49 protein-coding genes and 1 other RNA gene (1 of these 50 running past the window's edge) are annotated in these 57,671 nt (G+C 63.8%); 11 read left to right on the forward strand and 39 right to left on the reverse strand.

What is annotated here, in order from left to right:
* Positions 1-155: 155 nt before the first annotated feature.
* The 3 genes from phaC to AWB74_RS27115 all read right to left on the reverse strand — a co-directional run bounded on the left by phaC (position 156) and on the right by AWB74_RS27115 (position 4,535).
* Positions 156-2,198 carry a class I poly(R)-hydroxyalkanoic acid synthase gene (gene phaC, locus AWB74_RS27105; RefSeq protein WP_087039213.1) on the reverse strand — a complete coding sequence of 681 codons (2,043 nt, stop codon included), beginning with the start codon at positions 2,196-2,198 and terminating at the stop codon, positions 156-158.
* Positions 2,199-2,526: 328 nt separating this feature from the next.
* Complete coding sequence (pgeF, locus tag AWB74_RS27110) at positions 2,527-3,363, reverse strand: peptidoglycan editing factor PgeF (protein ID WP_061149750.1); 837 nt, start codon at positions 3,361-3,363, stop codon at positions 2,527-2,529.
* Complete coding sequence (locus AWB74_RS27115; protein ID WP_061149751.1) at positions 3,360-4,535, reverse strand: RluA family pseudouridine synthase; 1,176 nt, start codon at positions 4,533-4,535, stop codon at positions 3,360-3,362. Before AWB74_RS27115 ends, pgeF begins: the two co-directional genes overlap by 4 nt.
* Positions 4,536-4,645: 110 nt before the next feature.
* Between AWB74_RS27115 and AWB74_RS27120 the strand changes: the two genes are divergently transcribed.
* Positions 4,646-5,479: an outer membrane protein assembly factor BamD gene (locus AWB74_RS27120; protein WP_061149752.1), complete on the forward strand. Its 834-nt coding sequence runs from the start codon at positions 4,646-4,648 to the stop codon at positions 5,477-5,479.
* A gap of 80 nt (positions 5,480-5,559) precedes the next feature.
* Here the strand turns inward: AWB74_RS27120 and AWB74_RS27125 are convergent, their stop codons facing one another.
* From AWB74_RS27125 to AWB74_RS27135, 3 genes are all read right to left on the reverse strand, one after another.
* Positions 5,560-7,788, reverse strand: a complete 2,229-nt coding sequence (locus AWB74_RS27125) for an ATP-dependent DNA helicase (protein ID WP_061149753.1) — start codon at positions 7,786-7,788, stop codon at positions 5,560-5,562.
* A 65-nt stretch (positions 7,789-7,853) separates the two neighbouring features.
* A complete protein-coding gene (locus tag AWB74_RS27130) occupies positions 7,854-8,087 on the reverse strand; it encodes a DUF465 domain-containing protein (RefSeq protein ID WP_061149754.1) in 234 nt (77 codons plus the stop codon).
* Positions 8,088-8,150: 63 nt separating this feature from the next.
* Positions 8,151-8,921, reverse strand: a complete 771-nt coding sequence (locus tag AWB74_RS27135; RefSeq protein WP_235024687.1) for a flotillin family protein — start codon at positions 8,919-8,921, stop codon at positions 8,151-8,153.
* Positions 8,922-9,217: 296 nt separating this feature from the next.
* Between AWB74_RS27135 and AWB74_RS27140 the strand changes: the two genes are divergently transcribed.
* Positions 9,218-11,545 (forward strand): Tex family protein, encoded by a 2,328-nt coding sequence (locus tag AWB74_RS27140; protein WP_061149812.1) that lies wholly within the window; start codon positions 9,218-9,220, stop codon positions 11,543-11,545.
* Between the two features lie 72 nt (positions 11,546-11,617).
* On the opposite strand, the gene AWB74_RS27145 is transcribed toward AWB74_RS27140, so the two are convergent.
* The 17 genes from AWB74_RS27145 to ndk all read right to left on the reverse strand — a co-directional run bounded on the left by AWB74_RS27145 (position 11,618) and on the right by ndk (position 31,062).
* Positions 11,618-13,510, reverse strand: a complete 1,893-nt coding sequence (locus tag AWB74_RS27145; protein ID WP_061149756.1) for a potassium transporter Kup — start codon at positions 13,508-13,510, stop codon at positions 11,618-11,620.
* Positions 13,511-13,780: 270 nt separating this feature from the next.
* Complete coding sequence (locus AWB74_RS27150) at positions 13,781-14,341, reverse strand: phosphoribosyltransferase (protein WP_061149757.1); 561 nt, start codon at positions 14,339-14,341, stop codon at positions 13,781-13,783.
* Between the two features lie 101 nt (positions 14,342-14,442).
* The gene (locus AWB74_RS27155; protein ID WP_061149758.1) at positions 14,443-15,789 is read right to left on the reverse strand and encodes an adenylosuccinate synthase; all 1,347 of its coding nucleotides are present in this window, start codon (positions 15,787-15,789) and stop codon (positions 14,443-14,445) included.
* 152 nt (positions 15,790-15,941) lie between these two features.
* Positions 15,942-17,093, reverse strand: a complete 1,152-nt coding sequence (locus tag AWB74_RS27160) for an ATP phosphoribosyltransferase regulatory subunit (RefSeq protein ID WP_061149759.1) — start codon at positions 17,091-17,093, stop codon at positions 15,942-15,944.
* A 109-nt stretch (positions 17,094-17,202) separates the two neighbouring features.
* The gene (locus AWB74_RS27165) at positions 17,203-17,394 is read right to left on the reverse strand and encodes a DUF2065 domain-containing protein (protein WP_061149760.1); all 192 of its coding nucleotides are present in this window, start codon (positions 17,392-17,394) and stop codon (positions 17,203-17,205) included.
* A gap of 52 nt (positions 17,395-17,446) precedes the next feature.
* Entirely contained in the window at positions 17,447-18,349 is a 903-nt protein-coding gene (gene hflC / locus AWB74_RS27170) for a protease modulator HflC (RefSeq protein WP_061149761.1), read from the reverse strand.
* A gap of 11 nt (positions 18,350-18,360) precedes the next feature.
* A complete protein-coding gene (hflK, locus tag AWB74_RS27175) occupies positions 18,361-19,752 on the reverse strand; it encodes an FtsH protease activity modulator HflK (protein ID WP_061149813.1) in 1,392 nt (463 codons plus the stop codon).
* Positions 19,753-19,811: 59 nt separating this feature from the next.
* Positions 19,812-21,080: a GTPase HflX gene (gene hflX, locus AWB74_RS27180; RefSeq protein WP_061149762.1), complete on the reverse strand. Its 1,269-nt coding sequence runs from the start codon at positions 21,078-21,080 to the stop codon at positions 19,812-19,814.
* An 86-nt stretch (positions 21,081-21,166) separates the two neighbouring features.
* On the reverse strand, positions 21,167-21,403 hold the full coding sequence (hfq, locus tag AWB74_RS27185; RefSeq protein ID WP_006999489.1) for an RNA chaperone Hfq: 237 nt from the start codon (positions 21,401-21,403) through the stop codon (positions 21,167-21,169).
* A 161-nt stretch (positions 21,404-21,564) separates the two neighbouring features.
* The gene (gene der, locus AWB74_RS27190; protein ID WP_061149763.1) at positions 21,565-22,905 is read right to left on the reverse strand and encodes a ribosome biogenesis GTPase Der; all 1,341 of its coding nucleotides are present in this window, start codon (positions 22,903-22,905) and stop codon (positions 21,565-21,567) included.
* A 383-nt stretch (positions 22,906-23,288) separates the two neighbouring features.
* Entirely contained in the window at positions 23,289-24,434 is a 1,146-nt protein-coding gene (bamB, locus tag AWB74_RS27200) for an outer membrane protein assembly factor BamB (protein WP_061149765.1), read from the reverse strand.
* Between the two features lie 123 nt (positions 24,435-24,557).
* Positions 24,558-25,187 carry a tetratricopeptide repeat protein gene (locus AWB74_RS27205; RefSeq protein WP_061149766.1) on the reverse strand — a complete coding sequence of 210 codons (630 nt, stop codon included), beginning with the start codon at positions 25,185-25,187 and terminating at the stop codon, positions 24,558-24,560.
* Positions 25,188-25,254: 67 nt separating this feature from the next.
* Positions 25,255-26,604, reverse strand: coding sequence for a histidine--tRNA ligase (hisS, locus tag AWB74_RS27210; RefSeq protein WP_061149767.1), 1,350 nt, complete (start codon positions 26,602-26,604; stop codon positions 25,255-25,257).
* A 6-nt stretch (positions 26,605-26,610) separates the two neighbouring features.
* Positions 26,611-27,927 (reverse strand): flavodoxin-dependent (E)-4-hydroxy-3-methylbut-2-enyl-diphosphate synthase, encoded by a 1,317-nt coding sequence (gene ispG / locus AWB74_RS27215; RefSeq protein ID WP_061149768.1) that lies wholly within the window; start codon positions 27,925-27,927, stop codon positions 26,611-26,613.
* 122 nt (positions 27,928-28,049) lie between these two features.
* Positions 28,050-29,168 carry a RodZ domain-containing protein gene (locus tag AWB74_RS27220; protein WP_061149769.1) on the reverse strand — a complete coding sequence of 373 codons (1,119 nt, stop codon included), beginning with the start codon at positions 29,166-29,168 and terminating at the stop codon, positions 28,050-28,052.
* A gap of 180 nt (positions 29,169-29,348) precedes the next feature.
* Positions 29,349-30,491 carry a 23S rRNA (adenine(2503)-C(2))-methyltransferase RlmN gene (rlmN, locus tag AWB74_RS27225; RefSeq protein ID WP_061149814.1) on the reverse strand — a complete coding sequence of 381 codons (1,143 nt, stop codon included), beginning with the start codon at positions 30,489-30,491 and terminating at the stop codon, positions 29,349-29,351.
* Between the two features lie 145 nt (positions 30,492-30,636).
* The gene (gene ndk / locus AWB74_RS27230; protein WP_061149770.1) at positions 30,637-31,062 is read right to left on the reverse strand and encodes a nucleoside-diphosphate kinase; all 426 of its coding nucleotides are present in this window, start codon (positions 31,060-31,062) and stop codon (positions 30,637-30,639) included.
* A 339-nt stretch (positions 31,063-31,401) separates the two neighbouring features.
* Between ndk and AWB74_RS27235 the strand changes: the two genes are divergently transcribed.
* The gene (locus AWB74_RS27235; protein WP_061149771.1) at positions 31,402-32,100 is read left to right on the forward strand and encodes a Bax inhibitor-1/YccA family protein; all 699 of its coding nucleotides are present in this window, start codon (positions 31,402-31,404) and stop codon (positions 32,098-32,100) included.
* 75 nt (positions 32,101-32,175) lie between these two features.
* Here AWB74_RS27235 and rlmD read toward each other — a convergent pair whose 3' ends face one another.
* The 6 genes from rlmD to surE form a co-directional block, all read right to left on the reverse strand.
* Positions 32,176-33,591 carry a 23S rRNA (uracil(1939)-C(5))-methyltransferase RlmD gene (rlmD, locus tag AWB74_RS27240; RefSeq protein ID WP_061149772.1) on the reverse strand — a complete coding sequence of 472 codons (1,416 nt, stop codon included), beginning with the start codon at positions 33,589-33,591 and terminating at the stop codon, positions 32,176-32,178.
* 74 nt (positions 33,592-33,665) lie between these two features.
* Positions 33,666-34,442 (reverse strand): 3'-5' exonuclease, encoded by a 777-nt coding sequence (locus AWB74_RS27245; protein WP_061149773.1) that lies wholly within the window; start codon positions 34,440-34,442, stop codon positions 33,666-33,668.
* Between the two features lie 42 nt (positions 34,443-34,484).
* Positions 34,485-35,576 (reverse strand): RNA polymerase sigma factor RpoS, encoded by a 1,092-nt coding sequence (gene rpoS, locus AWB74_RS27250; protein ID WP_061149774.1) that lies wholly within the window; start codon positions 35,574-35,576, stop codon positions 34,485-34,487.
* A gap of 12 nt (positions 35,577-35,588) precedes the next feature.
* Positions 35,589-36,509 carry a peptidoglycan DD-metalloendopeptidase family protein gene (locus AWB74_RS27255; RefSeq protein WP_061149775.1) on the reverse strand — a complete coding sequence of 307 codons (921 nt, stop codon included), beginning with the start codon at positions 36,507-36,509 and terminating at the stop codon, positions 35,589-35,591.
* A gap of 5 nt (positions 36,510-36,514) precedes the next feature.
* Positions 36,515-37,597: a protein-L-isoaspartate(D-aspartate) O-methyltransferase gene (locus AWB74_RS27260; protein WP_061149815.1), complete on the reverse strand. Its 1,083-nt coding sequence runs from the start codon at positions 37,595-37,597 to the stop codon at positions 36,515-36,517.
* A complete protein-coding gene (gene surE, locus AWB74_RS27265) occupies positions 37,594-38,352 on the reverse strand; it encodes a 5'/3'-nucleotidase SurE (protein ID WP_061149776.1) in 759 nt (252 codons plus the stop codon). The genes AWB74_RS27260 and surE overlap by 4 nt, the downstream gene beginning before the upstream one ends.
* 124 nt (positions 38,353-38,476) lie before the next feature.
* Between surE and AWB74_RS27270 the strand changes: the two genes are divergently transcribed.
* Positions 38,477-39,451, forward strand: coding sequence for an NADPH:quinone oxidoreductase family protein (locus AWB74_RS27270; protein ID WP_061149777.1), 975 nt, complete (start codon positions 38,477-38,479; stop codon positions 39,449-39,451).
* Positions 39,452-39,494: 43 nt separating this feature from the next.
* Here the strand turns inward: AWB74_RS27270 and AWB74_RS27275 are convergent, their stop codons facing one another.
* The 10 genes from AWB74_RS27275 to ffs form a co-directional block, all read right to left on the reverse strand.
* On the reverse strand, positions 39,495-40,469 hold the full coding sequence (locus AWB74_RS27275; protein WP_061149778.1) for a glycosyltransferase family 9 protein: 975 nt from the start codon (positions 40,467-40,469) through the stop codon (positions 39,495-39,497).
* Between the two features lie 272 nt (positions 40,470-40,741).
* Positions 40,742-41,566 (reverse strand): ABC transporter permease, encoded by an 825-nt coding sequence (locus AWB74_RS27280; protein WP_061149779.1) that lies wholly within the window; start codon positions 41,564-41,566, stop codon positions 40,742-40,744.
* A gap of 12 nt (positions 41,567-41,578) precedes the next feature.
* Positions 41,579-42,412 (reverse strand): ABC transporter ATP-binding protein, encoded by an 834-nt coding sequence (locus AWB74_RS27285; protein ID WP_061149780.1) that lies wholly within the window; start codon positions 42,410-42,412, stop codon positions 41,579-41,581.
* Between the two features lie 3 nt (positions 42,413-42,415).
* Entirely contained in the window at positions 42,416-43,453 is a 1,038-nt protein-coding gene (locus AWB74_RS27290; protein ID WP_061149781.1) for an ABC transporter substrate-binding protein, read from the reverse strand.
* A gap of 54 nt (positions 43,454-43,507) precedes the next feature.
* Positions 43,508-44,713, reverse strand: coding sequence for a CaiB/BaiF CoA transferase family protein (locus tag AWB74_RS27295; RefSeq protein WP_061149816.1), 1,206 nt, complete (start codon positions 44,711-44,713; stop codon positions 43,508-43,510).
* A 25-nt stretch (positions 44,714-44,738) separates the two neighbouring features.
* A complete protein-coding gene (locus AWB74_RS27300) occupies positions 44,739-44,963 on the reverse strand; it encodes a DUF1653 domain-containing protein (RefSeq protein WP_061125398.1) in 225 nt (74 codons plus the stop codon).
* Positions 44,964-44,974: 11 nt separating this feature from the next.
* On the reverse strand, positions 44,975-45,571 hold the full coding sequence (recR, locus tag AWB74_RS27305; RefSeq protein ID WP_061149782.1) for a recombination mediator RecR: 597 nt from the start codon (positions 45,569-45,571) through the stop codon (positions 44,975-44,977).
* 40 nt (positions 45,572-45,611) lie between these two features.
* A complete protein-coding gene (locus AWB74_RS27310; RefSeq protein WP_061125400.1) occupies positions 45,612-45,938 on the reverse strand; it encodes a YbaB/EbfC family nucleoid-associated protein in 327 nt (108 codons plus the stop codon).
* 104 nt (positions 45,939-46,042) lie between these two features.
* Positions 46,043-48,277, reverse strand: coding sequence for a DNA polymerase III subunit gamma/tau (locus AWB74_RS27315; protein WP_061149783.1), 2,235 nt, complete (start codon positions 48,275-48,277; stop codon positions 46,043-46,045).
* Positions 48,278-48,430: 153 nt separating this feature from the next.
* An RNA gene (ffs, locus tag AWB74_RS27320) (signal recognition particle sRNA small type) lies at positions 48,431-48,529 on the reverse strand.
* Between the two features lie 341 nt (positions 48,530-48,870).
* Here ffs and trxA point away from each other — a divergent pair.
* The 7 genes from trxA to AWB74_RS27355 all read left to right on the forward strand — a co-directional run.
* Positions 48,871-49,197, forward strand: coding sequence for a thioredoxin TrxA (trxA, locus tag AWB74_RS27325; RefSeq protein ID WP_008349330.1), 327 nt, complete (start codon positions 48,871-48,873; stop codon positions 49,195-49,197).
* A gap of 260 nt (positions 49,198-49,457) precedes the next feature.
* Positions 49,458-50,723 carry a transcription termination factor Rho gene (rho, locus tag AWB74_RS27330; RefSeq protein ID WP_014191631.1) on the forward strand — a complete coding sequence of 422 codons (1,266 nt, stop codon included), beginning with the start codon at positions 49,458-49,460 and terminating at the stop codon, positions 50,721-50,723.
* Positions 50,724-50,829: 106 nt separating this feature from the next.
* The gene (locus AWB74_RS27335; RefSeq protein WP_061149784.1) at positions 50,830-51,657 is read left to right on the forward strand and encodes a M90 family metallopeptidase; all 828 of its coding nucleotides are present in this window, start codon (positions 50,830-50,832) and stop codon (positions 51,655-51,657) included.
* Between the two features lie 127 nt (positions 51,658-51,784).
* Positions 51,785-52,039 carry a type B 50S ribosomal protein L31 gene (locus tag AWB74_RS27340; RefSeq protein ID WP_014191633.1) on the forward strand — a complete coding sequence of 85 codons (255 nt, stop codon included), beginning with the start codon at positions 51,785-51,787 and terminating at the stop codon, positions 52,037-52,039.
* A 250-nt stretch (positions 52,040-52,289) separates the two neighbouring features.
* The gene (locus AWB74_RS27345) at positions 52,290-54,053 is read left to right on the forward strand and encodes an ArnT family glycosyltransferase (RefSeq protein WP_061149785.1); all 1,764 of its coding nucleotides are present in this window, start codon (positions 52,290-52,292) and stop codon (positions 54,051-54,053) included.
* A gap of 40 nt (positions 54,054-54,093) precedes the next feature.
* Entirely contained in the window at positions 54,094-55,455 is a 1,362-nt protein-coding gene (locus AWB74_RS27350; RefSeq protein WP_061149817.1) for an MATE family efflux transporter, read from the forward strand.
* An 85-nt stretch (positions 55,456-55,540) separates the two neighbouring features.
* Positions 55,541-57,671, forward strand: the start of a protein-coding gene (locus AWB74_RS27355; protein WP_061149786.1) for an Ig-like domain-containing alpha-2-macroglobulin family protein. Its footprint extends 3,902 nt past the window's final position; only the first 2,131 of its 6,033 coding nucleotides appear in the window; its start codon is at positions 55,541-55,543; its stop codon lies beyond the right edge, outside the window.

Consider the following 57,671-nt stretch of genomic DNA (forward strand, 5'->3'; position numbering starts at 1 on the left):
CGCGATCTTCGCGAGCGAACCGCCGAATTTGCCTACCGCCGTACGCGCGGCCGATACGATCACTACGTCAGTCATTTCAGTTTCCTTTTGGCATCGAATGTTAATGCGGCTTGAGACCATGCGATCGTGCGCTCTCACGCACGATCGCACGCCGTTCAGAAGTCGCGTTCCAAAACGTAGCGGCCGGGTGCGGCCTCGATCACCGGATACTTCTTCGATCCCTGCGATGCGCCCGGCTTGACCTGCTCGCCCGCGTTCTCCGCGAGCCACTTCGACCAGGTCGGCCACCAGCTTCCGGGATGCTCCGCCGCGGCGTCGAACCATGCGTCGGGATCGTCGGGCAGACGCTCGTCGGCGCTGTCGATCATCCAGAAGCTGCGCTTGTTCTTCGACGGCGGATTGATCACGCCCGCGATATGACCCGACGCGCCCAGCACGAACTTCTGCGGGCCCGTGAGAATCGGCGCGGATGCATAGGCCGATTTCCACGGCACGATATGGTCTTCGCGCGAGCCGTAGATGAAGGTCGGCAGCGCGAGGCTCGACAGGTCGATCGACTCGCTGCACACCGTCAGCGCATTCGGGCTCTTCAGCTTGTTCTCGAGATACGTGTTGCGCAGATACCAGACGCACATCGGACCGGGCAGATTTGTCGAATCGCTGTTCCAGAACAGCAGATCGAAGGCCTGCGGCGTGCGTCCCTTGAGATAGTTGTCGACGACGTAGTTCCACACCAGATCGTTCGGACGCAGATACGAGAACGTATTCGCGAACTCGACGCCGCGCATGAGGCCGGCCGGCGCGCCGCCCTTGCCGCCGATCGCCTGCTCGCGCATCTGCACGTGCGCCTCGTCGACGAACACGTCGAGCACGCCGGTGTCGGAGAAGTCGAGCATCGACGTGAGCAGCGTCATCGATGCGGCCGGCTCTTCACCGCGCGCTTTTGCCACCGCGAGCGCGGTCGCGAGCACCGTCCCGCCGATGCAGAAGCCCAGCGTGTTGATCTTGTCTTCGCCGCTGATGTCCTGCACGACGCCGATCGTCTCGAGCACACCTTCTTCGACGTAGTCGTCCCACGTCTTGTGCGCGATCGACTGATCCGCATTGCGCCACGACAGGATGAACACCTGATGCCCTTCTTCGAGCGCATAACGCACGAGCGAGCTTTCCGGCGACAGATCGAGGATGTAGTACTTGTTGATACACGGCGGCACGATCAGGAGCGGGCGCGCGTAGACCTTCGGCGCGCGCGGCTTGTACTGGATCAGTTGCAGGAGCTCGTTCTCGTAGACGACCGAGCCTTCCGTCGACGCAATGTTCTTGCCGACGACAAAGCGCGATTCGTCCGACTGCGAAATCTTGCCGCGCTGCATGTCGTTGAGCAGATTCAGCATGCCCTGACGCAGGCTCTCGCCCTTGCTCTCGATGAGCGTCTTTTGCGCTTCGGGATTGAGCGCGAGGAAATTGCTCGGCGCGGCTGCGGCCGCCCATTGCTGCACCGTAAAACGGATGCGCTCGCGCGTCTTCGGATCGCTCTGCACTGCGTCCGCGAGTTCCTGCAGATAGCGCGCGTTGAGCAGATACCACGCGGCGGTGAACGCGTACGCGGGCGTGGACTGCCACGAAACATCGGTGAAGCGCCGGTCCTTCAGCGCCGACGGATTGATGGCCTGCGCGCCCGCCTGCTTGAGCAATTCCGACGCATCGCGCGAATAGTCGCTCTGCAATTGGTGCAGACGCTCGGGAGGAATTGCCGCAGTCGGAATCTTCGGCAGCGTGGGCAAGCCCTGCATCGCCGCGCCGAAGCCCGGCATGCTGCTCGCGAGCTTCGCGAATTCCGCGATGCCGTTCATCTTCGTGAGATCGGGCATCTGCGGCATGGCGCCGAGTGTCGGGAATGCATTTGGGAATGCCGACGGAAATCCGTTGGTGAACGCGCCGAATGCCGCGAACGGCGACGCCGCAGCGCCGGCCGCATCTTTCGCGGTATCGGCGGTGTCGGCACTAGCGCTATTCGTCTGTTGAGTGAATTTCGCCCATTGCGCGGGATCCGCGACGGAGCGCCACGCGTTCAGCCATTGATCGAACGCTTGCTGCACGCCTTGCTGTACGCCATTCGTTTCGGCAGATGAGGCTTGAGCCGAAGTGCTGTCGGCGGTACGGGAGCGGGAAGAGGAGGAAGTAGATTTGGAAGCCATACCCGCTTTTGACCTGTGAGTCTCGTAAGACCTGGATTGCTAATGCAGGCATCGCCGGGCTTTCCTGACCAGCGCGCAAGTGTTGGTGCGCCTTATGCGCGCGGCAAGAAGAAGCCTTGCTACGCCGTGCCCGATTGAATGAATTCCGGGAACATTCTTGCTCCAGGATGTCAGGCATGTCAATGCTTCGTCCCGATTTTGCCGCAGCGCGGTATTTTTTTAATTATCGTTTTCCCCCATGCGAAATATTGCATTCACAAAGGGGGTTCGTCATAGGCAAGAAATGATTGTCGGGTAGCATCCGACACCACTGCTCGACTGCCGACGGTCAATCGGCGAGCCAGATCATCGCCGCCATGCGGCCGGTCACGCGGTCGCGGCGATACGAGTAGAACCGCGTCTTTTCCGTCACCGTGCAGTGCGTGCCGCCGTGGATGCGTGCGGCGTCGACGCCCAGGTCCGCGAGGCGCAGACGCGCAAGCGCGTAGATGTCCGCGAAGTATTTGGCCGGCACGCCGCCCGCGGCCCTGAACGCCGCGTTCGTCGCGTCGCGCCGATCGGGCTGCGCGGCCGCGGCAAACGCATCGAGCACGTCCTCGCCCACTTCGAACGCGGCCGGGCCGATCGCCGGCCCGAGAAAGGCGTTGAGCTTCGACGCCGGCACGCCCGCGAGCGCCGCGACGCGCTCGCCCGTCTTCTCGATGATGCCGCCGGCCAGCCCGCGCCAGCCCGCGTGCGCGGCGCCGACCGCGCGGCCTTCGTCGTCGCAGAAGAGCACGGGCAGGCAATCCGCTGTCATCACGACGCACACGACGCCCGCGCGGTCGGTCACGCTCGCGTCGGCGCGCGTGCGCTCTCCCTGCGCGAGGCGATCGATGACCGCGTGCGCGTTCTCGACCTGAGTGCCGTGGATCTGTTCGAGCCACGCGGCATGGCGCGAGGCCGTCAAAGCGAGCGCGCGGCGGCGGTTCTCACGCACGGCGTCCGGCCCATCGCCCGATGAAAAGCCGAGATTGAGCCCGCCCGCACTGGGCGCGCCGCCATCGAACGGCGCGATGCTCACGCCGCCCGCGCGCGTCGTGACGAACGCCCGCACGCGCGGCGACACGCTCCATCGCGGCCAGAGACAGTCCTTCGATTGCAGATCGGCGGCGTTGCTGGTCATGCTTCGTTGTCCTCGTCCTCGTCGTCTTCGTATTCTTCGTCGTCCCAGTCCGCTTCGCCCTCACCCATTTCGTGGGCTTGCGCGAAGTCATCGTCTTCGTCGAATTCGATGTCCTCGTCCTGCCCGAAGCCGAGCTCCGCGGCGAGCGTCGCGAGGTCTTCCGGCACGTCCGCGCGCCAATGCACGTCCTTGCCGGTCGCGGGATGTATCAGGCCGAGCCGCCACGCGTGCAGCGCCTGGCGCGCGAATCCGTTGGGCAGCGGCGTCACCGAGCGCCTGCCGCGCACGTGCCCGTACACGGGATCGCCGAGCAGCGGATGCCCGGCGTGCGCGCAATGCACGCGAATCTGATGCGTGCGGCCGGTTTCCAGATCGCAGTGAATGGCGCTGACCGGCTGGCCGTGCCACGTCGTGCGGTCGATCGTCTTGAAGTGCGTGCGCGCGGGCTTCCCCGACGCGCTCTGCACGACCGCCATGCGCGTGCGCTCGCGCGGATCGCGGCCGATCGGCGCGTCGATCGTGCCTTCGTCACGCATATTGCCCCACACGAACGCGACGTAGCGGCGCTTCACCGTGCGCGCCTGCAACTGACGCACGAGGTCGGTCTGCGCCTCGAGCGTGCGCGCGACGACCATCAGCCCGGAGGTTTCCTTGTCCAGCCGATGCACGATGCCCGCGCGCGGCAGGCCGGCGGCCGCATCGCCGTAACGATGCAAAAGACCGTTGAGCAGCGTGCCGCTCCAGTTGCCCGCCGCCGGATGCACGACCATGCCAGCGGGCTTGTTGATGACGACGAGCGTGTCGTCCTCATACACGATATGCAGCGGCACGGCTTCCGGCGCAAATGCGAGCTGCTCGGGCAGCAGGTCCGGCACCAGGGTGATCGTGGCGCCTAGCGGTACGGGCTGACGCACCTTCGCGAGCGCGCCGTCGACGAGCACGCGGCCTTCCTCGATCCAGCCCTGCATGCGATTGCGCGAGAATTCGGGGAAGATTTTGGCGAGCACCTTGTCGAGCCGCTCGCCCGCGAGCGCATCGGGCACGCGCGCCTCGCGCGGCGCTTCGCGGCCCTCGGCGGCGGCGGATTCGGCGGACGCTGAGTCGTCGCCGGTGGCGCATCGGCTATAATCTTTGAGTTGGTCTTTGGTACGACGAGTACTTGAGCGGGTCATTTGAACGAGAATTCGGCGGCAAGAAGCGGGCATGAAGCGGCAAGCCGCGCCGGAAATACAGCTACAACAGCGAAGAATCTGCAAGAATCAGCCAGGAACAGCAAGCACTGATGCGAGCCTTCAACACCATTCATCACTCGATGCGTCAATCGATCAAGTATCTGGCGCTGGCCGCGAGCGTCGCCATCGTCACGGCCTGTCACGGCCTGCCCGAGAAGACCGACGAAACGGCAACGTGGAACAACAACAAATTATATACGGAGGCTCAGGACGCGCTGTCCGGCAGCGACTGGGGCAAGTGCGCCAAGTACTTCGAAGCGCTCGAGGGCCGCGACCCGTTCGGCCATTTCGCGCAGCAGGCGCAGATCAACGTCGCGTACTGCTACTGGAAGGACAGCGAAACCGCTTCCGCCGACCAGGCCATCGACCGTTTCATCAAGCTGCACCCGGATCATCCCGAGATCGCGTATGCGTACTATCTCAAGGGCATGATCCACTTCAACGACGACCTCGGACTCTTCGGCCGCTTCTCCGGTCAGGACATGAGCGAGCGCGATCCGAAGTCGCTGCGCGAGTCCTATGACGCGTTCAAGATCGTCGTCGACAAGTATCCGCAAAGCAAGTACGCGCCCGACGCCGCGCAGCGCATGCGCTATATCGTGAACGCGCTCGCATCGCACGAAGTTCACGCGGCGGATTATTACTATCGCCGTGGCGCGTATGTGGCCGCGATCAACCGCGCACAGCTCGCGATCCGTGAGTACAGGAACGCGCCGGCGACGGAAGATGCGCTGCACATCATGATGCTGTCGTACGAGAAGCTCGATCAGCCGCAACTCGCCGACGACACCAAGCGCGTGCTCGCCGCAACGTTCCCGGACAGCCCGTATGTGACGGGCAAGCGCCGCGCGAACGCAGACAAGCCCTGGTATCAGATCTGGTAAGTCAGGCGCAAAGAAAAAACGGCCGGTTCACACATGACCGGCCGTTTTTTTGCAGCGATGAATAGTCAGGATTCCGATCCTTATTCCGCCAGCTCCGTTTTCCATTTCGCCGCATCGGTGAAAAATTCGCGCACCACGTCCAGTTCGCGCGTGCGCTTGAACGGCGGCAGGCTTTGCCAGATGCGCCGGCCGTAGGGTTTTTCGACGAGCCGCGTGTCGCAAATCATCAGCACGCCGCGATCCGTTTCCGCGCGAATCAGACGCCCCGCGCCCTGCTTGAGCGTGATGACCGCCTGCGGCAACTGATGCACGGCGAACGGGCTCAAGCCCTTCTTGGTAAGCGCATCGAGGCGCGCGGCGAGCACGGGATCGTCGGGCGGCGCGAACGGCAATTTGTCGATGACGACGAGCGAAAGCGCATCGCCCCGCACGTCGACGCCTTCCCAGAAGCTTTGACTGCCCACGAGAATCGCGTTGCCGTAAGCGCGGAAACGATCGAGCAGTTCGGTGCGGCTCGCGTCGCCCTGCACGAGCAGCGGATTGTCCCAGCCACGCCGCTCGATCACATCGCGCATACGCGTGGCGATGCGATCGACCGCGCGCAGCGTCGTGCACAGCACGAATACGCCGCCGCCCGCCGCTTCGATGACCGGCAGCGCCGCTTCGAACACGGCATCGGTGAACTGCGGCGACGAAGGCTGCGGCAGATTGCGCGGCACATAAAGCAAACCTTGCGACGGGTAATCGAACGGGCTTGGCAGAGTCATCGAACGGCGCGCGTTCAGCCCCATCTGCGCCGCGTAATGCGTGAAGTCGCCACGCACGGAAAGCGTCGCCGACGTGAAAATCCACGCGCGCGGCACGCCCGCGCGCTGCTTGGCGAAGATGGGCGCGACCGACAGCGGCGTCTCGTGCAACTGGACCGTATGCGAGAAGACCTCGATCCAGCGCACCATTTCGTTCGGCTCTTCCTTCGCGGCCTCTTTCGCGACGTCTTCATCGGCGACGACCGCGCGCTCGAGCGACGTCGGCGGCGTGGTCCAGCCCGCGAGCAGGTCTTGCAACTCGCGCGCGCGGCGCACCAGCGCCTGCAGCGATTCCGCGCGCTCCGCATGCGAACCGAGCGCGGACGCCAACGCCTCGAGATGCGTTTCGAGCGTGTCGAGCGCTTCGAAGAGCGGATGGCCGTCCGGCAACTGGCCGAGCGACAGACGCACCGAATCTTCCTTGAACGCGAGCCGCACGTCGCGCGCAGCGCGTTCCAGCGCGGCGCCGAGCTTGGTCCAGTCGGCGGCGTCGCGCGCGTGCGAAAGACCTTCGGCGACCGTATCGCGCGCGAGTTCGAGCAGTTGCGTCGTCGAAAGCGTCTCGCCGAAGAAGAGCGTCGCCGTCTCGGGCAACTGATGCGCTTCATCGAAGATGATCGTGTTCGCCATCGGCAGGAGTTCGGCCATGCCGGTGTCGCGCAGCATGACATCGGCGAAGAACAGGTGATGATTCACCACGACGATGTCAGCCTGCTGCGCCTCCTTGCGCGCCTGCATCACGAAGCATTCCTTGTACTGCGGGCATTCCTGGCCGAGACAGTTGTCCCGCGTGGACGTGACCATCGGCCAGACCGGGGAATTCTCCGGCACGCTCGCGAGTTCGGCCTTGTCGCCGGTGCGCGTGATCTTCGCGAAACGAATGATCTCCTGCAGATGCGACGTGTCTTGGCGCGACGGCAGGCGGCCGTTGTCGGCGGTGCGCTCCAGGTAGTAGTGGCACAGGTAGTTGGCGCGGCCCTTCAGCATCGCGACCGACACCGGCACGGCGAGCGCGTCGCGCACCGTGGGAATGTCGCGCTGAAAGAGCTGATCCTGCAGATGCTTCGTGCCGGTCGAAACGATGACTTTGCCGCCCCACAGCATCGCCGGAACGAGATAGGCATAGGTTTTGCCCGTACCCGTGCCGGCCTCGACGATGAGCGTGTTCTCTCCGCCGTCGATGGCCGTCTTCGCCGTCGCGATGCCGATGTCTTCCGCCGGCTGCTCTTCCGGCGCGTAGGGCTTGTCCGACGGGCCGAGCTTGCGCGCGGGGCGGCGCTGCGCCTCGAACATCGCGGGCTCGGGCATTGCGCGGCCGGACGCTTCCATCGCGGCCGCGACCGAGCGCGCCATTTCGATCTGCGACGCGCGCGAGCGATAACCATCGATCGCGCGCGCGAGCAGGCCTTCTGCGGAGAAGATGGCGTCGAGCTCGGCGCTGCGCTTGTTCGTCAGCGCGGGCGACGTGTTCGCGTCGTCGCTGGTGTGTGAGGGTGAGTTCAAGGCGTGCTAAATCCTGCGGGTTTCGGCGCGGTCGAATGCGAAATGCCGACGCCGGTGCCCGGCGTTCAATGCGCGTCCGAGTCCAGCTGCAATTGCAGCAGGAGAATGGTGTCCTTCACCTTGAGCTTGCGCTTCTTCAGGCGCCTCAGTTCCAGGTCGTCGATGCCGGACATTTTGTTGATCAGCGTGTCCAGACTGTGATGCTCTTCCTGCAATTGCGCGATACGATCGCGAAGCACGGCGGCATCCGTGGCGGGTTGTCGGGGTGCGCGAGGGAACTCACTTAAGCGCTGCTGCATGCTCGCCTCCTTTCATCCTCTTTCGCTCGGGCTTGCCCGGCTCGCGCGGCGAGCCTGCCTGCCCTATTTCCCTTGCTGCTGCTGTTGTTGCTGTTGCACTTTCAACTGTTCCTGGCGCTCCTGCTCCTGCTGTTGCGCCTTTTCCTGGGCCTTTCTTGCCGCTTCCTTCTGACGCGCCTCGACTTCCGCGCGATGTTGCGCCGCTTCCTGCTGCTTCTGCTCGTACCGCTGCGCCTTGGCGTCGCGTTCCTGCGCGTCCTGCACGCCGCGTGCGCGTGCCTCGTCGAGCTTCTTCTGGTAGTCCGCCTGCTTCTGATCGTAAGCCTTCTGACTGGCCGCGCGCTGCGGCGCATCGGCCTCGCGCTGCGCGGCGGCGAGCGCGTTCTGACGCTGCTTGTCCTCGAAGGCCTTCTGGCTCGCCTGCTCGTTCGCTGCACGTTGCGGGGCTTCCGCCTGATATTGCGCCTGCTTGATCGCGGTCTGCTGATCGCGTTCTCTGGCGTGCTCGGCGCGCTGCTCGTCGTCGAGCGCGAGTTGTTGCTGACGGATCTGCTGACGCGTTTCGCGCATTTCGTTGCGGGCGTTGTCGAGGCAGTGATTCACGAAGAACTTGCTGTAGCAGTCGTGCTGCTTCACGCCGTAGCGGTAGTTGTTTTCTTCGGTGCGCTGGTCCAGCGCTTTCTGTCGCTGGACGAAACCGGACTTCAGCGCGTCGTCGGCATTTTGCCCGGACGACGGCTCCGCATCGATCGGACGCGCATTCACGGACGTGCCGGGATCGATCGGCCTGGCGGATTGAGCGCGCGCGTCGCGCGGCGCGGATATGCCCGTCACGCACAATAGCAAAACAGCCGCCGCGGCCGGCAGGTTCGAAAGACGAAAATTGGGCAAATAATTGGGCAAATGAGTGAGGGGCAGCGTGATAAAGAATCAGGTGCGAAGCGGCTTCACCGATGCCCAAATTCTATCACCGCACGCCGGAGCGCTCCGGCATTTATGGCAAAATGCCCGGCTTCAGCCACCCGGTCCGAAACCCGCTCGCCACGCGGCAACCTGCCCGCAGCGCCTCGCTCACGCGAATCCGGCGCATGCGGTGCGGACCGCCGCCGAGCCGAAGACAGCGCAGAATCATGACGCAAACCGTAGCACTCAAGATCGTACAGCGCATCGCCACCGAACTCACCGTGCAGCCGCGCCAGGTCGCCGCCGCCGTGCAGCTTCTCGATGAAGGCTCGACTGTCCCGTTCATCGCCCGATACCGGAAGGAAGTCACGGGCAATCTCGACGACACGCAACTGCGCACGCTCGAAGAGCGCCTGCTCTATCTGCGCGAGCTCGAAGACCGCCGCGCCGCGATTCTTTCGAGCATCGACGAGCAAGGCAAGCTCACCGACGAATTGCGCAACGCCATCGAAGGCGCGGACAGCAAGCAGGTGCTCGAAGACCTGTATCTGCCGTACAAGCCCAAGCGCCGCACGCGCGCGCAGATCGCCCGCGAAGCCGGACTCGAGCCGCTCGCGCAGGCGCTGCTCGCCGATCCGACGCTCGATCCACAGGCCGAAGCGGCAAAGTATGTTGATGCGGACAAAGGCGTCGCCGATACGAAAGCCGCGCTCGACGGCGCGCGCGACATCCTCTCCGAGCAGTTCGGCGAAACCGCCGAGATCCTCGGCAAGCTGCGCGAGCATCTGTTCAACCAGGGGCTCGTCATGTCGAGCGTGGTGGACGGCAAGCAAGGCGAGGAAGGCGAAAAATTCCGCGACTACTACGACTACAGCGAAACGATCCGCACCGTGCCGTCGCACCGCGCGCTTGCGCTGTTCCGTGGCCGCAACGCGGGCGTTTTGAGCGTAAAGCTCGGTCTCGGCGAAGAGCTCGATGCGCAGATTCCGCATCCGGGCGAAGCGATGATCGCGGGCCATTTCGGTATCGCCAATCGCGGCCGCGCTGCCGACAAATGGCTCTCCGACGTCTGCCGCTGGTGCTGGCGCGTGAAGGTGCAGCCGCATATCGAAACCGAGTTGCTCACGCAACTGCGCGAAGAAGCCGAGCACGAAGCCATTCGCGTGTTTGCGCGCAATCTGAAGGATTTGCTGCTGGCCGCGCCGGCCGGCCCGAAGGCCGTGATCGGCCTCGATCCGGGTCTGCGCACGGGCGTGAAGGTCGCAGTCGTCGATCGCACCGGCAAGGTGCTCGCCACCGACACCATCTATCCGCACGAGCCGCGCCGCGACTGGGACGGTTCCCTTGCAAAGCTCGCGCGTATCGCGGCGCAGACGCAAGCCGAGCTCGTGTCGATCGGCAACGGCACGGCATCGCGCGAAACCGACAAACTCGCGAGCGAGCTCATCGCGAAGCATCCGGAGCTGAAGCTGCAGAAAATCGTCGTGTCGGAAGCGGGCGCGTCGGTGTATTCGGCGTCGGAACTGGCGGCGAAGGAATTTCCGGATCTCGATGTCTCCTTGCGCGGCGCGGTGTCGATCGCGCGGCGTCTGCAGGACCCGCTCGCCGAACTCGTGAAGATCGAGCCGAAGGCGATCGGCGTCGGCCAGTATCAGCACGACGTGAATCAGCGCGAACTCGCGCGCTCGCTCGATGCGGTCGTCGAGGATTGCGTGAACGCGGTCGGCGTCGATGCGAACACAGCGTCCGTCGCGCTGCTCGCGCGCGTATCGGGGCTGAACGGAACGCTCGCGCGCAATATCGTCGATTTCCGCGATGCCAACGGGCCGTTCCCGTCGCGCGAGCATCTGAAGAAGGTGCCGCGTCTCGGCGATAAAACCTTCGAGCAGGCAGCGGGCTTCTTGCGCATCAACAACGGCGAGAATCCGCTCGATCGCTCGTCGGTGCATCCGGAGGCGTATCCGGTCGTCGAGCGCATTCTCGCGAAGATCAAGAAGCATATCGGCGATGTGCTCGGCAAGCGCGAAGCGTTGACGGGTCTTTCACCGACGGAATTCGTCGACGATCGTTTCGGTCTGCCGACCGTGCGCGACATTCTCACCGAGCTCGAAAAGCCTGGCCGCGATCCGCGCCCCGAGTTCAAGACGGCGACGTTCAAGGAAGGCATCGAGAAGATATCGGATCTGGTACCGGGCATGATCCTCGAAGGCGTCGTGACCAACGTGGCTGCTTTCGGCGCGTTCGTCGATATCGGCGTGCATCAGGACGGCCTCGTACACGTTTCGGCGCTGTCGACGAAGTTCGTCAAGGACCCGCATGAAGTCGTGAAAGCCGGTCAAATCGTGAAGGTGAAAGTGCTGGAAACCGATGTGAAGCGCCAGCGCATTTCACTCACGATGCGCCTCGACGACGACCTCGCGCCGGCATCCGACAACGCAGGATCGCAGTCACGCGGCTCTTCGCAGGATCGCCGGCGCGATGCACGTCCGAATCAGCGACGCGAGCCGGAGCCGGGAGGCGCAATGGCCGCAGCGTTCGCTAAACTGAAACGCTGAAGCCGGACGCCAAAGCAAAAACCCCACGTTTTCACGTGGGGTTTTTCTTTTTTGACACTGCAAAACGCTTCGTCAGATCTCGATTTTCGTTCCCAGCTCGACGACGCGATTTGCGGGAATACTGAAGAAATCCGTCGGCTTCGCCGCGTTCTGGTGCATCCATGCGAACACGCGCTCGCGCCACACCGACATGCCCGGTAATTCCGTTGGCACGACGGTTTCTCGCGCCATGAAAAACGACGTGTCCATCAGTTCGAAGGTCATCGCGTGCGAGCGCGTGATCTGCTCGAGCACCTCCTTCACATCCGGTGTCTCGTTGAAGCCGTACGCCGCCTTCACGAGGAACAGCCCGCCGCCGATATCCTTCACTTCGAGCCGATGCGCGTCATCGACATAGGGAATGTCGCGCGTCTTGAAGTTCATGAAGATGGTGCGTTCGTGCAGCACCTTGTTGTGCTTCAGGTTGTGCAGGAGACTCACGGGCACGAGCGAATCACTGCCGGTGAGATAAATGGCCGTGCCCGACACGCGATGCGGCGGATGCGCAAGCAAGCCTTGCAGGAACGGCATGAGCGGGATGCCGTCCGCGGCCGTGCGATCCTTCACGATCATGCGGCCCTTGTACCAAGTCATCAGCAGGAAGAAGAGTGCGCCGCCGATGCACAACGGCAGCCAGCCGCCCTGTTCGATCTTGAGCAGACTCGCACCGAAAAAACCGATGTCGATCATGAGGAACACGGCGATCATCCCGCCGACGAGAAAGCGGTTCCAGCCCCACAGATTCACCATCACGACCGACACGAGGATGGTGGTCGTGAGCATCGTCGCGGTGACGGCGAGACCATACGCTGCCGCGAGATTTTCCGAGCTCTTGAAGCCGATGACGATGCACAGGATGATGAAGAGCAGCATCCAGTTCACGAGCGGAATATAGATCTGGCCGATCGCGAGTTCCGACGTATGCAGAATCTTCATGCGCGGCACGTAGCCGAGCTGGATTGCCTGACTCGTCAGCGAATACGCGCCCGAGATGACAGCCTGCGACGCGATCACGGTGGCGACCGTCGACAGAATCACGAGCGGCAGCAAGGCCCAGTCGGGCGCGAGCAGAAAGAACGGGCTTTCGATGGCCTTCGGGTCGTGCATCAGCAATGCGCCCTGGCCGAAGTAATTCAGCAGCAGCGAGGGCATCACGAGGCCGTACCAGCCATAGCGGATCGGCTTCGCGCCGAAGTGTCCCATGTCCGCGTACAGCGCTTCCGCACCCGTCAGCACGAGCACGACTGAGCCGAGCACGATATACGCCTGCAGCACGTGCTGCGCCATGAAGGAAATCGCGTAGTACGGATTGAGCGCGACGATGATGCGCGGCTCCTTGATGATGTGCGCTGCGCCCAGCACCGCGAGGGTCACGAACCACACGACCATGATCGGGCCGAAGAGCTTGCCGACCACCGCCGTGCCGTGTCGCTGAATCCAGAACAGCGCGATCAGGATGACGATCGTGATCGGCAGCACATAAGGCGTGAGCTTGGGCGCGGCGATCTCGAGACCTTCGACGGCCGACAGCACCGACATCGCCGGCGTGATGACCGCGTCGCCATAGAACATGCAGGCGCCGAAGATGCCGAGCATCATCAGCACGCCCGAGACCTTGCCCGCGCCTCCGACGCTGCGCAGCGCGAGCGTGGTCATCGCGAACACGCCGCCTTCGCCGTTGTTGTCGGCGCGCATGACGAAGAGCACGTACTTGACGGCGACCACCATGACGATCGCCCAGAACAGCAAGGAGATGACGCCGAGGATCGACGCCTCGGACAAGCCGATGCCGTGCGACGGGCTGAAGGCTTCCTTCAACGAATAGAGAGGACTCGTGCCGATATCGCCGAATACGACGCCGATGGCCGCGAGCGCAAGCGAGGAAAGGGGTTGTTTATGCTCGTGCGCGTGAGTCGTGTTAGTCATAAAAGCGAGATATCCGTCCAGGGCGGAATAAAACGAACGCCATTCTATCTAACGTCGCACGAGAAGACGCCCTCTCGCGTGTTGCTCATGCGCCACGACAGACGCGAGTGAGAGTTTAGCATCGTGCCTCGTGTGCGTCGGCGGGCGTGCTCGTCATGATTCGTCGCGCTCGTCGGCCGGTCGCGGAAACAAAAACGCCGTTACGCCCGGCAGTGTGCCAGGCGAACGGCGCTCGTCTCGTCATGCGGTGAAACGATCAGGCGGCGTGAATCATCCGCGGCCGTTTTGCATGCCTCGCTTGATCCACGCGCCGAGGTTATGCGGGCGCACCGTGTCCCACTCCTCGAACGGCTGATGAATCCACGGGTTCGTTTCGAGAAACTGAACGTGATAGTCAGGCGTGATCTTCGAGCACGCCTTGTACCAGAGCACCGCCGAGCGCACCGACGTGATGCCCGGATAGCGTTCCTTCAGATGCTCCTGCACGCGCGCGAGCGTGACGCCGGAGTCGACGAGATCGTCGACGAGGAGCACGTTGCCGGAGAGATCGCCGCGCGTCATCGTGATGTATTGCGCGATGTCGAGCTCGCCCTGCTCCGTGCCCGCGGCTTCGCGGTACGAACTCGTCGCGAGAATGGCGAGCGGCAGGTCGTAGATGCGCGAGAGCTGATCGCCCACGCGCAGGCCGCCGCGCGCGAGACACAGGATCTTGTCGAACTTCCAGCCCGACTCGTGCACCTTCAGTGCGAGGACTTCGATCAGCCGGTGGTATTCATCCCAGCCGACCCAGAGGTTCTTTTCGTCGTTGCGCGGGTCCGTCATCGCGATCATGGTGAGGCTCTTTCAAATGCTTAGGTTATATACGAAATGTGGCCGCAGGAGGCGGCCACATTCTTTACAGCGTCCGGTTCGGGTCGAGGCTCTTCGAGCGCTCAGACCTTGAACGGATGGCGAAGCAGGATGGTCTCGTCGCGATCCGGGCCGGTCGACACCATGTCGATCGGCACGCCCGCCACTTCCTGCACGCGCGTGAGATAGGCGCGCGCGTTCGCGGGCAGCGCATCCCATTGCGTGATGCCGATGGTGCTTTCCTTCCAGCCGCCGAAGGTTTCGTACACCGGCTCGCAACGCGCCACTTCCGATGCGCCGCGCGGCAGGATGTCGACCGGCTTGCCGTCGAGCGTGTAGCCCGTGCAGAGCTTCACTTCGTCGAGACCGTCGAGCACGTCGAGCTTGGTCATGCACAGGCCCGAGATGCCGTTGATCTGAATCGAACGGCGCAGCGCGGCGGCATCGAGCCAGCCGGTGCGGCGCGGACGGCCGGTCACCGAGCCGAATTCCTTGCCGACGGTCGCGAGGTTCAGGCCGATCTGGTCCTGGCGTTGCGCATTGTCGGCGTCGTACAGTTCGCTCGGGAACGGGCCCGAACCGACGCGCGTGCAATACGCCTTGGTGATGCCGAGAATGTAGTTCAGGCGCTGCGGACCGATACCCGCGCCTGCAGTGGCCGCACCCGCGACGCAGTTGCTCGACGTGACGTACGGATACGTACCGTGGTCGATATCGAGCAGCGTGCCTTGCGCGCCTTCGAACAGCAGGTTGCTGCCGGCGTGGTTGGCATCGTAGAGACGACGGGAGACGTCGGTGACCATCGGCGCGAGACGGTCGGCGTAACCGAGCATCGTGTCGAGCGTTTCCTGATAGTCGACGGCTTTCGCGCCGAGATATTGCGTCAGCACGAAGTTGTGGAAATCGAGCGCTTCACGCAGGCGTTCCTCGAACACCGCACGGTCGAAGAGATCCTGCACGCGCAGGCCGCGGCGGGCCACTTTGTCTTCGTACGCCGGGCCGATGCCGCGGCCGGTCGTGCCGATCTTGCCCGCGCCGCGCTTGGCTTCGCGCGCCTGGTCGATGGCGACGTGATACGGCAGAACGAGCGTGGCGGCTTCGGAAATGAAAAGACGCTTCTGAACGTCGACGCCCGCGGCTTCGAGTTCGTCGATTTCCTTGAAGAGCGCTTCCGGCGACAACACGACGCCATTGCCGATGTAACAGGCCGTGCCCGCGCGCATGATGCCCGACGGAATGAGGCGCAGAATGGTTTTCTTGCCGCCGATGATGAGCGTATGGCCGGCGTTGTGACCGCCCTGGAAGCGCACGACGCCCTGGGCGTGGTCCGTCAGCCAGTCGACGATCTTGCCCTTGCCCTCATCACCCCACTGGGTGCCCACCACGACGACGTTGCGCCCGGGGTTCACATTCACTGCGCTGGCAGACATGTTGATTCGTTAGCTGGTTAAAAACGTATTTTACCTATGTTCGCGAAAGGTTCCGAATTTTTCGGGACGCGTTTCGCGATTTCGTCACGCTCGCATGATTGGTATCGGCTAACAAAAAGTCCTTGCCGATCAAGCGACTGTAGTCATCTCGCTCAGGCGCGCGCCTCGACTGTCCACTTGCCGTCACGCTCAACGAGCACGCGGTCGAACGCGAATTCATCGAGGACGTGATCGTGGCCGGGCAGCGCCTGAATCACCACTTCGCCCGCGCCGCGCAGCGCCTGAATCGCCGCGCGCAACGGTTCGTCGTGCTTCCACGGCGCGAGGATCGCGCTGCCGCGGGCATCGACGGGCGAGATGCGCGCCACTTCGCGCAGGTCGAGCGAAAAGCCCGTCGCGGGTCGCGCACGGCCGTACGCGAGGCCAACGTCGTCGTAACGGCCGCCTCGTGCTACAGCATTCGGCACGCCATCGATGTAAGCGGAGAACATCACGCCGCTGTGATACGCGTAGCCGCGCAAATCCGCGAGATCGATCATCAACTCCGCGCCTTCGACCTGACTCGCGAGGAACGCGAGATCGTCGAGCGCGCGCGCGATCACCGGCAGATTCGGCAGGCGGCCACGCGCGATCTGCAACACCGATGCATCGCCATAAAGCGACGGCAGCGCGCGCAGCGCCTCGCGCGGCACCTGTCCGAGATGCGCGGTGAGTTCGTTCAGGCGCGGCACGTCCTTGCTCGCGAGCGCCTCATAGAGCGCTTCGCCGAGTGAAGCCGCAGCCGGTTCGAGCTCCAGCAGCGCGGCGAGCACGCCCGCGTGGCACAAATCGAGACGCACTTTCCTCAGACCTGCCAGATGCAGCGAATCGAGCATCAGCTGCTGGATTTCGAGATCGGCTTCGAGCCCGGCGTGACCGTAGATTTCAGCCCCGATCTGAATCTGCTCGCGCGTCGCGTGCAGCCCGCGCGGCCGCGTGTGCAGCACGACGCCCGCGTAGCACAGGCGCGTCACGCCTTGCCGGTTCAGCAAGTGCGCGTCGATGCGCGAGACCTGCGGCGTGATGTCCGCGCGCAGGCCCAGCGTACGTCCGGACAATTGGTCGACGAGCTTGAAGGTGCGCAAGTTCAGGTCGCTTCCACCGCTCGTCAGCAGCGATTCGAGATACTCGAGCATCGGCGGCATCACGAGTTCGTAGCCGTACGAACGGAAACGATCGAGCAGGCGGCGGCGCAGCTCTTCGATCTTGCGGGCTTCCGACGGCAGAACGTCGGCGATATTCTCGGGAAGTAACCAGGTGGACATCGATGCGATTCCTACGGGACGCGAAGTTCGGCGATCGCGGACTTCAACGGTCAGGGACGAAAAGATAAAGACAAGATAGGCGAAACGGCGGCCTGCTGCCCGGTGCGACTCACGTCGCGATCAGCAGCAGGATGAGCCCGAGCACCATCGCGATCAGTCCGCCGATGCGGATATGGTGCGTGGGCCGCTCCGCGATGCGGCGAAAGGTATCGCGCCACGCGGTCGGGAAAACGAAGGGAAACATGCCTTCGATGATCAACATCAACGCAACAGCGAGCAGTAACGTCTCGGCCATGTCCAGGGGAATTTAGGCGCCGCGCCGGCCAGAATCCGGTGCGCGGCGCGGGCGGGAATCAGCGCTTCGCCGTGGCGGGGGGCGACGTGTCCGTCGCGCCGCCGGTCGGGCTTTTCATGAAGCGGAAGAAATCGCTGCTCGGGTCGACGACGATCACATCGCCCGGCTTGAACGTCTTCTTATACGCTTCGAGGCTCTGATAGAACTGGTAGAACTGCGGATCGCGTCCGTACGCATCGGCCGCTATGGCCGCCGCCTTGCTGTCTCCTTCGCCCTTGATCGACTGCGCCTGGCTGTAGGCGTCCGCGAGAATCGCCTGCTGCGTGCGTTCCGCGTCGGCCTTGATCTTGTCCGCTTCCGCCGTGCCCTTCGCGCGCTCGTTCGCCGCCGCCTGCTGGCGCGCTGCGATCATGCGCTTGTAGACCGAATCGGCCACCGCCGACGGAAAGTCGATGCGCGTCATCTGCAGATCGACGAGCTGCACGCCGAACGCCGCCGCCGCACTTTCCACGCTCTTCTGCGCGTCGCTCGCGAGCGCCTGCTGATTGCCGAGCGCATCGGTGAGCGTGCGCTTCGCGAAGCCGCTCGCGAGCGCCGTGCGCCCAAGCGCGACGATGCGCTCCTGGGCCGTCTGCGTGTTCTTCTCGTTGCTCTCGAAGAGCTTCACCGGGTCGGCGACGCGGTACTTGATCACCGTGTTCACCAGCACTTCGTTCTTGTCCGAGGTCGAGAAGCGGTCCGCGCCGGATTCGTCGATGGTGAGCGTGCGTGTGTCGACGAGCGTGAGCGTCTGGAACGGCGGCGGCAGCTTGAAGTGCAGGCCGGGGCCTTCGAGACGCGGATTGCCTTCGCCATGCGCGGCGACGATGGCGGCATGTCTTTCATCGACGGTGAAGATCATCGACGAACCGATGAACAGCACGATGACGACGGCGACGACGAGCGCAATGATTCGATTCATGTTCGCGCTCCTTACTGTAAGTCTTCGGAGCGGCTGCGGGAGCGGAACGCATCACGCGAGCGCAGCGGATCGCCGCCGGCATTCGCGCTCGCACCGCTTGCCGCGCTCGCCGCGCTGGCGGGTGCCGCGGCAGCCGGCGCCGATGCGCTCGCCGCGCCCTGCGCGCGCGCCTGCGGCCCTTCAGCCGTGGCCGGCGCGCTCGTCGCGGCCGCGCCGCTCGCGCTCGCCGGCGCCGACGCCTGCTGTCGATTCCCTTCGATGAGCTTGTCGAGCGGCAGATACACCACGTTATTGCCGGCCTTGCTGTCGACGAACACCTTGGTGGTGCGTGAATAGATTTGCTGCATCGTATCCAGGTACATGCGTTGACGGATCACCGCGGGCGCTTTCGAATACTCCGCGTAGACCTCCTTGAAGCGCTCGGCGTCGCCCTGCGCCTGCGTGACCTCGCGGTTGCTGTACGCCCTCGCCTCGTCGATCAGCTTGGCCGCGTCCGCCTTCGCACGCGGGAGCAACTGATCCGCAAAGGCCTGCGCGGTGTCGCGTGCGCGCTCGTTGTCCTGACGCACGCGCGACGCTTCCTCGAACGCCGACTGCACCTGTTGCGGCACCTGCACGCTCTGCACCGCGACGCCCGTCACCTGCAGGCCGGTGCGATACGTGTCGAGCGAACGCTGGATCGATTCCATCAGGCGCGCGCGCAGCGCCTCGCGATCCTTGTAGAGCATGTCGTCCGTGCTGAGGCCGCCGGCGATCTCGCGGACCGCCGCCTGCGCGGCCTGCGTGACGCTGTCGTCCGCGTTGACGCTGCGGTAAAGGAAATCGGTAGGCGACTTGATCTGATATTGCACGGCGAAGCGCACGTCGACGATATCGGCATCGTTCGTCAGAAGCGATGCGTCGCGCACGTTGCCTTGCGAGAGCGCGGCGCCGCGCCCGATTTCGACGGAGCGGATCTGCGATGTATCGACGATATCGTTCGACTGGAACGGATACGGCAGGCGCCAGTGAATGCCCTGCGGGACCGTCTGACGATACTTGCCGAACTGTGAAACGACGCCGACATGACCGTCCTGCACGACGAACACGCCGCTGCCGAGATAGATGGCGATCAGCACGCCGATGATGATTCCGAGGCCGATCTTCGTGCCGCGGCCGTTTTCGCGCGGCGCGCCGTTGCCGGGCTTTTTGCCGAACACGCCGGCGAGGCGGCGATTGAACTCGCGCCACATCTCGTCAAGATCGGGCGGACCTTCGTCCTTGCCGTTCGGGCGCTTGCCGTCTTGCGGACGCTTCGTGTCGTTCTTCACGCCATTGCCGTCGCCCCGCCCCCAGCGCGGATCGTTCATCGAAAAGACGGCATGCTCAGCTTGCCGGATAGTCCGCTCTTTGTAGTCGTTCACTCGGTGATTCACCATTAGACAGCCGGGTCGATGCGGGGTCGATGCAGTTCCGGAGCAAGTCAATGCCCGTGCTCGGGAACCTTGTGATCGTCACGTTCTACGGCCTGCCGGTGGTCTTCCGGCTGCGCGTTTGCGTCGTGTATGGCGTTAGACCCGGACTGCGTGGATTGCGTTGCTTCGGACGCCTCTTGCGATACCGGAAATTCGGCGAGCACGCTGGGTAGGCCCGCGTCGGCTTCTTCGGATTCCGCCGTGGCGATTTCGGCGATGGCAGCGCGCAGCGCATCGAGTCCCTGACCCGTGCGTGCACTCAAGAAAACGCGCGAAATATTACCATACTCGTCCCTTTCAACCGCCTCGTCGCGGGCCGCGAGCTCGGGCACCGCGTCGATCTTGTTGAAGACGAGAATCTGGCGGATATCGTCCGCGCCGATACCGCGCAACACCTCGTTCACCTGATCGATCTGATCGAGGCGCACCGCGCTCGACGCATCGACGACATGCAGCAGCACGTCCGCGTGAATGGTTTCCTCGAGCGTCGCGCGGAACGCGGCGACGAGCTGGTGCGGCAATTCGCGGATGAACCCGACCGTGTCCGACACGACGACATGGCCCGCCTCTTCGCCGAGGAACACGCGGCGCGAAGTGGTGTCGAGCGTCGCGAAGAGCTGATTGGCCGCGTACGCCTGCGCCTTGGTAAGCGCGTTGAAGAGCGTGGACTTGCCCGCGTTCGTATAGCCGACGAGCGACACCGACATCGTGCGATTGCGCGCGCGCTGACGCCGCTGCGTACCGTGCTGACGGCGCAGCTTTTCGAGCCGCGACTTGAGCGCCTTGATGCGCTCGCCGATCAGCCGGCGGTCGGTTTCGAGTTGCGTTTCACCCGGACCCCGCAAGCCGATACCGCCCTTCTGCCGCTCGAGGTGAGTCCATGCGCGAATCAGGCGCGTCGACAGATATTGCAGTTGCGCGAGCTCGACCTGCAGCTTGCCTTCGTGGCTGCGGGCGCGCTGCGCGAAGATATCGAGAATGAGGCTCGTGCGATCCACCACGCGGCGATTCAGCGCGACTTCCAGATTGCGCTGCTGCGCGGGTGCGAGCGCGTGGTTGAAGATGACGAGCTCGACGTCGCTCGCTTCACATTGCAGGCGCAATTCCTCGACCTTGCCGCTGCCGATGAACATTTTGGCATCGGGACTCTGACGGCGGCCGGTGAGCGTGACGGCGGGATGGGCGCCCGCACTTTGTGCGAGCAGACTGAGTTCTTCGAGACTGGCTTCGAAATCGATCTTGCCGAAGTCGATGCCGACGAGCGCTGCGTTGATCAAATTGATGTTTTCAGATTTTTTGAAGCGACCGGCGAGTTGCTTAATGTTCGTGTTTGAAGTGCAAAGTGCGCCGGTCGCGACGAGGTTTAGGACGATTCAGCGTCCGGGTGGAAATTCACCGGGCGGGCCGGCACGACCGTCGAAATGGCGTGCTTATAGACCATCTGGGTGACCGTATTTCGGAGCAACACGACGTACTGGTCGAACGATTCGATGTTCCCTTGAAGCTTGATGCCGTTGACCAAATAGATCGACACCGGCACGTGCTCTTTACGCAGTGCGTTCAAAAACGGGTCTTGTAACAATTGCCCTTTGTTGCTCATAGCAAACTCCGTGTTTTTTTGCAGGTTGGAAGTATTGTGGACGAAGAAAAAGAGATCCGCCGACAATCGCTACACTATAGCCGATTTTCGCTGTTTTACGTTTCCGTGCCCGGTCGGCCAAATGGCCAGCGGCGCCGTAACGCAAGGCTTCTCGCGGCTCTTTATTCCTTGTCCGCGTAAGGGTTTCGGCTCGACCGAAACTCTATGCGCAGTGGAGTGCCGGCGAGACCAAAAGTTTCACGGAAGCGCCCTTCGAGATAGCGCTTGTATGTGTCCGTGATCGCGTCGAGCGCATTGCCGTGCACGACGATGATCGGCGGATTCTGGCCGCCCTGGTGCGCATAGCGCAGCTTCGGCCGAACCGGCCCGCGACGGCGCGGCTGCTGGAATTCGACCGCTTCGATGAGCGCGCGCGTGAGCTTCGGCGTCGGCAGCTTGGCCATTGCGGCGGCGTAGGCGTCATCGACTGATTTCATCAATGCGCCGATGCCCGTCTTCTCCAGCGCCGAAACGTAGTGGAACTTGGCAAAGTCGAGAAACTTGAGCTTGCGCGTCAGGTCCGCCTTCGTACGTTCACGCACGTGCGAATCCAGACCGTCCCACTTGTTCACGCCGACCACGAGCGCGCGGCCCTGCTCGACCACAAAACCCGCGATGTGCGCGTCCTGCTCCGAAATGTCCTGCTGCGCGTCGAGCAAGAGAATCACGACGTTGGCGTCAGCGATCGACTGCAGCGTTTTCACCACCGAGAACTTCTCGATCGCTTCGAACACCTTGCCGCGGCGGCGCAGGCCGGCCGTGTCGATCAATGTGTATTTGCGGCCTTGCCGCTCGAAATCAACGTAGATCGAATCGCGCGTGGTGCCGGGCATGTCGAACGCGATCACGCGCTCCTCGCCGATCAGCGTGTTCACGAGCGTCGACTTGCCGACGTTCGGACGACCGACGATCGCGATCTTCACGCCGTGCTTCGCCTTCTCTTCTTCGGTCTCTTCCGGCTGATCCTTGTACGCGATGTCGAGCGCGTCGTTGATCATCTCGACGACGCCGTCGCCGTGTGCCGACGAGATTGCGCGCGGGTCGCCGAGACCCAGCTCGTAGAAGTCCGCCGCGACCGCCGAATACTTCATGCCCTCGGCTTTGTTGACGACGAGAAAGAGCGGCCGGCCCGTCTTGCGCAGGTAATCCGCAATCGCCTTGTCCTGCGGCGCGAGCCCGTTGCGGCCATCGACGATGAACACGACGATGTCGGCCTCTTCGACCGCCTGACGCGTCTGACGCGCCATCTCGTGCAGAATGCCATCCTTCGCGACCGGCTCGAAGCCGCCCGTGTCCACGACGAGATACGGCCGCTCGCCGCCCACACGGCCTTCGCCGTAGTGGCGGTCACGGGTCAGGCCCGGCAGGTCCGCGACGAGCGCATCGCGCGAGCGGGTGAGCCGGTTGAAAAGAGTCGATTTCCCCACATTGGGGCGCCCGACGAGGGCAATCACGGGTTTCATCTGATGTTGTTCAAGGTTGAACGCTGGGCGAACGCGGAACGGGCGGTAGAAACTTCTCGTTGCGTTCCGCTACGCCGCGCAATGGCTGCGCTTGTCGAAAATTAGCATGGATTCGGCTTGCCGCACGCGAGGTGCGCGGGACAGCCCTTCGGCGGTCGTCGGCCGGTTGCCTCTGTGGAGGCTCGTTTCGCACGTCGCCTTCGCGCGACGCGCTTCATTCTTGCACCCTGCTTCTGCGTGCGGGTTTTATCGCGACGCGCGCGGCGCCGCTTCTTTCTCGTGCGGCTCGTCGTGGCGAGCCTGCCGCGCCGCCGGTTCGACGGCGCGCTTGCTGCTGTCGGCCGCGAAAGAGCGCCAGGCTCGCTCGCGGCCGGTGGTGCCGGTCAGTTGCTCGGGCGGAAACCGTAGAGATCGCCATCATGCGTCTGCACGACGAGCGTGTTGCCCGCCAGCACAGGCGCAGCGGTGATCGCGCTGCCGTCGGTCGGTGCACGGCCGACCAGCTCGCCGCTTTCCGTGTTCAGGAAGTGCACGAAGCCCTGGTAATCACCCACCACGACCGCGCGGCCGAGAATGAACGGCACGCTGACATTGCGGTTCTTGAGCGTTTCCGTCTTCCAGAGCTGCGAGCCATCCGACGCGCGGAACGCGTTGACGACCGACCAGTCGTCGCCCGCTGCGACCACTTGCTCAGCCTGCGCGAGGCCGCTGTCGCTCGAGAAGTTCTTCTCCCACACCGGACGCCCGGAGTTCGCGTCGAAGCAGCCGATACGGCCCTGGAACGTCACCGCGCAGGTCTGTGCGCCGACGAGGCCCGGCGCGCCGGTCACGTCGTTGATACGCTCGACTTCGGTCACGCCCTTCGGATATGACACAGGCGCTTGCCAGTAGGCATCGCCGGTCTGCAGGTTGATCGCCGCGAACGTGCCGCCGGGGAAGCCCGCGAGCACGGCCTGATTGCCGGCGAACGTCATGCCCGCCGCGACGCGCAGGTTCAGCGGCACGGCGCGCAACTGGAAGACCCACCGCTGCTCGCCCGTCTGCGCATTGAATGCGATGACCTTGCCGTCGATCGTGCGCACGATCACGAGATCGTTGCCGACGAGCGGCGGCGAAATGATCTCGCCCGGCGCCGTGGCGGTCCAGAGCAATTTGCCGTCGGCGCCGAGCACATCGACCTGGCCTTTCAGGCCGCCCACGGCCGTGAGGTTGCCATCGCTGCCGACACCCGCGGACAGATCGTCCTTGAGCTTCGTGCGCCAGACGTCCTGTCCGGTCTTCGCGTCGATCTTGGCGACGGTGCCGTTCGTGCCCGCAGCAAACACGAAGTCGTCCACCGCGACCGGCGAGAACAGATAACGGCCGGCCTTGCCGACGCTCGCCTTCCACGCCTGATTGACGTTCAACACCGGCTTGAATTCGGCGAGCGGCACCGGCACGCGGCGTTCATCCTTGGTCGACGAGCAAGCAGCCAGCAAGGCGGTCATCGCGCAAGCGAGCGGCACGGCGTAGCGTTTCAAAAAAATCATCGGTGGACGCAATATGAATGGTTGAATGAGGTTGATCGGTGCTGGCCGCCGCGTCGCTTCATGGCGACGCTGAGAGCGAGCAGCTCCATTGAGCAATGTCGAGTCGATACGGAAACGTCGGGATCAGCCGCCGAGCGCATCGAGCTTGAACTGAACCAGTTGGCGCGCAGACGTGTCATTCGCGGGCAGCGCGTCGAGCGCAACCTTGTACGCCGCGCGCGCATCGTCGCGCTTGCCTTGCGCGGCGAGCAGATCGCCGCGACGATCGGCAATCACGCCCTTGAACGCGTCGAGCGGTTGATCCGCGAGCAGCTTGAGCCCTGCGTCGTAATTCTTTTCGTCGAGCAAAACGAGCGCGAGTCGCAGCTTCGCAATCTGTTTGTACTCGCCGTCCTTCGCGTGATCGATCGCCCACTGCAGCTGCGCCTTCGCGCCTGCCGTGTTGCCCGCGGCGTAGAGCGATTTCGCGGCCGCGAGCGCGGTCATCTGCGCGTAAGCGGTGCCGCCGAACTTGTCTTCCATGTCCGCCGCGACACGCGCGACGAGCGCCTGGTCGTTGCCGTTTACCGCCTGCTGCAAATGGTCGTACAGCACCGAAGCTTCGGCCGCCTGACGACGCTGCCAGTAGTTCCATCCGTTGTAACCGGCCGCGATGATGAGCGCCACGAGCACGATCCAAGTCGTGCTGTTACCCCATCTGGCCCACCAGGCCTTTACGCTTTCAAGTGATTCTTGTTCGTCGTGATAGCTCATCGTCCAGCTAGTCCTTCCTGCGTTTCATTTGATCCGGCGCGACGCATGCAGCGTGGGTGCCTAAATCTTAGGCACCCTCGTCATCGGCGGTTGCAACCATCGCATTGATTAGGTATTCGGTCAAGTCTTCCGCCGGAACGTTCACTTGCTCGTTCTTTTGTCCTTCGGACGTTTCGCCGCCCGAACGACGCAGCGGCTTGACGCCGATCATGCCTTGCGCGAGTTCGTCCTCGCCGAGCACGACCGCGAAAGCCGCGCCGCTCGCGTCGGCCTTCTTCATCTGCGACTTGAAGCTCGCGGACGCGCCGTCCGGGCTGCAATGAAGGATGACGTCGAGGCCCGTGTCGCGCAGACGCTCAGCGACGATGAACGCGTGCTCGGCCGCCTTCTCGCCCTGATGCACGACGTACACATCCGTGCCTTCGGCTTCCGGCGCGAGCTGCTCTTCCTTCAGCAGTTCGAGGATGCGCTCCACGCCCATCGCCCAGCCACATGCCGCAGTGGGCTTGCCGCCGAGCTGCTCGATCAGCGGATCGTAGCGACCGCCGCCCGCGACCGTGCCCTGCGCGCCGAGCTTGTCGGTGATCCACTCGAACACGGTCAGGTTGTAGTAATCGAGGCCGCGCACGAGACGCGGGTTGATCGTGAACGGAATGTTGTTCGCCTTGAGCAGCCGCTGCACGCCGTCGAAGTGCTTGCGCGACGCCTCACCGAGAAAATCGACGAGCTTCGGCGCGTTCTGCGCGATCTCCTGCATCGCCGGATTTTTGGTGTCGAGCACGCGCAGCGGATTCGTGTAGAGGCGGCGCTTCGCTTCTTCATCGAGCGAATCGACGTGCTTCTCCAGATACGCGATCAATTCCTTGCGATGCGCCGCGCGCTCGTCCGCCTGACCGAGCGAATTCAGCTCGAGGCGAATGCCCGTGAGTCCGAGATCGTCCCAGAGACGCTGGCACATCATGATGATCTCGGCGTCCGTGTCCGGACCCGCAAAGCCGAGCGCTTCCACGCCGACCTGATGGAACTGGCGATAACGCCCGCGCTGCGGACGCTCGTGACGGAACATCGGACCGATGTACCACAGGCGCTTCGGGCCGTCGTACAGCAGGTTATGTTCGATGGTCGCGCGCACCACCGCTGCGGTGTTCTCGGGGCGCATCGTCAGATGCTCGCCGTTCAGCGCATCGGTAAAGCTGTACATTTCCTTCTCGACGATATCGGTCACTTCGCCGATACCGCGCGTGAACAACTGCGTATGCTCGATGATCGGCGTGCGGATGTTCTGATAGCCGTATGCGCGCAGCATCGACTTGACGGTGCTTTCGAAGAAGTCCCACAACGCGGCATCCTGCGGGAGGATGTCGTTCATGCCCTTCACGCCGCTCAGTTTTTCGAGCCGTTTCTTCTGTTCAGTCATCTGTATTTAGATTGAAGCCGCGGATGTTTCTTCGCGCTTGCCGTACGTACGCTCCACGTAGTCGGCTACGATTTGCTGGAACTCGACGGCGATATTCTCGCCGCGCAGCGTCTTCACCTTCACGCCGTCGATGAACACGGGCGCCGCCGGATTCTCGCCCGAACCGGGCAAGCTGATGCCGATATTCGCGTGCTTCGATTCGCCCGGCCCGTTGACGATGCAGCCCATTACCGCGACGTGCATCTTCTCGACGCCGGGATACTGGTCGCGCCAATCTGGCATCGAGCTGCGCAAATAGTTCTGAATCTGCGACGCGAGCTCCTGGAACAGCGTGCTCGTCGTGCGGCCGCAGCCGGGACACGCGATGACCATCGGCGTGAACGAGCGCAGGCCCATCGTTTGCAAAATTTCCTGGCCGACGACGACTTCGCCCGTGCGCGCGCCACCGGGTTCCGGCGTCAGCGAAATGCGGATCGTGTCGCCGATGCCTTCCTGCAGCAGCACGGAGAGCGCCGCCGTCGAAGCGACGATGCCCTTCGAGCCCATGCCGGCTTCGGTGAGTCCCAGATGCAGCGCGAAGCTGCAGCGCTTTGCCAGCTCCCTATACACGGCGATCAGATCCTGAACGCCGCTTACCTTGCACGACAGAATGATCTTGTCGCGGCCGAGACCCAGTTCGACCGCGCGCTCCGCCGAGCCGATCGCCGACTGGATCAGCGCTTCGTACATCACGCTTTGCAATTCCCACGGCGTCGAGCGCGCGGCGTTTTCGTCCATCATGCGCGCGAGCAGATCCTGATCGAGACTGCCCCAGTTCACGCCGATGCGCACCGGCTTGTCGTATCTGATCGCCGCTTCGATCATCTGTGCGAATTGCGTGTCGCGCTTCGCGCCCTGACCGACGTTGCCCGGATTGATGCGGTACTTCGACAGCGCTTCCGCGCACGCCGGATAATCGCGCAGCAGCAGATGGCCGTTGTAATGGAAGTCGCCGACAAGCGGCACCGTCACGCCCATGCGATCGAGCTGCTCGCGGATATGCGGAACTTCGGCCGCCGCTTCCGGCGTGTTGACCGTGATACGCACGAGTTCGGAGCCCGCCTGCGCCAGTTCCTTGATCTGGATCGCGGTGCCGATGGCGTCGGCCGTGTCGGTATTGGTCATCGACTGGACGCGCACGGGCGAATCGCCGCCGATCGTCACGAGCTGGCCGCCCCAGCGCACGTCGACCGCATGCGATGCGCGACGCGCGAGCGGTCCGCCGAAAACCGGCTCGGTCGAACAAATCTTGCTGCTGATCAGGGATTGAGCTTCGGATTGCATCGAAAAACCCTTTGGCAATCTGCGCGCCGAGGCAGCGCGGCTGCGTGTGTGGAATCTCAAACGGGCATCACGTCATGCAAACCGTGATGCCCTCGAATGTCTACTGCGCGAATCCGCTGCGATCAAGGCAGCGAGAGGCGCGCGACGTTTCCGCGTGCGGAGGAATAGCGCTTGGCATCGACCGGTTCGTCGTCGACCGACAGGGACTCGACGCCCTTCACGTTGCCGACCGTCACCTTGAACGGCGCCTCGCCTTCCACGCGCTGCGTGTTGCCGGCGCGAACGAGGCCGGAATACAGTTCCTTGCCGTCCTTGCCGCGCACGCTGAACCAGCTATCTTCCTTGACTTTCAGTTCGACGGCGCCGGAGCCGCTTCCCGCGACACCCGGAGCGGACGCCGCGGCAGCAGCCGTAGCCGATGCCGGCTTCGCCGCCGTTGCGGGCGCCGCCGCGCCGGGCGCGCTCGCACCCTGCACCGCCGAAAGCGTCGACGACGAAGCCGGGAGTGCGTTCGTGCCGAGCGGACGCGGCATCGGCTGATCGCCGGGCGCCGCCGCGACTTCGGGCAACGACGCTTCGCCCGTGTTGGCCGCGGCAGCCTCATCGGGTGTCGGCGCGGACGATGTCGCGGCCGGCTCGTTCGAGCCCGGCGTCGTCGACGACAGGCCGACGCCCGTGGTCGCCTTCAGGCGCGCGAGCCAGTTGCTCGAGTCGCCGCCGGTATGCCACATCACGAGCGCCGCCAGCACGACGATGATCGCCAGCACGCCCCACATCCACGATTTGCGACGGCCCGACGAATTGCCGAGCGGCACCGACACGCGCCCGCGCGGCAGGCCCGCCCCTGACGACGCGGGCACCTTCAGGTTGTGCTCGACCGCTTCGCCATCGCGCCGGAACGCCTGCGTGAACGGCGCCGGATCGGCGCCCAGAATCTTCGCGTAGCTGCGCACGATGCCGGCCGCAAACGTGCGGTCGGGCAACTGGCTGATATCGCCCGCTTCGAGCGCGAGCAGCTTCGGCGGCGACACCTTGAGCCGCGCCGATACATCGTCGATCGACCATGCTTTCGCCTGACGGAGCTGCGCGAGACGCGCACCGACCGCCTGTACCGAGTCCAGGGGCCCCGCCTGGCTCGCACCGAATGCCGCCCCTTCCGCGCCGGTCTGTCCGTCGTGCTGGCTGCCGGACCGGTTGCCGGTATGACTGCCGAAAGGCGTCGGGTGCTGCGGCTCACTCATGCCAAATTCCTCGCATCGATTCTTTTCTATAGCGCTGCTGCTTCGTTAAGTTCGAAAACTCCGGGCACGATACAACTCCGGCGCCATTGCAGACCGCTTTATAACAAAATGTTCGGCTTTTCGTGCCGCGTCCGGCGCCTTGGCCCCTGTTTCGCGGCTTTTTTGATTCGAACGTTCCCGTCAGACCGCCCGCACCTCGATCGTCTTGCTTCCTGCCCGGCCGGTGCGCTCTGCGAGACGCGTGCGATCCTGCACCGCACCCGCGAGCTGGCCACACGCGGCGTCGATGTCGTCGCCGCGCGTCTTGCGCACGGTGGTGACGACGCCTGCATCGATCAGCACCTGCGCGAAACGCTTGATTTGCTCGTTCTTTGAACGCGTCAGCCCGGATTCCGGGAACGGATTGAACGGGATGAGGTTGAATTTGCACGGCACGTCGCGCGTCACGGCGAGCAGTTCGCGCGCGTGCGCTTCGCTGTCGTTCACGCCATCCAGCATGCAGTATTCGAACGTGATGAAGTCGCGCGGCGCGACTTTCAGATACCGCTGGCATGCGGCCATCAATTCGCGCAACGGATACTTCTTGTTGAGCGGCACCAGCATGTCGCGCAGCGGATCGTTCGGCGCATGCAGCGACACCGCGAGCGCCACCGGCAGATCCGCCGCGAGACGGTCCATCATCGGCACGACGCCCGAGGTTGAGAGCGTCACCCGCCGGCGCGAAAGGCCGTAGGCGTTGTCGTCGAGCATCAGGCGCATGGCCGGCACGACGGCGTCGTAATTGAGCATCGGCTCGCCCATGCCCATCATCACGACGTTCGTGACGACGCGCTCGCCCTTGCCCGGTCCGCCGACTTCGCGCCCTAGCGAGCGGCGCAGCGCGAACTCCGCCATGCGCAACTGGCCGATGATCTCGCCCGTCGTCAGGTTGCGGGAAAAACCTTGCTTGCCGGTGGAACAGAACCGGCAATTCACCGCGCAGCCCGCCTGCGACGACACGCACAACGTGCCGCGCGTTTCTTCGGGGATGAACACGGTTTCGACCGCGTTGCCGTTGCCGACGTCGATCAGCCACTTGCGGGTGCCGTCGGTGGAAACGTGGTCGCTGATGATGTCGGGCATCGCCATATTGGCGCGGCCCTTGAGTTTTTCGCGCAGCGATTTCGCGAGATCCGTCATGCCGTCGAAGTCTTCGGCGCCATATTGATGGATCCAGCGCTGCAATTGCTTGGCGCGAAACGGCTTTTCGCCCAGGCTCGCGCAGTATGCGGTGAGCCCGGCGGCGTCGAGATCGAGAAGGTTGACGGTGCTGCTGCTCGTCATGTCGAGTTCTGCCATTTCAGATTGCGAAGCCCGGTATGTATGGTCCGGGACCGTTCGCGCCAGTTCCTGCTTTCTTACGACTTCTTGTGCGTCGAGGCGCGATACCGGATCGGCCGCACGGCCAACCCGGCGACCAACGCGAAACTTAACGCGAGTAGACGTTCACTTGCGGGAAGAAGAACGCGACTTCCTGCTCTGCCGTTTCCGCTGCGTCCGAACCGTGCACGGCGTTGGCGTCAATGCTGTCGGCGAAGTCAGCGCGGATCGTGCCCTTGTCGGCCTTCTTCGGATCGGTCGCGCCCATCAGGTCGCGGTTCTTGACGATGGCGTTTTCGCCTTCGAGCACTTGAATCATGACCGGGCCGGAAACCATGAATTCCACGAGGTCCTTGAAGAACGGGCGCGCAGCGTGCACGGCGTAGAACTTCTCCGCGTCGGCGCGCGACAGATGCACCATGCGCGACGCGATGATCTTCAGGCCTGCGTTCTCGAAACGGCTGTAGATCTGGCCGATAACGTTCTTTGCCACTGCGTCCGGCTTGATAATCGACAGGGTGCGCTCGATCGCCATGAAAAACTCCAGAAAATGAATGGTTTACGGATTAAAACGAATCGACAATTGTAGCACGAAGCAAGGTATCATTGCGATTGAAACCTTACGGCGCCGTAAGGATCAAACCCAGCGAGAACTTAACCGTTGGGACGCCCGAATCAGCCTTTCGGGCTATTGAATTCGGGACGCGTCGGGGCCATATTGGAGCGGAGCGCCGTATTGCAACGGGCAGTGCGCCGTCCAGCGGAAGCGGCCAAAAACAGTCCTAATACTGGTTTAAGTCCGAGAACTTATCATTCGTGTATGACGGGTGTCGCGGGAAGACCGAACGACAGACAATTGGAGCAAGGAGAAACCATGAACGAATCACCCTATAGCTTTGGCCGTAATGGCAGCGTCACCTCAGTGGAGACGCGCAACCGCGTGCTGCGCAACACCTACTGGCTGCTCGCGCTCTCGATGGTGCCGACGGTGCTCGGCGCATGGGTCGGTGTCGCGACGGGCTTCTCGCTGTTCGCCGCCACGAGCCCGGCGATGAGCTTCATCGCGTTCCTCGCGATCGCATTCGGCTTCATGTTCGCGATCGAAAAGACGAAGGACAGCGGCATGGGCGTGGTGGTGCTGCTCGGCTTCACGTTCTTCATGGGCCTGATGCTTTCGCGCCTGTTGAGCTTCATCCTCGGCTTCTCTAACGGGCCGCAACTGATCATGATGGCGTTCGGCGGCACGGGCGTGATCTTCGCCGCGATGGCGACCATCGCCACCGTCAGCAAGCGTGATTTCTCGGGCTTGGGCAAGTTCCTGTTCATGGGCGTGATCGTCATCCTGCTCGCCGCGTTCGCGAACATCTTCCTGCAGTTGCCCGCGCTGATGATGACGATCTCCGTGCTCGCCATCGTGATCTTCTCGGCGTACATGCTCTTCGACGTGCAGCGCGTCGTGAACGGCGGCGAGACGAATTACATCAGCGCGACGCTCGCGATTTATCTCGACCTGTACAACGTGTTCACGAACCTGCTGGCGCTACTCGGCATTTTCGGCGGCAACCGCAACTGATCTGCCTCACTGCGGCAAAAACAAAAAACCGGCCTTCGGGCCGGTTTTTTTGTGCCTGCAATATACCGCGCGAGATCAATCGCGCTCGAACAATGCGATCGATTCGACGTGCGACGTGTGCGGAAACATGTTCACCACGCCCGCGCCCTTCATGCGATAGCCGGCTTCGTGCACGAGCAGGCCGGCGTCGCGCGCGAGCGTCGCCGGATTGCACGATACGTAGACGATGCGCTCGGGCAACGGCCCTTCGCCGCTTTGTGCGATGTCCGCGAGCGCCTTCGACACGGCGAGCGCGCCTTCGCGCGGCGGATCAATCAGGAACTTGTCGAAGGGGCCGAGCGCTCGCAGATCGTCGGCGGTGATTTCGAACAGATTGCGGCATGCAAACGACGTATGCCCGTCGACGCCGTTGGCCTTCGCATTCTCCAGTGCACGGGCGGTCAGCGCCTCGCTGCCCTCGATGCCGACGACTTCGCGCGACACCCGCGCAAGCGGCAGCGTGAAATTGCCGATGCCGCAAAAGAGATCGAGCACGCGGTCCGATCGTTCAGGCGCGAGCAGACTCAGCGCGCGACTCACCAGCACACGATTGATCTGATGATTCACCTGCGTGAAATCGGTCGGCTTGAACGGCATCCGGATATCGAATTCCGGCAGCGTGTAAGCCAGCTCGCGATCGAGCGGATAAAACGGATAGACCGTGTCTGGACCCTTCGGCTGAAGCCAGAACTGAACGTCATGCTCATCGGCGAATGCGCGGATCAGGGCTTCGTCGGCCTCGGTCAGCGGTTCGAGGATGCGCAGCACCAGCGCGGTCAGGTCGGTGCCGACCGCCAGTTCGATCTGCGGCATGCGATCACGGATCGACAAGCCGGCCACCAGATGACGCAGCGGCACGAGCATCGCCGACACGTGCGGCGGAAGCACCTCGCAACTCGTCATATCGGCGACATAGCTGCTTTTGCGCTCATGAAACCCGACCAGCACGCCGCCTTTCTTCTCGACGTGCCGCACCGTCAGCCGCGCGCGATAGCGATAGCCCCACGACGGTCCGTGAATCGGCCGGAACATCGTCTCTGCGCGCAGTTTCGACAGATGTTGCAGACTGTCTTCGAGCACGCGCTGTTTCACTGCGATCTGCGCGCGCACGTCGAGATGCTGCATCGAGCAGCCGCCGCAGATGCCGAAAAACTGGCACTTCGGTTTCGCGCGGATGACGCTTTCACGCAGCACGCGGACCACTTGCGCCTGCTCGAAGCTCGGCTTCTTGCGAAAGCTCGAATAGCTGACACGTTCGCCCGGCAGCGCGCCTTCGACGAAAATGACCTTGCCCGGCTCGCCGTCCTCGTTGACCGTGCGGCCGACGCCGCGCGCTTCCATATCGAGCGACTCGATTTCGAGCTCGGGCGCGACGAAGTCGGGATCGGGCGTGACGGACTTCGCCGGCGCGGCACGACGGCGATGGGGAGTTTTTCGAGCGGCTTCAGACACCTGCGTACTTCCTGATTAACGATGGGCTAAGGACTGGCAAAGGCGAGATTGTAGACGAACGTCATCACCCCGCTTCACTTCCCGAATGCCGCCAGATACTCGGCCCAGTGCGGCGACGTTTCCTGCGCGAGTGCGTTCTTCACGAAATTGATTTCGTCGGCGTACTCATCGGGCGTGAAGCCGCCGCGCATCATCTGAAAACGGAAGTACATTAAGTACGTGTTGACGACGTCCGTCTCGCAATAGTTGCGGATTTCGTCGAGATGGCCGTCGCAATACGCTTCCCACACCTTGCCGCCGTCCATGCCGAGCTTGCCGGGAAAGCCGCACAGCTTCGCGAGCGCATCGAGCGGCGCGTTGGCGCGCGCCTGATACATCGCCAGCACGTCCATCAGGTCGATGTGCCGCATGTGATAGCGGCTGATGTAGTTGTTGAACTTGAACTCGCGGTCGTCCTGCCCGAGGTCCCAGTAGCGCGGCGCGGCAATGCCGTGCACCAGGGCGCGGTAATGCAGCACCGGCAGATCGAAGCCGCCGCCGTTCCACGAGACGAGCTGCGGCGTGTATTTCTCGATCACGCGATAGAACGACTGAATCAGCGCCGCCTCGCCATCGCCGGGAGCGCCGAGCGAGCGCACGCGAAAGCCGCTGTTGTCGCGGAACACGCAGGAAATCGCCGCAACGCGCTGCAGATGATGCGGCAGGAAGTCATTCCCGACGCGCTCGCGGCGCGCTTCGAACGCATGTTCGGCGACTTCGCGGTCGGAGAGATCGTCGGGTAAATCTTCGAGACGGCGAATGCCGTCGACATCGGGGATCGTCTCGATGTCGAAAACAAGAATCGGTGTCATTGAATCCTGGAACGCGACGCCCTCCCGGGCGCCGCCAAAGCGTTAAAGCACGGCGTCCTTACGAACACCGTTGGAGGCGAAAAAGCGCTTGAGCCGCACGAGCGCCTCTTGCTGGATCTGGCGCACGCGCTCGCGCGTGAGGCCCATTTCGTCGGCGAGTTCTTCGAGCGTCGCGGGCTCGATATGGTTCAGCCCGAAGCGCCGTTCGATCACATGCCGGTGTTTATCGGACAAACGCGACAGCCACAGGCGCGTGAGCGATTCGAGTTCGCGATGTTGCACTTCCGCGTCGGGCGACTGGCTCTGATCGTCGGAAAGCAAATCGAGCAGGCTGCTGCCCGGATCGAGGTCGAGCGGCGCGTCGAGCGAAGCCGTGTGCTCGTTGAGCGCGAGGATATCGGTGACTTCCTCGGGCGTCTTGCCGGTCAGATACGCGATATCGTCGATGCTCGCGTCGCGGCGCTCGGGCGCGACGCTGTCGGCCGCATTGGCGGAATTCTTTTCCAGATGGCGCTTCGCGCGCAGCACCTGATTGAGCTCGCGGATCACGTGGACAGGCAGGCGCACCGTGCGCGCCTGATTCATGATCGCGCGCTCGATGCTCTGGCGGATCCACCAGGTGGCATAGGTCGAAAAACGGAAACCGCGCGTCGGATCGAATTTTTCGATCGCGTGCATGAGGCCGAGATTGCCTTCCTCGATCAGATCGAGCAAGGGAACGCCGCGATTGAGATAACCCTTCGCGATGCTGACGACGAGCCGCAGATTGCGCTCGATCATGACCTGCCGCGCCTCGAATTCGCCTGCTTTCGCGAGCCGCGAGTAGCGCTGCTCTTCCTCGACAGTGAGGAGCGGCTTCACGCTGATGCGGTTCAGGTAATGCTGAATGGTGTCGGCCGTGAGCTCGGCCTGCAGCAGCGAGCGGAAGTCGTCGGCGTCGGGCGGGGAATCGTTTGCGCTTTCACCCGCTTCGTCGCTGCCCTTTCCCCGGCTTTCGCCTTCTTCTTCGGAATCGACATCGACGTCGACGTTCTCGTCGTCATGATTCGAAGCACCGTCTTCCACCGACACTTGCAAAGGTCGGCTGATCGTCTCAGTCTCGGCTTGCGGCAGGCGGCGCTTCGTTTTTGGCATGATGGTTTCGCTTTATTGCGGCGGCAAATACTTCAGTGGGTCAACAGGTTTTCCCTGCCGGCGAACTTCGAAATGCAACATCACGCGGTCCGAATCGCTGTTCCCCATCTCAGCGATTTTCTGCCCTTTAGTTACCGCGTCTCCCTCTTTTACCATCAAAGCACGATTATGTGCGTACGCCGTCAGAAAAGTTGCGTCGTGCTTGATGATAATGAGATTGCCGTAGCCGCGCAGCCCATTTCCGGAGTAAACCACTCGGCCATCCGCCGACGCGTTGACCGCATCTCCCGCCGCGCCGCCAATATTCAAACCCTTGTTGCTCGCCTCGTTGAACGTGCCGAGAATCGGTCCGCGCGCCGGCCAGATGAACGCCGGCTGTGCCGCTGGCGCCGTGCTCGTGTCAGCGCCCGGTACCCCCGGTCCTGACGCCATGCCGGCCGCCGCACCCGCGGTGGCTCCCGGCGCCGCGCCCATGCCCGAATTCGGACCGTAGTACGGCGGCTGCGCACCGTTGAGCGGCTGCGCCTGCACGCCGCCGCCCACGATCGGCGCGGTCGCCACGCCGGGCGTCGCCGCCGCGACGTTCGCGCCCGGAGGCGCCACGCGCATGAGCTGGCCGACTTCGATCTGGTTCGGGTTGGTCAGGTTGTTCCACGTTGCGATGTCGTGATAATTCTGACCGTTTTCCAGTGCGATCCGATATAGGGTGTCGCCCGGTTTCACGCGGTAATAACCGGGAGGCGGCGGGCCGTTGTCCGGCGTCTGCGCCGCGGTAGTGCCGATGGGCGCGCCCGTTCTGTCGACGACGGGCGCCATGTCCATGCGCGTCGAACACGCCGCAAGCGCGGACAACGCCAGCACGCACACGCCGCGCTGCATCGCGCTCAGGCGTCGGTCCGCACTTTCTTCTCGCAAAGCACGAAGGATACTCATCGGTGTCAAATCACTCCGGATTTTAAGGGTACAAAGAAAACGCGATCGAGCTGCTCTTCCCGCCATTGCGCCGCCGAAACGCGCGTAACGAGCGTCAGCACTTGCGACTGCGCGGCCTGCGATCCGACCGGCGCGACGAGCTTGCCGCCAACCGCCAGTTGATCGAGCAGGGCCTGAGGCACGTCGAGGCCCGCGCAGGCGATCACGATCGCGTCGAACGGCGCAGCCGCGGGCAAGCCGAGGCGCCCGTCGCCGTAATGCAGCCTGATGTTCGGCACGCGCAGCGGCCGAAGGTTGAGCTTTGCGCGCTCCGATAGCGGACGCACACGCTCGATCGAATAAACCTCAGTGGCGACTTGCGACAGCACCGCCGCCTGATAGCCACAGCCGGTGCCGATCTCCAGCACCTTGCTCAACGTGCGCCCCGCCGCGACCAGTTCGATCATGCGCGCCACGACGGACGGCTTCGAGATGGTCTGGTGATGACCGATCGGCAGCGCGGCATCTTCATAAGCCTGCGCGGCGAGCCCCGGATCGACGAACATGTGGCGCGGGACCACGGACATCGCGTTGAGCACGCGCGGATCGGTCACGCCATTCGAACGAAGCCGTTCGACCATACGCTCGCGCACCCGTTCCGACGTGAGCGTCTGCATGCTCGCGAGCGCAACATTGGGCGCGCCTTTTCGCGTGCCGGCCGTGGCGGCGTTCAGGGCGCGCTCGTCGGAGCGCGGTGCGACGCGCAATGCGCTCGTGCGCGGTGCATGATGAGTCTGCGCGGCGCTCTTGTTAGCGACCGGAACCGGTTTCGCGACGCTCGCCGCGCCCGGCGCGGGCTTCACGCCGGAATGCGTGGGAAAAACAGACGTGGCCGGCTTCGCGGAGGCGGCGGCCGTCGCAGGATTTTTCATCGTCGCGTTCGCCGCGCGCGATGGACCGGGTTTCGCCGGTTGCGCCGGCGCTGACTTGAGCGCTGAAGCGGCGCCTTGCTTGCCGCGCGCGTCTTGCGCACGGGCTGCCGGCGAGCGCCGCTCGCGAACCAGATCCGCGAGCGCCAGCGGAAAGCGCTTGGCGCGCTCGTCCGTCATGTGCGGCGGCTCCCGGCGCGCGCCCATTCGCGCGTCTCGACCATGAGCTTCGTGTGAGTCAGATCGAGTTGCAGCGGCGTGATCGACACGAAGCCGTTCGCGACTGCGTGGAAATCGGTGCCTTCGCTTGCGTCGAGCGCGTCGCCGGACGGTCCGATCCAGTAGATCGGATTGCCGCGCGGGTCGCTCTGGCGGATGACCGGCTGCGACGGATGGCGCTTGCCGAGGCGCGTAACTTTCCATTCACGCAACTGATCGTAAGGCAGGCTCGGGATGTTCACGTTCAGCAACGGATGACCCGGCATCGGATGATCGAGGAAATGTGCAACGATCTCCGCGGCGACGCGCGCGGCGTCTTCGAGATGAAGCCAGTCGCGGCCGACGAGCGAGAACGCGATCGCCGGAATGCCGAACATGAAGCCTTCGGTGGCCGCCGCGACGGTGCCCGAATACAGCGTGTCCTCGCCGACGTTCTGCCCGTTGTTGATACCGGACACGACGAGATCCGGCTGCTGGTCGAGCATGCCGGTGAGCGCGATGTGCACGGAATCGGTCGGCGTACCGTTCACGAAGTTGAAACCGTTCGGCGCCTGATGAACGCTCAAGGGCCGCGACAGCGTAAGCGAGTTGGACGAGCCGCTGCAGTTTTGCTCGGGCGCCATCACCGTCACTTCGCCGAGCGGCTGCAGGACGTCGTGCAGCACATTGATGCCGCGCGCCAGATAACCGTCGTCGTTGCTGAGTAGGATTCGCATCCGACGATTGTAACCGAGGAAGCATGGCGCGACGACGACTCGAAGGCCCGGCCGCGCCGCTTCGCGTGCCCTGTCGCGTGCCCCGTTGCGTGCCCTACACTGACGTCATCTCAAAGGAGCAAACATGCGCGCCGTCAGATGCAACGAACACGGACTGCCCGATACGCTTTCCATCGAAACGCTGCCCGACCTGCATCCCGAAGCGGGCGAAGTCGTCATCGACGTGAAAGCGGCGAGCGTGAATTTTCCGGATGTGCTCATCATCCAGAACAAGTATCAGTTCAAGCCGCCGCTGCCGTTCACGCCCGGCGCGGAATTCGCGGGCATCGTGCGCGAAGTGGGCGCGGGCGTCACGCGCCTCAGGCCCGGCATGCGCGTGGCCGCGTACACGGCGCAAGGCGCGTTCGCCGAACAGGCGCGCGCAAAGGAAGCGGACTGCATCGCGCTGCCCGACGACGTCGATCTCGCCGACGCCGCCGCGTTCACGCTTGCGTACGGCACGTCGTACCACGCGCTCGTCGATCGCGGCGCGTTGCAGGCAGGCGAGACGCTGCTCGTACTCGGTGCGGCGGGCGGCGTCGGCGTCGCGGCGATCCAGATCGGCAAGCTCGTCGGCGCGCGCGTGATCGCGGCGGCATCGAGCGCGGAAAAGCTCACGTTCTGTCGCGAGCATGGCGCCGATGACATCATCGATTACGCGAAGGAAGATCTGCGCGAGCGCGTCAAGTCACTGACGGACGGCAACGGGCCGGATGTCATCTTCGATCCGGTCGGTGGCGCGTATGCGGAGCCCGCGTTTCGCAGCATCGGCTGGCGCGGGCGGTATCTGGTCGTCGGCTTCGCGAACGGCGAGATTCCGAAGCTGCCGCTCAATCTCGCGCTGTTGAAAGGCGCGAGCATCGTAGGCGTGTTCTGGGGCGGTCACATGCAGCGCGAACACGCGCTCGCCGATCACGAGTTCGCGACGATGGTCGACTGGATCAAGGCTGGCAAGTTGCGGCCCGTCGTCACGAAGCGCTATTCGCTCGACGAAACGCCGCAGGCGCTCGACGACATGATGAATCGCCGCGTGACCGGCAAAGTCGTGATCGAGCCGTAAGGCGGCTTGTTCGCGGCGCGCGTTTCGACGTGTACTTGTCGAACTAGAGGCGCCGCGACTGCGCGCCAGGCAGCATGCCGATGCGCTCCGCCTGGCGTGTTTTGGCGTCGGCGAAATCGGCCGCCACATAATGGTGCTGCGCGCGAGCATGCTTGTCGTGCAGCATCTGAAAGGCCGTCATGACGCGCCGCACCGTGAGCAGGCGTTGCCACATGCGCTCCCTGAGCGCGCCGAACGGCAGCACGGAAAGCGGCAGCACGACCGCGCCCGGTCCCCAGCCCGGACGCCAGGAGCGCGCGAGGCCCCGTCGCATGAAAAGCGACAACGTCGGCACGCCGATGCACGACGCGAGATGCCCGAGACCCGAATCGTTGCCGATGAACCAGGACGACTCGGCAATCCACGTCGCGACTTCGCCCAACCGCGGCAGCGCGTTGATCTCGCATCCTTCGCTGGCGATGTCGCCCCATGCGCCGAATTCGGCAGGCGCGACGAGAAAACTCGGCTGCCAATGCAGATGCGCGAGCCCGCGCGAGAGTGCCAGAAACTTTGCGCGGCCCCACATCTTCTCGGGATGGCTGCCCGTCGGATGGATGGCGATGCGATTCGCGAAGCGCCCTTCCACCACGCCCGCCGGCACGGCGAGGCCATTCGCGCGCGTGACATCACGCAGGCCGAACACCTTCGTCGCGACCTCGACGATACGGTCCACCATGTGCTTCGAGCCGCGGTATTCGGGCAGCGTCGCGAGACACAGCGTCTCGCCGGAACGGCTGAGCGCCGCTGCATAGTCGGTCGGCAGCAGTTCGATCACCGTATCGAACGCGCCCTGCCAGGCGTCGGGCTGCGCTACTGTTACGTGCGGAAACCAGTCCGCAAGCTGCTCCGCGACCCAACCGAACACGACGGGCCGATAACCATTGCGGAGGAGATTGTTGACGAGGACGAGCCCGATGAGGCTGTCACCGATCGGTGATGGCAACACCACCGCAATCGAACTGTCAGTTCGCAGATTCATTCCTGTTCTCGCGGAATCGCGCAGATGAGCGCCGCGCCGATGACGCGCGGCAGCATCCGAATTCAGAGTGTCGCTTGGATTGCGTGACGACCTGATGTGTTCCCGACGCCTGCTTCGGACAGGTCACGCGGGATCCGTATGGACCCGCGGTGCGGCACCGGGATTAGCGCAGCATCATAAAGATATCTGCCGTGCGTGACCATAGCCGATTCGCCGGAACCGGTGTGGCACGAATTGTCGCGCAAATCGCCGGCGTCTGCCGGCCGCGCCCGTCAGAGCTTTTCCGTTTCGCCGCTCTTTGGCTGCCACTTCATGAGGCGACGCTCGACCAGCGCGACGAGACCGTCGAGCACGAGCGCGAACGCCGTCAGCACGAGAATGCCGGCGAAGACGGTGTTGATGTCGAAGGTGCCTTCGGCCTGAAGAATCAGATAGCCGACGCCGCGCGCCGACCCGAGATATTCCCCGACAACCGAGCCGACGAAGGCCAGTCCGACCGACGTATGCAAGCTGGAAAACACCCAGCTCGTCGCGCTCGGTAGATAAACGTACCGCAACAGTTGCTTGCGGTTCGCGCCGAGCATGCGCGCATTGGCGAGCACGACCGGGCTCACTTCCTTCACGCCCTGATAGACGTTGAAGAACACGATGAAAAACACGAGCGTCACGCCGAGCGCGACCTTCGACCAGATGCCGAGCCCGAACCACACGGCGAAGATCGGCGCGAGGATCACGCGCGGCATCGAGTTGGCGGCTTTGATGTAGGGATCGAGAAGCGCGCTTGTCGTCGGTGCGAGCGCGAGCCAGAGGCCGACGCCCAATCCGAACACCGTGCCGATCACGAACGCCAGCACCGTTTCGATCAGCGTCACCCACAAGTGAATGTAGATCTCGCCGCTCGTGAACCATTCCCAGATGCGCACCAGCACCTTCTGCGGCTCGCCGAAGAAGAATGCGGCCTTGTTGGCGTCGTCGAAATAGAAAGGCGGCAGAAGCGTCGGGCTCGTGAGCGCGTACCACAACGCGAAACACACGAGCAGCAACAGCCATTGCCACACGATGAGGTTCGTCCGATTCGGGCGCAGCTTGTTCCACATGGTCGTATCGTCTTATTCGGCGGCGGCGGTGGGCTTCAGCTGCTGCTGATAGCCCTTCAACACTTCCTCGCGCAGCACGCCCCAGATCTGCGCATGCAGTTCGACGAAGCGTGGATGCGAGCGGATTTCGGCGACATCGCGCGGGCGCGGCAGGTCGATCGCGAATTCGCCGATCGGATGCGTGCCCGGCCCCGCCGACAACACGATCACGCGGTCGGACATCGAGATCGCTTCGTCCAGATCGTGCGTGATGAAAAGCACCGCCTTGCGCTTGGCCGCCCACAGATCGAGCAACTCGTTTTCCATCAGCTGACGCGTCTGGATGTCGAGCGCGGAGAACGGCTCGTCCATCAGGATGATGTCGGGATCGAGGATGAGCGTTTGCGCCATCGCGACGCGCTTTCTCATGCCGCCCGACAGTTGATGCGGATAGCGGTCGCCGAAGCCGCCGAGACCCACGCGCTTCAACCATTCCTCGCCGCGCGCATCGGCCTCCTGTTTCGACACGCCCTGAAACACGAGGCCGGCCGTCACGTTGTCGAGCGCGGAGCGCCACGGCATCAGCGCATCGGCCTGGAACATGTAGCCCGCGCGCTTGTTGATGCCCGCAAGCTTTTCGCCGAACACGCTCACGGTTCCCGACGAAGGCGCAAGCAACCCCGCCGATACGTTCAGCAGCGTGGACTTGCCGCAGCCGGTCGGCCCGACCACCGAGACGAACTCGCCCGGCGCGATCCTGAGGCTCGTATTGCGGACCGCGGTGTAGCGGTCCTTGCGGCTCTCGCGCGAAGCGAACGTGCAGGTGACGTCCTCCAGCGCGAGCGCGTGATTCGATGGCGCGTTCATCGATCAGACCTTAACGGTGGCGAGCGCCTTCTTCACGAAGTCGTTGGTCCACGTCTTCGACAGATCGATCGGCTTGCCCTTCACGGTTTCGTCGAAGGCTTGCAGCGTCTTGAGCGAAGTCGCGGGACCGTCGGCGGGCATCAGGCCGTCGGGCGACAGCGCTTCTTTCACGTGCTGCCATGAATCGAGATACAGCGCGCGATCGCCGAGCAGGTAGCTTTCCGGCACCGTCGCGATGAGATCCTTGCCCGATGCGCCTTGCAGCCACCTCAACGCGCGGACCATCGCGTTGGTGAGCGCCTGAGTCGTGTTCGGGTTTTTCGTGATGAAGCTCTGCGATGCATACAGGCAGCCCGCCGGCATGTTGCCGCCGAACACCTTGACGGTATCGGCGAGCGTGCGTGTGTCCGACACGATGCGGATATCGCCCGCGCGGTCGAGCTTCGTCATCACCGGATCGAGATTGGCGATCGCGTCGATCTGCCCGGACTGCAGCGCGGCGATCGCGCCCGCCCCCGCACCCACGCCGATGAACGACACGTCGCTCGCCTTGAGCCCGGCTTGCGCGAGCACGAAGCCCGCCATGATCGAGGTCGACGAACCCGGCGCCGTCACGCCGATTTTCTTGCCCTTCAGATCCGCGACCGACTTGTAGTTCGGCATCGTCTTCTTCGATACGGCAAGCACGATCTGCGGCGCGCGTCCTTGCAGCACGAATTCGCGGAAATACTGGCTCTTCGCCTGAAGCAGGAGCGTGTGCTCGAATGCGCCCGACACGACATCCGCGCTGCCGCCGACCGCCGCCTGCAGCGCCTTCGCGCCGCCCGCAAAATCGGCGATCTCGACTTCGAGACCTTCGTCCTTGAAGTAGTTGCGGCGCTCCGCGATGGTGAGCGGCAGATAGTAGAAGAGATTCTTGCCGCCGACCGCGATGGATACCTTGGCCTGTTCCGGCTTGTTCTGCGCAAACGCGAGCGGCATGCCCGAAAGTGCCCCACCCGCGAGCACGGCGCCGCTCGCGATGAACGTTCTGCGTTTCATCGTCTCTGTCTCCTTGGAATTCTTGTAGTCCGCGAGCGCGTCAGATCACGCGCATCAAATCACTTTTTCAGCCCGCAGCCGCGCAATATCGTCGGCATCATACCCGAGCGTCTGAAGTACTTCATCCGTGTGTTCACCGAGTTGCGGGCCGAGCCAGCGCGTCTCGCCCGGCGTTTCCGAAAGCTTCGGCGTGACGTTGGGCAGCGTGATTTCCTTGCCGTCCTGCCACGGAAAACGCTGCATCATCTGACGCGCGATGTATTGCGGATCGGTGAACATGTCCGCGACGCTGTAGATGCGGCCAGCAGGAACATCGGCGGCGTTGAGCACGGCGAGCGCTTCCTCGATGCCGCGCGTCGAAAGCCATGCGGCGATGGCGTCATCGATTTCCTGCGTGCGCGGCACGCGGCCGTCGTTCGACGCGAGCGCAGGATCGTTCGCGAGATCCGCGCGGTCGATGGCGTTCATCAGGCGCTTGAAGATCGGATCGCTGTTGCCGCCGATCACGATGCTGCCATCGCGGCAAGGATAGGTATTCGACGGCACGATGCCCGGCAGCGAGGCTCCGGTGCGCTCGCGCACCATGCCGTACACGCCATATTCGGGCACGACGCTTTCCATCATGTTGAAGACGGCTTCGTACAGCGCCACGTCGACGACCTGCCCTTTGCCGCCGTTCACGCGGACGTGATGCAGCGCCATCATGCCGCCAATCACGCCGTGCAGCGCGGCGATCGAATCGCCGATCGAGATGCCGATGCGCGGCGGCGGCAGGTCCGGATAGCCCGTGATGTGGCGCAGCCCGCCCATCGATTCCGCGATCGCGCCGAAGCCCGGCCGATCGCGATACGGCCCGGTCTGGCCGTATCCGGAAAGCCGCACCATCACGAGGCCGGGGTTGTCTTCCGATAGCACTTCATAACCGAGCCCGAGCTTTTCGAGCAGGCCCGGGCGAAAATTCTCGATGACGATATCGGCTTCCTTCGCGAGCCGCCGGACGATCGCCTTGCCTTCGTCGGCCTTGAGATTCACCGTCACCGATTTCTTGTTGCGCGCCTGCACCGCCCACCACAGCGACGTGCCGCCCACTTCGGGATACAGCTTGCGCCACTTGCGCAGCGGATCGCCGCCATTCGGATCTTCGATCTTGATGACATCGGCGCCGAATTCGCCCATGAAGCGTGCGGCGAACGGCCCGGCGATGAGCGTGCCAAGTTCCAGAACCTTGACGCCGGCGAGTGGTCCCGTCGTTGCGCTCATGGTCATGTCTCCAGTTGTTTTTTTTTTAAAGGGGGATATCCAGCGGTGCGAAGCGCGGCGTGCCGTCGGGCAGCGTTTCGTTGAACATCGCGGCGGGCCGGACCCACAGGCCGCGTTCGTGCGGCCACAGATGTTCGTAGACGATCATCGCTTCCTCGGTCTCGGAGTGGCGCGCCACTCCGATCACGCGATACAGCCCGCCCTTGTAGTGACGATGCGTCGCGAGCGCGAGGGCTTCGGTTTCTGTCATTGAATCGATCCTTAAACGGAACGCCGGTCGAGCATCGCGCGCGCGATCGTGCCCGCATCGACATATTCGAGCTCGCCGCCGACCGGCACGCCGCGCGCGAGCCGCGTCACCTTCAGCCCTTTGCTCTTCAACGTCTGCGCGAGATAGTGCGCGGTCGCCTCGCCTTCGTTCGTGAAGTTGGTGGCGAGCACCACTTCCTGCACGATGCCGTCGAGCGCGCGGCTAATCAGGCGCTCGAAGTGAATCTCCTTCGGACCGATGCCGTCGAGCGGACTGAGCCGCCCCATCAGCACGAAGTAGAGCCCGCGATACGTGAGCGTCTGTTCGAGCATGATCTGATCGGCGGGCGTCTCGACGACGCACAGCAAGGCCGGATCGCGCTCCTCGTCGGTGCAGACTTCGCAGATATCGCTTTCCGTGAAGGTGTTGCACTTCTCGCAGTGCTTCAGATGCTCGGTCGCGAACAGCAGCGATGCTCCGAGCTTCTCGGCGCCCGCGCGGTCGTGCTGCATCAGGTGATACGCCATGCGCTGCGCCGATTTCGGGCCGACCCCGGGCAGCGCGCGCAGCGCCTCGACGAGCGCCGACAGGGCGGAAGGTTGTTTCATGTTTCCTCATGACACGCCGGAATCGCTCCGGCGCGCGGGTTTAGAACGGCAGCTTGAAGCCCGGCGGCATCGGCATGCCGGAGGTCATGCCGCTCATCTTTTCCTGCGTGGTCGCCTCGGCCTTGCGCACGGCATCGTTGAACGCAGCGGCGACGAGATCTTCCAGCATGTCCTTGTCGTCGGCGAGCAGGCTCGGGTCGATCGACACACGCTTGACGTCGTTCTTGCAAGTCATCGTCACCTTCACGAGACCGGCGCCGGACTGGCCCTCGACCTCGATCAGCGCGAGCTGATCCTGCATCTTCTTCATGTTTTCCTGCATCTGCTGAGCCTGTTTCATCAGCCCGGCGAGTTGGTTCTTCATCATGGTTAGGCTCCTTACTGGAAAACGTGTGGTGCCAGCGTGCGCCCGGCGCGCGCTCGACATTCGGTGCGGATGCGCGACGTCGACAACACGCCGCGCGCTTCAGTTCACGACGGACTCGCGCCCGATGCGGCAATCGGCTTGATCGAGCCTTGCACGATACTCGCGCCGAAATCGCGGATCAGCGACTGCACGAACGGATCCTGCTTGATTTCCTGCTCGGCTTCCTGCTGGCGGCGCGCGCGGTCCGCGGCATCGAGCGCGGCGGCAGTGCGGCGCGCGGGCGCGACATTCACGCTGACTTCGATCGCGCGGCCGAGCTTCTCAACGAGCGCGGCCTTGAGCTTCGTGACGTGCGTGGCATCGGTGTACATCTGGACGGCAACCGCGAGCGTGACGGAGCTCGCGTCGCAGGCAGTCAGTTCGCTATTGAACGCGAGCTGATAGGCGACGCCCTTCAGCGGCAGATCGACGGCGAGCACGGGCCATTCCACGGTCACGCCGAGCACGTCGAGCGACACGGCGGGCGGCAGCGGCGTGGCGTCGATGACGGGCGCGGGTTTCGCTGCCGGCTCCGCGCCGAAACGCATGTCGTCGGGACCGCTATCGAAAGCGGGCACGAAACCGTCATCGGGCAGCATGAAATATTCGTCCGCCGATGCCGCCGGCGAATAGTCGTCGGGCGGCATGTCTTCCCACGGCGGAATGACGTTCGCCTTGTTTGCGTCCCCTGCTGCGGCCTTCGGTTCGGCGGCCGGCGCCGCGCGTTTGGACGTCGGGACCTGGACTTGTACCGCCGGCTTCGCGACGGGTTTCGGCGCAGCGGGCGCAGCCGCTGGCGCAACCGAAGCGCCGCGCGCACCGCGATCGGACGAAAGACGCATGCCCGCGCTGCGCAGCACTTCGAGCGCCGCGCGAGCGCCGCCGCCAGCGCGCGACGACGCTTCTGGCTCCGATGCGCGCGGTGCAGCGGGCGCGACTTCATCGACGGCCTGCCGCGCAGCGCTCGGCACCGGCGCGGGTTTCACAGGTACGGGCTCGCTCGCTTCGATGGGCGCGGCGGGCTGCTCGCTTTCGCCAGCGGCTTCGACCGGCGGCGTCTCTTTCGCCTTGACGACGACGGGTTCCACTGAAGGCGCTTTCGCCACCGGCGCCGGCGCGACTGCGCGCTCGGCCATCGCGCCCGCAAGCGCCGCGCTGCGCGCGGGTTTCGCAGCCGAAGGCGCGCTCACCGCGACACCACCGCCGCCCGGCCCGCCCGCAGGCTCGAATGCGAGCATGCGCAAGAGCGTCATCGTGAAGCCAGCGTATTCGTCCGGCGCGAGACCGAGCTCGCCGCGCCCGATGGTGGCGATCTGATAAAAGAGCTGAACCTGCTCGGCCGACAGCATGTCGGCAAAGCGGCGGATGTCCGCGGCCTCCGGCCATTCATCCAGCACCGACGACGGTGCGAACTGCGCCCACGCGATTCGATGCAGCAGACTCGCGAGATCCTGCAGCGCCGTCGAGAAAGACAGACTGCGCAGCGCCATTTCGTCGGCGATTTCAAGCACGAGCGCGCCATCGCCTGATGCGAGCGCGTCGATGAGGCGAATCAGGTAGCTTTGATCGAGCGCGCCGAGCATGCCGCGCACGGCTTCCTCGGTGACTTCGTTGGCCGAATACGCGATGGCCTGATCGGTGAGCGACAGCGCGTCGCGCATGCTGCCGTCGGCCGCGCGCGACAGAAGACGCAGCGCCTGCGATTCGAACGTGATCTGCTCTTCCTGAAGAATGTTCTCCAGATGAGACACGATGTGCCCCGCCGGCATCTGCTTCAGATTGAACTGCAGACAGCGCGACAGCACGGTGACCGGAATCTTCTGCGGATCGGTCGTCGCGAGGATGAACTTCACGTGCGGCGGCGGCTCTTCCAGCGTCTTCAACATCGCGTTAAAGGCGTGATTCGTGAGCATGTGCACTTCGTCGATCATATAGACCTTGAAGCGCGCATCGACGGGTGCGTACACGGCGCGCTCGAGCAGCGCCGCCATTTCGTCGACACCGCGATTGCTCGCCGCGTCCATCTCGACGTAATCGATGAAGCGGCCTTCATCGATTTCCCGGCACGCACGGCACACGCCGCACGGCTTCGAGGTCACGCCGGTTTCACAGTTGAGCGCCTTCGCGAAGATGCGCGAGAGGGTCGTCTTGCCGACACCGCGCGTGCCCGTGAACAGATAGGCGTGATGCAGGCGGCCGCCGTCGAGCGCGTGCGTGAGCGCACGGACGACGTGCTCCTGGCCGACGAGCGACTCGAACGATTTCGGCCGCCATTTGCGTGCGAGAACTTGATAGGTCATGCGCGAAATTGTATCAGCAACGACCTCGTGCAAACGCCGGTCCGGCGGGGCCATCGGGCCCGAGCGAACGCACGGAAAAGCCACACGCGGACAGCGTGCTACACGTCGACGAAACAGGGGAAAACGAGAGGGAACAGCAGAAGAAAAGCGGAAGGTGACGAGCCCGACCCTCGGCACTGGTGGAAAACGGCTGTGGCTGCTTCGTTCCCGACCTGACCAGGTTGACCGCGCCGCCATGCGAGGAGGCCCGTCACGACGAATTGTATCACGGGGCCACGCGATGCCGGAAGGCGTCGCTCGATCGCACGGAGTTACCGGAGTAACGGATGCCCTCTTGCACTACGTGTTTCCGCCCTCAGATGCGCCCTATCGGCACCCGGCAACGGATAGCAAAGTAAGCTAAGATGACCGGTGAATTGTGCGGAAGTGGTGCATTTTGCGCTTTCGCGAGTCATTCGCCGCCGCGTGCGAGTCGTACTGGCGCATGGCGAGCGGGCTTGAACATGCCCGTTGGCGACGAAATTTTTCTCAGTTTGTTGTATCGTGGCGAGCATTCAAAACGCGGGCCTCGAATCAATAGAGGTATTCAGACAATGAGCGAATCAATCAAGCACATCAGCGACGCTTCTTTCGAACAGGATGTCGTCAAGTCGGATAAACCTGTCCTGCTCGACTTCTGGGCCGAGTGGTGCGGTCCGTGCAAAATGATTGCCCCGATCCTCGACGAAGTCGCGAAGGATTATGGCGATCGTCTGCAGATCGCGAAGATCAACGTCGACGAGCATCAGTCGACGCCGGTGAAGTTCGGCGTGCGCGGCATTCCTACGCTGATTCTCTTCAAGAACGGCGCAGTGGCCGCGCAGAAGGTCGGCGCATTGTCCAAGTCGCAATTGACCGCGTTCCTCGACAGCAACCTGTAACGGCATCCACGGCGAGCGCCGGCATCTCCCGGCGTCAGCGTCCGGCATCCACGGCGCAATCCACGCGCACGGCGATGCAGCCGATGTTGTCACACGACAACATCGGCCGAAAAGCCCCGCCCAAAGCCCACCCGAGGCTCGTGTGGCGTGTGCTATGCTAGAATCACAAGAGTTCAAGAAGTACTAAGTCTCGAGCGGTTCCGCTCACCTCTTCTCCCAAATCTTTCTGTCGCACCTCTTCTCCCCGGCGGGAAATCCGTATGCATTTATCCGAGCTCAAGTCTCAGCACGTCTCCGCACTGATCGAGATGGCCAATGGCCTCGAAATCGAAAATGCGAACCGCCTGCGCAAGCAGGAACTCATGTTCGCGATTCTTAAAAAGCGCGCCAAGGCTGGCGACACGATTTTCGGCGACGGCACCCTCGAAGTGCTGCCCGATGGCTTCGGTTTCCTGCGCTCGCCCGAAACCTCGTATCTCGCGAGCACGGACGATATTTACATCAGTCCGTCGCAAATCCGCCGCTTCAATCTGCACACCGGCGACACGATCGAAGGCGAAGTACGCACGCCGAAGGACGGCGAGCGTTATTTCGCGCTCGTGAAGGTGGACAAAGTCAACGGGCAGCCGCCCGAGGCCTCGAAACACAAGATCATGTTCGAGAACCTCACGCCGCTGCATCCGAACAAGCCGCTGCCGCTCGAACGCGAAATGCGCGGCGAAGAAAACGTGACGGGCCGGATCATCGACATGATCTCGCCGATCGGCAAGGGCCAGCGCGGCCTGCTCGTCGCGTCGCCGAAGTCGGGCAAGACCGTGATGCTCCAGCACATCGCGCACGCGGTGAAGGCGAATCATCCGGACGTCATCCTGTTCGTGCTGCTCATCGACGAGCGCCCGGAAGAAGTGACGGAAATGCAGCGCTCGGTAAAGGGCGAAGTCATTGCGTCGACGTTCGACGAACCCGCCGCGCGTCACGTGCAGGTGGCCGAGATGGTCATCGAGAAGGCGAAGCGTCTCGTCGAAATGAAGCACGACGTCGTGATTCTGCTCGACTCCATCACGCGTCTCGCGCGCGCCTACAACACGGTCGTGCCGGCGTCGGGCAAGGTGCTGACGGGCGGTGTCGACGCCAACGCGCTGCAGCGTCCGAAGCGCTTCTTCGGCGCGGCACGCAACATCGAGGAAGGCGGCTCGCTCACGATCATCGGCACGGCGCTCATCGAAACGGGCAGCCGCATGGACGACGTGATCTACGAAGAGTTCAAGGGCACCGGCAACATGGAAGTGCACCTCGAGCGGCGTCTCGCGGAAAAGCGCGTCTATCCGTCGATCAACCTGAACAAGTCGGGCACGCGCCGCGAAGAACTGCTCATCAAGCCGGATCTGCTGCAGAAGGTCTGGGTGCTGCGCAAGTTCATCCACGACATGGACGAAGTCGAAGCAATGGAATTCCTGCTCGACAAGATCCGTCAGACGAAGAACAACGCCGAGTTCTTCGACATGATGCGTCGCGGCGGAGGCTGATCCGCTCAAGCTTTGCGTTCGAACGAAAACCGCCTGCTTTGTCAGGCGGTTTTTTGTTGGGGCCGTGCGTACAATCCGCAACTGTTCCAGTCTCTCGATTCGACGCATGGCCAACCTCTTCACCCGCTGGTTCGGCGCGCAACGCCGCGAGCGCGCGCTGCGCAAATACGCCATCGACGACGCGCTCTGGCAGCGCACGCTCGCCGCGTATCCGTGCTTCGGCCATCTGGGCGCGCAGGATCTCGCGCGTTTGCGCGAGAGCGCGAGCCTTTTCATCGCGCAAAAGGAATTCTCGACGGCGCACGATCTCGAACTGACCGATCAGATGATCGTCGCGATCGCCGCGCAGGCTTGCCTGCCGGTGCTCAATCTCGACCTCGATCTGTATCGCGGCTGGGTCGGCGTGATTGTTTATCCGGGCGAATTCGTGATCCGGAAGACGGTCGAGGACGAAGACGGCGTCGTGCACGAAGTCGAGCACGATGCAAGCGGCGAGGCGTGGGAAGGCGGCCCCGTCGTGCTCTCGTGGGAAGATGCGCAAATGTCCGACGGCTCGGAGGCCTACAACGTCGTGATCCACGAGTTCGCGCACAAGATCGACATGGTGACGGGCATCGCCGACGGGCATCCACCGCTCTTTCGCCGCTGGCACGCACCGCTCGATACGACCACCTGGGCCGACATCTTCGATAACGCCTACGATCACTTCTGCGCGCGCGTGGACGCGGTGCCGGAGCGCCGCTGGAACCGCTTCGAGCGCGAATCGCTGATCGATCCTTACGCGACGGATCATCCGTCGGAATTCTTCGCGGTGTGCAGCGAGGCGCTTTTCGTGACGCCGAAGGCGTTCGAGGCCGAGTATCCGGAGCTTTATCGCCTGCTTGCGCGCTATTACCGGCAGGATCCGGCGGGCGTGGGCGCGCTTGTCGCGTAGACTTCGAAAAAAGTGTCAAGCAACTGATTTTCTGGCATAATCGCCGTTTTTCGACCCTAGGCAAGTGACTCGCGCGGTTCATGTGAAAGCGCAGCGGGTTGGCTACCGCCAGTTATCAGGAAAGACCATGAAACAAGGCATTCACCCGGATTACCGCGAAGTCCTGTTCGTCGACATGTCGAACGACTTCAGGTTCGTGACCCGCTCGACCATCCAGACGCGCGAAACCGCCGAATTCAACGGCAAGACCTACCCGCTCGCGAAGATCGAAGTGTCGTCGGAATCGCACCCGTTCTACACCGGCCAGCAGAAGATCATGGACACGGCAGGCCGCGTCGAGAAGTTCAACAACAAGTTCGCGCGCTTCTCCACCAAGAAGTAAGTCGGACTTCGGGCTTCAGCAAAAAAGGGCAGCTTTGGCTGCCCTTTTTTGTCGCCGATTGCTTTTCGTATTTCAGGCGGCGCGCCTCGGCACCGCCTTTGCTGCATCGATCGAACGTCGTTGCGTCTGGCCACGGCGCGCAACGTCGATCCGCCTTCAACGACGCCGCGCGACTACAATGCCGGTTGCTCCGGCCCCGCCCGCGCCTTGCGCGAGATGAGCGGCCCCTTATCCAATCAAGCCTTCTCGCATGCGATCTGTCGTTCGTCTGACTGCCTCCGCCACCAGCGCCCTGCCGCGCTGGCTGCTGCTCGCCATCTGTATCACCTACGCGTCGTTCGGCCTGTTCGGCCGCGATCCGTGGAAGAACGAGGATGCGGCGGGCTTCGGCGTCATGTGGACGATGGCCAACGGCGACGCGCGCGACTGGCTGCTGCCGAACCTCGTCGGCCGAGCGCCGACCGCGGATGGCCCGCTGATGTACTGGCTCGGGGCATCGGCGATCCGGCTGCTGAGCCCGTGGGTCGATGCGAGCAACGCGTCGCGCGTGGTCACGGGTCTGCTCTTCTGTCTGGCGTGCGCATTCGTCTGGTATTCGACCTATCTGCTCGGCCGGCGCGACGAAGCGCAGCCGTTCAAATACGCATTCGGCGGTGAGCCGGAGCCGCGCGACTACGGCCGCACGCTCGCCGACGGCGCTCTGCTCATCCTGCTCGCGTGTTTCGGCCTCGCCGAGCGCGGCCACGAAACCACCCCGCAACTCGCGCAGTTCGCCGGCACCGCGATGCTCATCTACGGCCTCGTGCGCAGCCTCGACAAGCCGATCCACGGCGGCCTCGTGTGGGGCGTGGCGATCGGCGTGGTCGGGCTGTCGAGCTCGCCCGTGCTCGTGTTCGCGCTTTTGCTCTGCACGCTCGCGATGACGATCATCGTGAAGCAGGTACGCGCCGCGCCGCTTCTGATTTTCGGCCTGCCGGTCGCGATCCTGCTGATCGCCGCGTGGGTGCTGCCCACGCTGCACTACTTCCCCGAAGACGGCGAATGGTGGCTGCGCCAATGGTGGCGCAACAGCTTCTCGTTCTTCTCCGGCACGCCCGGCGCGATCCTCGGCTACGCGATCAAGAACCTGCCGCTCTTCACGTGGCCCGCGTGGCCGCTCGCGATATGGGCGTTCGTCAGTTGGGGCGGGCTGCGGCGCTCGCCGCACGTGGGCGTGCCGCTGTCGATCATCGGGCCGCTGCTCGTGCTCGTCGTCCTGCAGGCGCACGAAACCAACCGGCTCTTCATGCTGCTCCTGCCGCCGCTCTCCGTGCTCGCGACCTTCGCGCTGCCCACGTTGAAGCGCGGCGCGATCAACGCGATCGACTGGTTCGCGATGCTGAGCTTCACCGTCATCGGCTCGCTGGTATGGCTCGTGTGGACCGCGGGCATGTTCGGCTTTCCCGCGCCGATGGCCCGCAATCTCGCGCGTCTCGCGCCGGGCTTCCATCCCGAGTTCAAGCTGATTTCCTTCGTCTGCGCGGTGGCCGTGACGATCTGCTGGTTCATGCTCGCGCGCTGGCGTCTCGCGCGTCACCCGAAAGTGTTGTGGCGCAGCGTCGTACTGTCGAGTGCGGGCACCACGCTCATGTGGGTACTGCTCATGACTCTGTGGCTGCCGGTGGTGAACTACAGCCGGACGTATCGCGATGTCGCGGAGCAGATCGCCGTGCACCTGCCGCCCGACTACACCTGCATTTCGCCCGTGCGCCTGGGCGACGCGCAGATCGCTACCTTCGCCTACTTCGGCGGCATGCACTTCGCATTTGACGAAGACTGCGACGTGATCCTGCGCCAGGACCCGGCGGACTTCGGCGAGCCGTCGTCGATGTCGGCGTTCCAGTGGAAGCTCGTGTGGGAAGGCAGACGCGTCGCCGACCGCGACGAGCGTTTCCGCCTGTACGTGCGCACCGAGCGTCCCACGCCGCCGGCGAAGAAACCGCTGCGTCCGAAGAGCCTGCGCCGGCCGCAGTAACGCGATGCGCGCGATCCCGACACCGACCGGCACGACCGGCATGCTGAGCGACGTGCGCAAGATCGCCGCGCTCGCGTGGCCGGTGCTGATCGGCCAGTTGGCGGTGATCGCGTTCGGCGTCATCGATACCGCGATGGTCGGCCGCTTCTCCGCCACCGATCTCGCCGCGCTCGGGCTGGGTGGCTCCGTCTATATTTCGGTGTATATCGGGCTCACGGGGATTCTCGTCGCGCTGCAGCCGATCGCCGGGCAGCTTTTCGGCGCGGGCCGCGAAAGCGAGATCGGCGAGGAGACGCGGCAGGCGTTGTGGCTTGCCGCGGCGCTCACCGTCATCGGCTTCGTGCTGCTCTACTTTCCCGAGCCGATTCTCTCGCTCGCGAAAGCGCCGCCCGCGCTGCACGACCGTACCGTCGACTATCTGCGGATTCTGTCGTTCGGCCTGCCCGCGAGCCTCGCGTTTCGCGTCTACAGTTCGCTCACCAACGCGGTCGGCAAGCCGCGGCTCGTGATGTTTCTGCAAGTCGGCGGACTGCTGCTCAAGTTTCCGCTCAACACCTGGTTCATCTTCGGCGGCGCGGGCGTGCCCGCGCTCGGCGGTCCCGGCTGCGCACTCGCGAGCACGCTGATCAACTGGGCGCTGGCGATCGTCGGCATGACGGTGCTTTTCAAGGTCGAGTTCTTCCGCCCGTTCGGCATCTTCTCGCACTTCTGCTGGCCCGTCTGGCGGCGACAATTCGCGCTTCTGCGCCTCGGCATTCCGATGGGTCTCTCGTATCTCATCGAAGTGACGTCGTATACGTTCATGGCGCTCTTCATCTCGCGCTTCGGCACGACCACGCTCGCCGGCCATCAGATCGCCGGCAATCTCGGCGCGGTGCTGTACATGACGCCGCTGTCGATCGGCATTGCGTCGTCGACGCTCGTGTCGCAGGCGCTCGGCGCCCAGCGTTTCGACGACGCGCGCTCGATCGGGCGTCACGGCATCGGCATGGCGTGCGTGCTCGCGCTCGTGTACGGCGTGGCGCTGATTGCCGCCCGCCCGCACGTGATCGCCGCCTATACGCCCGACGCGAACGTGATCGCCGCCGCGATGCCGCTCGTGCTCATCATCTTCTTCTATCACCTCGGCGACGCGCTGCAGATCACGGTCGCGTTCATCTTGCGCGCGTACAAGGTGACGGTCGTGCCGACGGTGATCTATGCCGTCGCGCTGTGGGGCATCGGGCTCGGCGGCGGCTATCTGCTCGGCTTCGATATTGGCGGCGGCGTGCCCGAATGGCTGCAGGGCGCGCGCGGCTTCTGGATCGCCAACTCGGCGAGTCTGGGCGTCGCGGGCGTCGGGCTCTTCGTTTATTGGCGACGCGTGAGCGCGCGGCGCGTGTCGCGGGTTGACGCCGACTGAGCTGTCGTCGAAAAGCGTCGTGATCGGAAAGAATGACGTAAGGCTCCAGTAGAATTTCGCGTCGAGTCAGTCTCGGAGCGAGTGGATGAGCCGCATAACAACGTCACAAAAAAAATGGATTCTGGCCGCATGCACGCTGATCGCAGCGCTTGGTTTTAGCGCCGTGCTTCACCGGGCCGATGCCGCGCGCATCGCGAGCGTGTCGCCGCAAGGCAAGGTCGCGCAAGTGCGGCAGGTCGTCGCCAAATTCGACGAACCGATGATCGCCTTCGGCAGCGCGTCGGCCGCCGCGCCCGGCAAGGTCGTCTGTAGCGGCGCGAGCGCCTCGGCGCTGGCGGGTTCGGGCCGCTGGATCGATCAAAAGACCTGGGCCTTCGATTTCGAGCACGATCTGCCGCCCGGCGTGCGCTGCGCGCTCGATCTCGCGGACGGCCTCAAGTCAGTCGCGGGCAACGCGCTTTCCGGCCCGCGCCATTTCGCGTTCCAGACGGGCGGTCCGTTCGTCACGCGCGTCATGCCGGGCTATGGCGACATCGAAGAAAATCAGGCCTTCGTGCTGCGCCTGAACGGCCCGGCGACGCAGGCTTCCGTGCTTCAGCATGTCTGGTGCGAGTCGAGCGCGCTCGGCAACCGCATTCCGGTGCGTACCGTCGACGATCCGACACGCGCCGCACTGCTCAAACATTTCCGGCTCGATAAAGAAAGCGACCGCGTGCTCACGCTTGCGTGCCAGCAAACGCTGCCCTCCGCAACGAAGATGCAGCTCGTCTACGGCGCGGGCGTGACGGGACAAAGCGGCATCGCCAACGATGTCGAGAAGCGCTTCGACTTCACGGTGCGCGAGCCCTTCACGGCGAGTTTTTCGTGCGAGCGCGAGAACGCGAAGGCGCCCTGCACGCCTTTGCGTCCGCTGCGCCTGAATTTCAGCGCGCCGGTCAGCCGCGCCGACGCGCAGAAATTCGTGCTGCGCGGACCGAAAGGCAACGCAACGCCTCATTTCGATGCCGCGGACAAAGACGCGGAAGTGAGCGCCGTCGAGTTCGCCGCGCCGCTGCCCGAGCGCGCCGATCTCACCATCGACGCGCCCGCGAACCTGAAAGACGTGAGCGGCCGCACGCTCGCGAACGCCGATCTCTTCCCGCTCAAGACCGCGACGGCAGCGATGCCGCCGCTCGCGAAGTTCTCGTCGGGCACGTTCGGCATCATCGAACGATTCGCTGAAGCCGGCATGCCCGCGATGCTCCCCGTGACGCTGCGTCACGTCGAAGCGGACCTGCATGTGCAAGGGCTCAACTCGGGCACGTCGCAAATCACGAAGCTCAAAGTCGATGCGGATCAGGACATCCGCGAATGGATGCGCGCCGTCGACACGTTCGATGGCATCTCGATGTCGCGCTCGTCGATCGAAGAGCGCATGCCGGCGATGCTGAGCAACGGCATCGCACCGGTCGTCATCCTGAATGAGGACGGCACGGTGTCGAAAGACCCGCAGATCGACATCCGCTCGCTGTCGATGCTGGCAAAACAACGCGGCGTCGAAACCCTCACCCTGCCCGCCGCCGATCCCAAAGCGTTGCGGCCCTTCGAAGTCGTCGGCATTCCGCTCACGAAGCCTGGCTTTTACGTCGTCGAAATGAGCTCGCCCGCGCTCGGCGCATCGCTGCTCGGCAAGAATCAGGCGATGTACGTGCGCACGTCGGTGCTCGTCACGAACCTCGGCGTGCATTTCAAGCAGGGACGCGAGAACAGCCTTGTGTGGGTCACGACGCTCGACAAGGGCAAGCCCGTCGCGAACGCGCAAGTGCGCGTGACCGACTGCAATGGCGATGAAATCGCGACCGCGAAGACCGATGCGCAAGGCATCGCGAAGATCGGCAAGCCGCTCGCCGCCGCACGCGAATGCAACGCGCGCAGTCTTGCGTGGGGCGGCTTCTTCGTGTCGGCGCGCGTGAACGATCCCGCAAGCGGACCGGACATGGCGTTCGTGATGTCGGACTGGAATCGCGGCATCGAATCGTGGCGCTTCCACGTGCCGACCGACATGAGCGCGACGCGCACGACACGCGCGCATACCGTGTTCGACCGCACGCTCCTGCGCGCCGGCGAAACCGTGTCGATGAAGCATCTGCTGCGCGTCGAAACGCTGAACGGTTTCGCGTTTGCGCCGCACGATCCGACGCGCGTAACGATCCGGCACGTCGGCAGCGGACAAACAT

The sequence above is a fragment of the Caballeronia arvi genome (assembly GCF_001544695.2).
GTDB lineage: Bacteria > Pseudomonadota > Gammaproteobacteria > Burkholderiales > Burkholderiaceae > Caballeronia > Caballeronia arvi.

Excerpts from the sequence above, each read along its gene's own strand:
- hfq (WP_006999489.1), bottom strand. The coding sequence starts at position 21,403 with ATGAGCAACAAAGGGCAATTGTTACAAGACCCGTTTTTGAACGCACTG.
- AWB74_RS27310 (WP_061125400.1), bottom strand. The coding sequence starts at position 45,938 with ATGATGAAGAACCAACTCGCCGGGCTGATGAAACAGGCTCAGCAGATG.
- rpoS (WP_061149774.1), bottom strand. The coding sequence starts at position 35,576 with ATGCCAAAAACGAAGCGCCGCCTGCCGCAAGCCGAGACTGAGACGATC.
- AWB74_RS27345 (WP_061149785.1), top strand. The coding sequence starts at position 52,290 with ATGCGATCTGTCGTTCGTCTGACTGCCTCCGCCACCAGCGCCCTGCCG.
- AWB74_RS27290 (WP_061149781.1), bottom strand. The coding sequence starts at position 43,453 with ATGAAACGCAGAACGTTCATCGCGAGCGGCGCCGTGCTCGCGGGTGGG.
- AWB74_RS27205 (WP_061149766.1), bottom strand. The coding sequence starts at position 25,187 with ATGAGCTATCACGACGAACAAGAATCACTTGAAAGCGTAAAGGCCTGG.
- AWB74_RS27130 (WP_061149754.1), bottom strand. The coding sequence starts at position 8,087 with ATGCAGCAGCGCTTAAGTGAGTTCCCTCGCGCACCCCGACAACCCGCC.
- AWB74_RS27340 (WP_014191633.1), top strand. The coding sequence starts at position 51,785 with ATGAAACAAGGCATTCACCCGGATTACCGCGAAGTCCTGTTCGTCGAC.
- AWB74_RS27285 (WP_061149780.1), bottom strand. The coding sequence starts at position 42,412 with ATGAACGCGCCATCGAATCACGCGCTCGCGCTGGAGGACGTCACCTGC.
- trxA (WP_008349330.1), top strand. The coding sequence starts at position 48,871 with ATGAGCGAATCAATCAAGCACATCAGCGACGCTTCTTTCGAACAGGAT.
- AWB74_RS27295 (WP_061149816.1), bottom strand. The coding sequence starts at position 44,713 with ATGAGCGCAACGACGGGACCACTCGCCGGCGTCAAGGTTCTGGAACTT.
- AWB74_RS27275 (WP_061149778.1), bottom strand. The coding sequence starts at position 40,469 with ATGAATCTGCGAACTGACAGTTCGATTGCGGTGGTGTTGCCATCACCG.
- phaC (WP_087039213.1), bottom strand. The coding sequence starts at position 2,198 with ATGGCTTCCAAATCTACTTCCTCCTCTTCCCGCTCCCGTACCGCCGAC.
- hflC (WP_061149761.1), bottom strand. The coding sequence starts at position 18,349 with ATGAATCGAATCATTGCGCTCGTCGTCGCCGTCGTCATCGTGCTGTTC.
- AWB74_RS27155 (WP_061149758.1), bottom strand. The coding sequence starts at position 15,789 with ATGTCTGCCAGCGCAGTGAATGTGAACCCCGGGCGCAACGTCGTCGTG.
- AWB74_RS27335 (WP_061149784.1), top strand. The coding sequence starts at position 50,830 with ATGGCCAACCTCTTCACCCGCTGGTTCGGCGCGCAACGCCGCGAGCGC.
- AWB74_RS27235 (WP_061149771.1), top strand. The coding sequence starts at position 31,402 with ATGAACGAATCACCCTATAGCTTTGGCCGTAATGGCAGCGTCACCTCA.
- AWB74_RS27280 (WP_061149779.1), bottom strand. The coding sequence starts at position 41,566 with ATGTGGAACAAGCTGCGCCCGAATCGGACGAACCTCATCGTGTGGCAA.
- AWB74_RS27220 (WP_061149769.1), bottom strand. The coding sequence starts at position 29,168 with ATGAGTGAGCCGCAGCACCCGACGCCTTTCGGCAGTCATACCGGCAAC.
- AWB74_RS27300 (WP_061125398.1), bottom strand. The coding sequence starts at position 44,963 with ATGACAGAAACCGAAGCCCTCGCGCTCGCGACGCATCGTCACTACAAG.
- AWB74_RS27140 (WP_061149812.1), top strand. The coding sequence starts at position 9,218 with ATGACGCAAACCGTAGCACTCAAGATCGTACAGCGCATCGCCACCGAA.
- ndk (WP_061149770.1), bottom strand. The coding sequence starts at position 31,062 with ATGGCGATCGAGCGCACCCTGTCGATTATCAAGCCGGACGCAGTGGCA.
- rlmN (WP_061149814.1), bottom strand. The coding sequence starts at position 30,491 with ATGACGAGCAGCAGCACCGTCAACCTTCTCGATCTCGACGCCGCCGGG.
- hisS (WP_061149767.1), bottom strand. The coding sequence starts at position 26,604 with ATGACTGAACAGAAGAAACGGCTCGAAAAACTGAGCGGCGTGAAGGGC.
- AWB74_RS27270 (WP_061149777.1), top strand. The coding sequence starts at position 38,477 with ATGCGCGCCGTCAGATGCAACGAACACGGACTGCCCGATACGCTTTCC.
- AWB74_RS27145 (WP_061149756.1), bottom strand. The coding sequence starts at position 13,510 with ATGACTAACACGACTCACGCGCACGAGCATAAACAACCCCTTTCCTCG.
- AWB74_RS27315 (WP_061149783.1), bottom strand. The coding sequence starts at position 48,277 with ATGACCTATCAAGTTCTCGCACGCAAATGGCGGCCGAAATCGTTCGAG.
- AWB74_RS27245 (WP_061149773.1), bottom strand. The coding sequence starts at position 34,442 with ATGACACCGATTCTTGTTTTCGACATCGAGACGATCCCCGATGTCGAC.
- AWB74_RS27120 (WP_061149752.1), top strand. The coding sequence starts at position 4,646 with ATGCGAGCCTTCAACACCATTCATCACTCGATGCGTCAATCGATCAAG.
- bamB (WP_061149765.1), bottom strand. The coding sequence starts at position 24,434 with ATGATTTTTTTGAAACGCTACGCCGTGCCGCTCGCTTGCGCGATGACC.
- recR (WP_061149782.1), bottom strand. The coding sequence starts at position 45,571 with ATGAAACAACCTTCCGCCCTGTCGGCGCTCGTCGAGGCGCTGCGCGCG.
- pgeF (WP_061149750.1), bottom strand. The coding sequence starts at position 3,363 with ATGACCAGCAACGCCGCCGATCTGCAATCGAAGGACTGTCTCTGGCCG.
- rho (WP_014191631.1), top strand. The coding sequence starts at position 49,458 with ATGCATTTATCCGAGCTCAAGTCTCAGCACGTCTCCGCACTGATCGAG.
- AWB74_RS27150 (WP_061149757.1), bottom strand. The coding sequence starts at position 14,341 with ATGATCGCGATGACGGACCCGCGCAACGACGAAAAGAACCTCTGGGTC.
- ispG (WP_061149768.1), bottom strand. The coding sequence starts at position 27,927 with ATGCAATCCGAAGCTCAATCCCTGATCAGCAGCAAGATTTGTTCGACC.
- AWB74_RS27160 (WP_061149759.1), bottom strand. The coding sequence starts at position 17,093 with ATGTCCACCTGGTTACTTCCCGAGAATATCGCCGACGTTCTGCCGTCG.
- AWB74_RS27350 (WP_061149817.1), top strand. The coding sequence starts at position 54,094 with ATGCTGAGCGACGTGCGCAAGATCGCCGCGCTCGCGTGGCCGGTGCTG.
- der (WP_061149763.1), bottom strand. The coding sequence starts at position 22,905 with ATGAAACCCGTGATTGCCCTCGTCGGGCGCCCCAATGTGGGGAAATCG.
- AWB74_RS27260 (WP_061149815.1), bottom strand. The coding sequence starts at position 37,597 with ATGACGGACGAGCGCGCCAAGCGCTTTCCGCTGGCGCTCGCGGATCTG.
- surE (WP_061149776.1), bottom strand. The coding sequence starts at position 38,352 with ATGCGAATCCTACTCAGCAACGACGACGGTTATCTGGCGCGCGGCATC.
- AWB74_RS27255 (WP_061149775.1), bottom strand. The coding sequence starts at position 36,509 with ATGAGTATCCTTCGTGCTTTGCGAGAAGAAAGTGCGGACCGACGCCTG.
- AWB74_RS27115 (WP_061149751.1), bottom strand. The coding sequence starts at position 4,535 with ATGACCCGCTCAAGTACTCGTCGTACCAAAGACCAACTCAAAGATTAT.